Here is a 48,655-nt window from a genome sequence, read left to right on the forward strand (position 1 = left end):
AGCTCGCAACTCATTGGAGAATGCATCGAGGTCGATGTATTCTCTCACCGCGCTTTTACTTTTCTCTGACATGCAAATACGTATTTCTGGCTCTCTTAAGAGTTCGCACAGAGCTTGCGCGAGAGTTTGCTCGTCGCCCGGTTTCACGATAATCCCGGCACCGTCCCCTATCACCGTCGAAATATCTCCGACGTCCGTTGCTATGACAGGCAATCCAGCGGCCATTGCCTCAAGCAAGGTCATTGGAAGTCCCTCCCAGAGAGAAGGAAGAACGAATATATCCGAGGCTGCCATCAGTCGCCCCACATCGGAGCGAGAACCTGTCAGCTGGACATGCGCTCCAAGCCGCTCGTCGTGGATGACCTGGAGAAGATGATTATGTTCGTTTCCTCCACCAACGATTATAAGCTTAGCCTTCGGGTACCGATGAACGACACCCCGAAATGCTTTGATAAGGATGTCGAAGCCCTTCCCTACGATCAGCCTTCCAACCGATATCACGACGAGATCTTCAGAATCATAGCCAAAAGAAGACCGCACTTGATATCGCTCTTCCCGGGGCAATGGCGGAGGAGGCTCAATGCGGTTCTGGATCACACTCATCGGTGTGTGACCGACACGCTTGCGTTGCATTCTCGCTACACGCGGCCCACAAGCCACAATGTGGTCCGAACCATAGCATAAGACTGCTCGTTCCAACGCGTTCTTTACATAAGTCCGCCATTCCTTCGCTTTAGGACCTTGACTATGCAGCGTTACGACAAAACGCGCACCAGATAGCCTTGACAGCAATGCGCCCGTTATTGTCGCATGGTTTAGATGGGCATGAACGATTTGGGGCCGCCAGTCTTGGATAAGAGATCTCAGCCTCTTCCATGACGACAGATCAAAGAGTTTTCTTTGCTGCACATCGACCACGTCAATTCCGAGCGCTCTTATCCTTTCAGATGCAGCAGTGGGTCCGGATAGATTGATGACGCGGATCGAGTATGGACCATTCAGCATTGTTCGGAGTTGTACTTCGAAGACTCTTTGAGCTCCGCCAATCGCAAGATCATCGATGATGAGGACAACATTCATGGAGCGAGAAGGCACCATTTCAGCCTCGTCGTCCTTGTAGAATATTCCTGCAAGGTCGAGACCGTTCATGGCCTTCTCCGTCGTTTCTCATCGATCGAAGAAGCTATGAGCGATAGGAGCGCTTCTGCATTCTGAGCCTGATCAAACTGGCTTACGACAAGGTTTCGCCCCTGCGAGGCCCTGCATCTTGCTTCCTGCGGATGCTTGCGAACATCCTCCAGCGCACGAACGAGACCGTTTACGTCGTCGACCTCGAACAACCACCCGGTGACACCGTCAATAATGATCTCAGGTATCCCCGTCAGTCGGGTCGCGATCACGGGCCTCTCATGAGCAAGAGCTTCGACGATTACTGTCGGCAGACCTTCTGTTTGATTTCTCGGTCCGATCCTGCTGGGAACGACCATGACGGAGCATCGAGACATGGCGTCTGCGACGCTTTCATTAGACTGTGCCCCTTTGAACGTTACTCGCTCCTTGAGGCCAAGTGTCCCGGCAAGATTCTCCAGGCGCTTACGTTCCGGACCATCTCCCAGAATGTCTAAATGCCAATCACCCAACGCGGCCAAGGCGAGTGCGCGCAGCAGAAGGTCGACTCCTTTGCGCGATTCCAAAGATCCGACGTAAAGCACCCGCCATTGAGCGGAGGTTGCCGTTGGGTGCGGCGTCAATCCATCAAGGAAGGCGCCGACATGGATGACGACAGGAGGCTTGTTCGCAAGAGATGGAACATGCTGAAGGATATATTTTCGATTGTACTCGCTGATCGTGCGCACGAACTCAGCTTCCGGAAGCTTGGTTCGCAGAAGAGCGCGCGTCTCAAAAATATCATGGGCATGGCAACTGACGCTGAAAGGCACGCCTGCCACCCGACGAACGATCCAGGCACATGTCGCAGGATGCCCAGCATATGCTGCGTGGACATGATCGGCACCCCATTCAAGGATATCTTCTGATATTCGAAGCGATTTTGGCAAAATGAAAATGGACTTCAGCATCATCACAGGGTTCGAAAAGCTGCCAAAAACGATGTCCCGAATGATTTCTGCTAAAGCTCTCGGCTTCCTGAAAAGCACGCGGAAGAACGCACTCAGCACATCCGCGGAGGCAAGGTATGCAAAATCTCTCGACCAGCCGAGAGTCTGCTTTGCGAAGTCGTGCACGACTTCGTGCCGGTTATAATGTGTGAGGTGATATATTCTGATATCGTAGCCTTTTTGATGAAAGGAAACGACATCCCGCATGATGAATGTCTCGGTCGTCTTCGGGAACTCAGTAACGATGACCGCCAGGCGACGCCTTTCAGGAGTTTCATTTATCTGTTCCGTCAGACAGTCGAAACTCTCCTCTTTCATGGCGGCTTGAAAGTTCAACACACGTCTTCCTGTTTCATATTCGGATGCTGAAATGCTTGTTTACTCAAGCTCAAACGCCGCTGAATAATGAGAGCAGTCCTGCTGACCAAGACTTGCCGATCATAGCTTATGGCAGAGGAAGCGTGGAACTCATCTGAAGAGGTACGCCTTTAACGCAGCCATCGAGAGCCACGATCGGAGGCCATCATCGTTTCGAGGCTCTTGCGACGTGTAATGCTCTGCTTGAGCTGTACTTCTTGTCACTGAGAAGCTGTTATGAACGGCAATCTAATTTAAGGCCTGTCGCAGCATTGGACAGAGCGAAGCAATGGCGCTCAGGTCTGCGAGAGTGTCGGGTGACAGCTCGTGGGCGCGCATCAGGAGTCGAGAGCACATCGCCCACGCGAATGTTCCCGCGGCCACCTGTCGGTATGACAACGGAGGAAGCTGCACCTGGGTTCGTCGAGTGCGACTGCATCCAGCCCAATGTCGCGCTCACAGCTTCCAGCCCCGTTTTTCCCAACCGTATAAGCCTGGCCGGCATAGGCCTGAGCGGGCCAGTCGCCCTGGACGCCGGGCCGGCCACGCTGAAATCTCGATCAGGCTTTGCTGAAGCGAAGCTAGGAAGCGGCTTCCGTGTCCTGGGCCTCATCGATCGCCGTCCAGGAATGCGTGATCTCAGCCACGGCGCCCAGCATGATCGAGGCCGAGCAGTACTTTTCCTTGGACAGCTGGATGGCCCGCTCCACCTTGGTGGGCGCCAGATCCCTGCCCTTGACCCGGTATTCGATGTGGATCTTCGTGAAGACCTTGGGATCGGTCTCGGCGCGCTCACCCGTGACCTCCACATCGCAATCCGTGATCTTCTCGCGTCCCTTGCGGAGGATCTGGACCACGTCGAAGGCCGTGCAGCCCCCGAGACCGATGAGCAGCATCTCCATGGGACGGATGCCGAGATTGCGCCCGCCATATTCTGGCGCTCCATCCATGACGACGGCGTGGCCGCTGCCGGATTCGCCTACGAACATCATGCTGTCGACCAGTCTGACCCGTGCCTTCATAAGCCTTGCCTCAACTTTGATGGATAATCCTTCGCGACCATCGCTAACCCAAGGAGATGGCGCAAATCCAGCTAGCCCCGCCTTTTGTCCTCAGGCTATGAGACAGACATAGAGCGACTTGGGATTTCATCATGAAGCCTTCCTCAGACATCACCCGGCTCCTCGAAATCATGGCGGCCTTGCGCACGCCCGGAACCGGCTGCCCCTGGGATCTGGAGCAGAACTTCGCATCGATCGGACCTTATACGATCGAGGAAGCCTATGAGGTCGTGGATGCCATCGAGCGCGGCGATCTGGCCGATCTCCGCGACGAGCTCGGCGATCTGCTGCTCCAGGTGGTTTTCCATGCCCGGATGGCCGAGGAGCAGGGCGCCTTCGCCTTCGGCGATGTCGTGGAGGCGATCACGAAAAAGCTCATCCGCCGTCATCCCCATGTCTTCGGGAACCTCAAGGACCTGTCTCCCGAAGAGGTGAAGAGTCTCTGGGATTCGATCAAGCGGGAGGAAAAGGAGGAACGTCGAACCGCGCGCGCGGAAATGGGCCTGCCGCCGGAGGCACACGAGGCCGGATTCCTCGGCGGGATTCCGACCGCCATGCCCGCCCTGCCCCGCGCCCACAAGCTGACGGCCAAGGCCGCCAAGGTCGGCTTCGACTGGCCCGATTCCGCCCAGGTCATCGATAAAATCCATGAGGAATTGGAGGAAGTTAAAGAGGCATCCGCAACCGGCAGCAGAGATCGGATCGAGGATGAGATCGGCGACCTTCTCTTTTCCGTCACCAATCTCGCCCGCCATTTCAACATCGATCCGGAGCAGGCCCTGCGCCGCACGAACGCAAAATTCGAACGGCGCTTCAAATCCGTCGAGGAGACGCTCGCCAGGCAAGGCAGGAGCCTGGACGACGCTACCCTGGACGAGATGGAGCAGCTCTGGGTGGCTGCGAAAATGGCCGAGCGTGAGCCCGGCCCGTCCTCATAGGACCCGTGCTTCGGGGAAACGGTTCAGGAAGCGCGGTTCCTTGCCGGGCACCAGGCGCACCCGAAGGATCGTATGCCCGTTCTCCTGCGTCCGGCGTCCCAGGATTTCGGTGTTTTCATGGAGCCAGGCCAGCCCCTGCCCGTCTTCCGGCGCGACGTCCACCTCATAGGTCGAACGCCCCATGGCCAAGTGCTGCTCGATGGTGGAGAGCAGCTCCGGAATTCCATCGCCGGTGAGCGCCGAGATCAGGATTGGCCGCCGCTCCGGGACGGTCCGGTACGAGGCGGTGGAAAGCCTCTCCCGGTCGTCAGGGGAAAGAAGATCGGCCTTGTTCCAGACCTCGACGATCCGCCGCGTATCCTCGGGGTCGATGCCAAGTTCGCGCAGGACAACGGCGACATCTTCGGCCTGTGCCTCGGTCTCACCATGGGAGACGTCGCGCACATGGAGCAGGATGTCGGCCTCGACCACATCCTCCAGGGTGGCCCGGAAGGCCGCTACGAGCATCGTCGGGAGATCCGAGATGAAGCCGACCGTATCCGAGAGGATGGCCTTCTCGCCATGGGGCAGCTCGATGGCGCGCGAAGTGGGGTCGAGGGTGGCGAACAGCATGTTCTCGGCCAGGACGTCAGCCCGAGTCATGCGGTTGAACAGGGTGGACTTGCCGGCATTGGTATAGCCGACGAGAGCGATGATCGGGTACGGAACCCGCCTGCGGCTCGTTCTGTGCAGGGAACGGGTCTTGACGACGCCTTCCAGGTCCCGCTCGATCCGGTTCATCCGTTCCTGGATCATGCGCCTGTCGGCCTCGATCTGCGTTTCGCCCGGACCGCCGAGAAAGCCGAAGCCGCCACGCTGGCGCTCGAGGTGCGTCCAGGACCGAACCAGGCGTCCCTTCTGGTAGGACAAATGCGCGAGCTCGACCTGAAGCGTACCTTCCTTGGTGCGGGCCCGGCGACCGAAAATTTCGAGAATGAGGCCCGTGCGGTCGATGACCTTCGCGCCCCAGGCCTTCTCCAGATTGCGCTGCTGCACGGGGCTGAGGGCGCAATCCATCACGACAAGGCCGATCTCCTCGGCGCGGATCAGTCCCGCCAGCTCCTCGACCTTGCCGCTGCCGATATAGGTCGCCGGACGGGGCGAGCTCAGAGGGGCGATCAGAGACTGGACGATGGACAGGTCGATCGCCAGGGCAAGGCCCGTGATCTCATCGAGACGAGCCTCGGGCGGGCGAGGATTGCTTCCCTCGCCCCCATCGGCCGATGAGCGCCGCCTGCGCGTCAGATAAGGCCCGACGACGAGGGTCCTGGTCCCTGCCGCAACCTCTTTTTCAGGTTCGGCAAGCTGAACGAGACGTTCTTCCCCGGGGCTCCGCGGTTCCGTCACCTCAAGCCTTCTCGCCAGCCTCGTCGATCTGGTCGAACAACTGGACGGGCTGTCCTGGCATGATGGTGGAAATGGCGTGTTTGTAAACCAGCTGGGAATGACCATCCCTGCGCAGAAGGACGCAGAAATTGTCGAACCACGTGACCACACCCTGAAGCTTGACCCCGTTCACGAGAAAGATCGTCAGGGGGATTTTCTGCTTCCGGACATAATTCAGAAAAGTGTCCTGAAGATTCTGCGCGCGATCGCCCGCCATTGAAGTTGCCTCGCCAGCCCATGGCCGCCGGTCTTGGCTATTGGGCCGCCTGAATATGGTTGTCCGCTTTCGTGCGGTCGGTGACCGGCCGTCTTATTACAGGGCGAACGGCAGCGTTCGGCAAGGGGGACGAAACGGTTCTACCCCCTCGGAGCATATTTTCCCGTGGATGACAGGTTGCATTTCCAACCCATGACAGGAGAAATACAACCTGCTGTTACTCTAGAACGCTTAGCTGCCGATCCCCAAGGACTTCAGCTTCCGGTGGAGAGCGGAGCGCTCCATCCCGATAAACTCCGCCGTCCGCGAGATGTTTCCGCTGAAGCGGGCGATCTGGGCCAGCAGATACTCGCGTTCGAAGATCTCACGTGCCTCACGCAGGGGCAGGCTCATGAGCTTCTCGCCGCCCGCCCCGCCCGGCGTGCTCGGCACGAGCGCGCCGATCTCCGAGGGCAGCATATCGGCCGTGATCTCGGAATCGGGATCGCCGGAGCTGAGAATCATGAGCCGCTCGACATTGTTCCGCAGCTGGCGAACGTTGCCGGGCCAGTCATGGGATTGCAGCACCGCCATGGCGTCCTCGGCGATCCGCCGCTTGGGCAGGCCCGTCGTGGACGAGATCTGCTCCATGAAGAACTCGATCAGTTCGGGCACATCCTCGCGCCGCTCGGCGAGCGAGGGCACCCGGATCGGAATGACGCCGAGCCGGTGGAACAGATCCTCCCGGAAGCGGCCCGCGGCAATCTCCGCGGGCAGGTCGCGGCTGGAGGAGGACACGATGCGGACATCGACATGGACCCGGGTCGTTCCGCCGACGCGCTGGAAGTTCTGGTCGACGAGAACGCGCAGGATACGGTTCTGCGTCTCGCGCGGCATGTCCGCGATCTCGTCGATGTAGAGAGTGCCGCCATGGGCCTCCTCGAGAGCGCCGACGCGGCGCCCACCGCCCTCGCCTCCTTCGGCCCCGAAAAGCTCGACTTCCATGGTCTCGGGCGTGATCGTCGCCGCCGAAAGAACCACGAAGGGGCCGTTGGCGCGGGTGGAATGGCTGTGAATGGTCCGGGCCGTCAGCTCCTTGCCGGAACCGGGCGCGCCCGTGATCAGAATGCGGGCGTTGGTGGGCGCGGCGCGTTCGACGGCCTGCCGCAGCTGGTTGATGACGATGGACTTGCCTGCGATGCGGCTCGCCTGAACGGAGCGGGAGCGCAGGTCGCGCACCTCCCGCTTCAGGCGGGACGCTTCGAGCGCTCGCTCGGCTACAAGCACGAGGCGATCCGCCTTGAACGGCTTCTCGATGAAGTCGTAGGCACCGGCCTTGATGGCAGAAACGGCGGTTTCGATATTGCCATGGCCGGAGATCATCACCACCGGCAGATCCGGGTGCTGGGACTTGATGATCTCCAGGACCTGGAGGCCGTCCAACCGGCTTCCCTGCAGCCAGATATCGAGAAAGACGAGGTGCGGACGCCGCGTCTCGATGGCCGCCAAGGCCTCGTCCGACGTTCCGGCCGTCCGGGTTCGGTGCCCCTCATCTTCAAGGATGCCGGCTACCAGCTCACGAATATCGACTTCGTCGTCGACGACGAGAATATCAGCACTCATAGGCTTGTCCTGCGGGTCTCGTTTCGGCCGGAAGCGGCCGATGGTTCTTCCGATTCAGCGTGTTTCGTCTTGGGGATCCACATGCGGACCTGACCGCCCCGGCCGGCGGGATTGTCGGCGAGTTCCATCCCGCCCCCATGGTCTTCCAGAATCTTCGCGACGATCGGAAGCCCCAGGCCGGTCCCACCGTCGCGGGTCGTCATGTAGGGCTCCAGAAGGCGCTGGCGGCCCTCGACCGGGAAGCCCTTGCCGTTGTCTGTGACGGCGATGATCAGGTAGTCCGGATGCGTGTTGTCGAGCAGGACGGCGATCCGCCCTTGGCCTCGCTCGGTTTCGGGAACGGCGGTAATGGCCTCCGTCGCGTTCTTGACGATGTTGGTGAGAGCCTGGGAAACGAGCCGCCGGTCGAAAGACGCGACCAGCGGCCCTGGCGGAACCTGATCCACGAACTCGATCTCGGGATGCGCGATCTTCATCATGAAGATCACCTGCCGGATCGTTTCGGCGAGATCCTCGTTGCCGATGGTCGGCTTCGGCATGCGGGCGAAGGACGAGAATTCATCGACCATGCGCTTGATGTCGTCGACCTGGCGGACGATCGTGTCCGTGCACTGATCGAACACCTCGCGGTCCGTCGTGATCACCTTGCCGTACTTGCGGCGGATGCGCTCGGCCGAAAGCTGGATCGGAGTCAGGGGATTCTTGATCTCGTGGGCGATGCGGCGCGCCACGTCCGCCCAGGCGGAGGTGCGCTGCGCCAGCACGAGGTCCGTGATGTCGTCGAGGGTGATGACGAGATCACGCTTCTCGCTGCGGGTCTGCTCGCTCGTCACGCGCACATTGATCGTCCGCTCCTTGCCCTTGCGGGCGATGTGGATCTGCTCCTGCATCAGGCGCTGACGGCCCTGGCTCATCTCTTCGACGAGCGGCGCCACCTCCGGCAGGACCATTGCGATGGGCTTGCCCAGGAGATCCTCGCGGGAGGTGCCGAGCAGGGCCTCGGTCGAGGGATTCACGATGGTGATGAGCCCCCGCGCATTGACGCCGATCACCCCGGCGGAGACGCCAGCCAGGACCGCCTCCGTGAAGCGCCGGCGGCGGTCGATCAGGTCGCTGGCGGCGGTCAGGCCGTCATGCTGCCGCCGCAGCTCCGAGGTCATCTTGTTGAAGGTCTCGCCCAGGTGGCCGAGATCCCCCTCGCCCCGCTTCACGGGCACCTGGACGTAGAAATTGCCAGTGGCGACCTGGTCGGTCGCGTGGATCAGGCGGCGGATGGGCGCGACGAGGCGGTTTGCGAAGTTCAGGCCGAACCAGACCGCCGACAGGAGGACGATCAGCGCGATCAGCGTGAACATGGAGGCGAAGGCGATCTGGATGCCGGCCTTCTTCTGGTCGAGAGCCTCATAGAAGGCCACGCCCGCCTCAGCGACCTGGGGAAACTCGATGGCGCGCGGATCCACCTCGCGGGCCACGTAGAGCACACGCCCTCCATGGGCATCGAGCTTCAGGGCGGAGCGGAAGATGTTGCCCGACCTCTGGAACAGGCAAAGAGCCTCCTTGTTGCTCGCGTCCTCCAGATCCGCCTGCGACGGCATGGGGACGCCTTCGAGCTTCTTGGCCTCGAAACGCTCGACCACCGTGCCGTCGGGCTCCAGGATCATGGTGAGGGGGAAGCCGAGGAAGGTCGCGCGGGAGTTCAGGAATTCCCGGAAGAGATTGCGGTCGGCATCGTAGAGAACCTTGGCGCGGTTGAGGTCCGCCGCCATCAGCTGGGTTTCACGGGCAAGCGTGCGGCATTGCAGCTCCCGATAGGAGCGGGCAATGGAGACCGTATTGGTCATGAGGTCCTTGAGCGCACCCGTGAACCAGGGGTCGAGACCGCGTTCGAGGGTCACCGTCGCCACGGCTGCGACCAGGATGGCCGGCAGAACCGCGACCAGGCTGAACAACCCGACGATCCGCACGTGAAGGCCCGCCGCCGCAGCCCCTGCCCTGCGCTCGCGCACCAGCTTTCGGGCCTGCCATGCGACGATTCCGATCAGCAGGGCGATCAGCACGCCGTTCAGCATGAACACCCACACGACCACGTTGTGGGTGGGCAGCAGCGGCGTGGCGCCCGAGAGAATCAGGAAAGTGGCGAGGGCCGACGCCAGGGCCGAGAGCACGGCCCCGTAGCCCAGCCAGCCGAGGCCGCTCTGGGACGGCTCCGCCGCCTGACGTTGTGCAATAGTGTCCTGGTCGTTCAAGACTGAGGCCCCGCAAGATAGGAGCCTTTGAACGGCCCCCCTGTCATGGGGTGATGCACCAACACAACACTGTGGTCAAATTATTACAGCCCCTCACGCCCCGGCCGAGGACGAGAGCACTGCCCGGAGCGGTCGTATGATCGGCTAGCTCCGGTTCGAGCGGACCACCATGAGCTCCAGGTCCCGCACCTTCTTGCGCAAGGTATTGCGGTTCACCCCGAGCAGCTCCGCCGCCCGGATCTGGTTGCCCCGGGTGGCGGCCAGGGCCGCCCCGATCAGAGGGCCCTCGATTTCCCGCAGGACGCGGTGATAGAGCCCGGGAGGCGGGAGCGTGTCCCGGAAACCGGAAAAATACTCGTTCAGGTGGCGTTCGACCGCATCCGACAGCCCTTCGGAGGCTTGCGTCTGGCCCGTCTGCGAGGCCTTGCCAACCGGCTGCGGCGGCAGGAGGGGCTGGGAATCGAGTTCGGCGTCGATGATGGCGCCCGTGATCGTATCCTGGGGATAGAGGGCCGCCAGACGCCGCACGAGGTTTTCCAGCTCGCGCACATTGCCCGGCCAGCGGTAGCGCTTCAGGCGGTCCATGGCCTCCACGTCGAGCTGCTTGCGGGCGAGCCCCTCCTTCTCCACCAGGAGGAAGAAGTGGCGTACGAGATCGGGGATATCCTCCACCCGCTCGCGCAGGGGCGGCAGGCGCAGAGGAACCACGTTGAGCCGGAAATAAAGGTCCTCGCGGAAAAGCCCCTGCTGGATCAGGACGCGCAGATCCTTGTTGGTCGCGGCCACGATGCGGACATTGGTCTTGATCGGCACCCGGCCGCCGACCGTCGTGTACTCGCCCTGCTGGAGGACACGCAGCAGGCGGGTCTGCGCCTCCATGGGCATATCGCCGATCTCATCGAGAAACAGGGTTCCGCCTTCGGCCTGCTCGAAGCGGCCGGTATTGCGCGCGGTCGCCCCCGTGAAGGCGCCCTTCTCGTGTCCGAAGAGTTCGGACTCGATAAGCTCCCGCGGAATGGCCGCCATGTTCACGGCCACGAACGGCCCCTGACGGCGCTTGCCGTAATCATGAAGCGCCTTCGCGACCAGTTCCTTGCCGGTTCCGGACTCGCCCGTGATCATGACCGTCAGGTCGGTGGGCATCAGGCGGGCGAGCGCCCGGTAGATTTCCTGCATCGCGTGCGAACGCCCGACGAGGGGGATATCCTCGTTCTCCTGCGCGGGACTGGCGCCGGAGGGAACGTTTCGCGGACGGGAGAGCGCGCGGCCGACGACGGCCACGAGTTCCTTCAGGTCGAAGGGCTTCGGCAGATACTCGTAGGCGCCACGCTCGGAGGCCTTGATCGCCGTCATGAACGTGTTCTGAGCGCTCATGACGATGATCGGAAGCTCGGGCCGCATCTTCTTGATGCGAGGGAGGAGATCGAAGGCGTTCTCGTCAGGCATCATCACATCGGTGATGACGAGGTCGCCTTCCCCTTGCGAGACCCAGCGCCAAAGGGTTGCGGCGTTGCTCGTCGACCGGACCTCGTATCCTGCCCGCGACAGGGCCTGGTTCAGGACGGTCCGGATGGCGGCATCGTCATCGGCAAGAAGAATCTGTCCGCTCGGCATTTTTTAGCCTCATAGATCGGCCCCGCGACCGTCATCGGCGCGGTGCATCGGCAGGAGAATTCGAAAGGCGGTGCGACGAGGCGCCGGCTCGCATTCCACGATGCCGCCGTGGTCGCCCACGATCTTCGCAACGAGCGCCAGGCCGAGGCCGCTGCCCTGGACCTTCGTTGTGACGAAGGGATCGAAGAGATCGCTCATCAGCTCGGACGGAATGCCGGGACCGTTGTCGATGACGCTCAATTCGATCGGCAGGCTGACCCGCTCCTGGGAGCCCGGAACCTGGAGCCGCACGCCCGTGCGGAACGCCGTCGACAGGATGATCTCGCCATCCGGCGCATCGATCCCGATGGCCTCTGCAGCATTCTTGACCAAGTTCAGGATCACCTGGATCAGCTGATCCCTGCTGCCGAGAACCGGAGGAAGCGACGGGTCGTAATTCTCGACGAAGCGGATATGGCGGGCGAAGCCCGACTGGGCGAGCCGCTTCACGTGGTCGAGAACGCCGTGAATATTGACCGGGCCCCGCTCCACCGGACGCTCCTCGCCGAAAAGCTCCATCCGCTCGACGAGCTTCACGATACGGTCGGTCTCGTCGCAGATGAGGCGGGTCAGCAGGCGGTCGTCCTCGCTGGCCGATTGCTCGAGGAGCTGGGCGGCGCCCCGGATCCCCGAGAGCGGATTCTTGATCTCGTGCGCCAGCAGCGCGCCGAGCGCGGTGATGGACCGGGCGGCCCCGCGATGGGTGAGCTGCCGGTTCATCTTGTCGGCAATCGTCCGCTCCTGAAGCATGATGACGACATCGTCGCTGTCATCGCCCAGGGGGCATGCCGAGACATCCACGATACGCTCCGCGCCGAGACGCGGGCTGCCGATATCCACCCGGTGCTCGCTGACGCTGGAGCCCCGCTGGCGAACGTCGTCGACGAGCGCCAGAACGGGCGAGCCGAAGGGCAGGAAGTCGCTGAGCTTCTGGCGCTGCATCATGCGCAGGCTCATCTCGAAGAAGGCCTCGGCGGCCGCATTGGCATGAACGATCCGATGCTCCGGCCCCACGGTGAGAACCGGAATCGGCAAGGCATTCATGATCTGGTCGTTCACGGTCATGGCCGTCATGCCGCTTCCCGCTCCTGGCGGTCGTAGAGGGAGCGCAACAGCGTGATCACGGTTCGGGGCTCCTCGGATGTGACGAGTTCCATGCGCGCGCCCGGCGCGACCTGAAAGCCGGACGCGGCGGCTGCATCCGCATAGGCGGCGAGATGCTTGCGGGCATGGCGGATGCCGGTCTTCTCGCCATAGAGGGCAAGAAGGCCCTCGTAGTGCTCGATGGCGACGGCCGCCTTCTCGTCCGGGGATGGATCGGGAAGGACCCGCCCCTCCAGGGCCGCGCCGATCTGGCCGACGAGCCAGGGGCGCCCCATGGCGGAGCGTCCGATCATGACCGCCGTCGCGCCCGACCGGGAAAGGCAGGCCCTGGCCTCCTCCAGCGATCCGATATCGCCATTGGCGATCACGGGAATGCGGACGGCCTCCACGACCGGAGCGATGGCGCCCCAATCGGCCCTGCCCTTGTAGAATTGCTGCCGGGTGCGGCCATGCACCGTCACCGCCTTCACGCCGAGAGCCTCCGCCCTGCGGGCGAGTTCCGGCGCATTGATCGTGCCATGATCCCAGCCCAGGCGCATCTTGACCGTCACGGGAACCGTGGCCGCCTGGACAGTCGCCTCGATCAGCCGGGCGGCATGGTCCAGGTCGCGCATGAGGGCGGATCCCGCATAGCCGCCGATCACCCGCTTGGCCGGACAGCCCATGTTGATGTCGATGATGCGCGCCCCGGCCCCCTCGGCGACCCGGGCGGCCTCCGCCATCCAGCGAGGCTCGCAACCCGCCAGCTGAACCACATGCGGCTCGATTCCGGTCCCTTCCGCGCGCAATTGCGCTTCTTCCGAGCCCTGAACGAGCTCGTCGGAGGCGACCATTTCCGAAACGACGAGTCCGGCCCCCAGGCGCTTGGCGATGCGCCGGAAGGCGACGTCCGTGACGCCGGAGAGAGGCGCTAGAACGGCTGCGGACCCGACCGCAACCGAGCCGACGCTGAAGCCGCCACAGCCTATTTTTTGATCACTATCCATTGTGCCTAATCAATAGCCATTTTGCAGTGCGGTGCAAGTCCTTCCTGCAGTGGATTTGCCTTATTCCGGTGTCGCGCTTAGGACAGCGACAGCGCTAGCAACGGAGAGTTTCCCTGAATGTCAGTCGCCGCCCTTATCGTTGCAGCAGGACGTGGTTCGCGAGCCGGCGAAGGGCTTCCGAAGCAGTACCGGATGCTCCAGGGGCAACCCGTTCTGGCGCGCACCCTCTCCGCCTTCCTGGACCATCCGAGGATCGACCAGACGATCGTGGTGATTCACCCGGATGACCGCGAACTCTACAAGGCGGCAACCGGAGGCTTGCATCTCTCTTCGGCGGCCCTTCTGCCTTGCGTGGATGGCGGGGAAACGCGGCAGGATTCCGTTCGGAACGGGCTCGAGGCCCTAACGGCTTCGGCTCCGCAGATCGTGCTTATCCATGACGCCGCCCGCCCCTTCATCCGACCGCAGCTCATCGACCGGGCCGTGGATGCAGCCCAGCGCTGGGACGCCGCCGTTCCTGGAACGCCCGTCACCGACACGATCAAGATTGTCGGTGAGCGGTCGGAGGTGGTCTCGACGCCGGACCGGGCTCGCTTGAGGGCGGTTCAGACCCCGCAGGCCTTCCGTTTTCCTCCGCTCCTGAAGGCCCATCGTGAGGCTGCGGCCGCCGGGCTTCACGCCTTTACCGACGATGGAGCCCTGGCGGAATGGGCAGGTCTGCCGGTCCATGTGTTCGACGGCGACCCCGGCAATGTGAAACTCACCCATCCGGCCGATTTCCAGGAAGCCGAGCGGCGCTTGAGAGGCGATACAATGTCTTACGTGACCCGGTTGGGCACCGGCTTCGATGTCCATGCCTTCGGCGAAGGGGACCATGTCTGGCTCGGCGGGATCAAGGTCCCCCACGACCGAGGCGCCATCGCCCATTCCGATGGGGACGTCATCCTTCATGCCCTCACCGATGCGGTCCTGGGCGCTCTCGCCGACGGCGATATCGGCACCCACTTCCCGCCGAGCGACCCGCAATGGCGCGGCGCGTCATCCGACCGGTTCCTGGCTCACGCCGTCAATCTGGTGCGGGAGCGCGGCGGCATCGTCGATCATCTCGACGCCACCCTGCTCTGCGAGAAGCCGCGCCTCGGACCGCACCGGGACGCCATGCGCCGGCGCATCGCCGAGATCGCAGGCCTGCGCCTGGATCAGGTCTCGCTCAAGGCGACCACGACCGAGAAGCTGGGTTTCACGGGGCGGAGCGAAGGCCTTGCCGCGCAGGCGGCCGCGACTGTCAGGCTGCCGGAGACCCATCCATGATCGCCGATCTGCAAGGCCGCGCCGCGGCGCTTCTCGATGCCTACAGGCGGAAAGGCCTGAAAATCGCCACGGCGGAATCCTGCACGGGGGGGCTGGTGGCAGCCCTGCTGACCGAAATCTCCGGCTCCTCCGCCGTCGTCGAACGGGGCTTCGTGACCTATTCCAACGAGGCCAAGACGGAGCTGATCGGCGTCCCCGCCGACCTGATCGCGGCCCATGGGGCGGTAAGCGAGCCTGTCGCGCGCGCCATGGCCGAGGGGGCGCTGGCCCATTCGCAGGCGGATGTGGCGGTGGGCATTACGGGAGTCGCGGGCCCGACCGGCGGAAACGCGACGAAGCCCGTCGGCCTCGTCCATTTCGGCCTGGCGAGGAAGGGCGCGCCGACGGTCCATCTCGAACGCCGCTTTGGCGACCTGGGGCGGGCGACCGTGCGCCGCAAGGCGGTGGAGGAGGCCCTGGCGCTTCTGGAGCAGGCGATCCGTTGATCAGAGGCGGGCCTGGGAGGCCGCACCGTAGATCCGGTCGGCCCGCTCCTCGAAGGCCTCGGTGAACTTGCGGAAGGCCTTGTCGAAGACGCTGCCCATCAGGACACCGAGGGCGAAGCTCTTGAATTCGTAATTGATGTAGAACTCCACCTCGCTGCCGGCGGGCGCCTCGCGGAAGGTCCAGCGGTTTTCGAGATACTTGAACGGCCCGTCCACGTATTCGACGTTGATCCTCAGCCGGGGATCGTCCAGCGTCACCCGCGTCGTAAAGCTTTCCCTGATCGCCTTGTAGCCCACGGACATGGTGGCCACGAGGGTTTCGACGCCCTCCCCGCTCTGAACCCGGCGGACGATCCGCAGATCCTCGCAGAGGGGCAGGAACTCCGGATAGCTCTCGACATCGGCCACAAGAGCGAACATCTGGGCCGGCGTATGCTTGACGATCCGGGAGGTGCGAAAGGTCGGCATGCTCAAGCGGCCTTTCTAAGGGTCGTGAGCTCGGCCTCCAGGGCCGGGATCTCGGAACGGGACTTCAGGACATAGACCCGCTGGTCGGAACGCAGACGTTCCAGCATGCGGGCCGTCTTCGGCCGCATCCTGCGGGGATAGTCCCAGATCCAGCGCATGAACGACCAGTCGAAGCGCTCGACGCAATCGGGGCCGAGGTCCGCCCGGGCGCGGCCATAATTCTCCGCCACCCGCCAGAGCACCCCGGCAGCGCAGCGCCAGCGGGGCAGATCGAGCCAGACGATGGCCGTCGCTCTCGGCACGCGAATGTCGAAGGTGCTGGCGTAATTCCCGTCCATGACCCAGGACGGCCGAGCGGCGAGCGTCGCCACCCGTTCCCGCCATTCCGGCTTGGTCGGCATGGTCCAGCCGGGGCCGAAATATTCCCGGTCGAGATGGATCAGCGGCAGGTCGAGCCGCCCGGCGATGCGGCTCGCCAGAGTGCTCTTGCCCGCGCCTGGGCTGCCGATGACCAGAATGCGCTGCATGCCCTGAACCGGAGCCTCAGGCGAGCTTCGCCAGACGGGCCGCCTTCAGCTTGGCAAAGTCTTCGCCCGCATGATGCGAGGAGCGCGTCAGCGGGGTCGAGGAGACGAGAAGGAATCCCTTGGCATAGGCGGTCGTCTCAAAGGCCTTGAACTCGTCCGGCGTCACGAAGCGGATCACGGGATGATGCTTCTTCGTCGGCTGGAGGTATTGGCCGATGGTCATGAAATCCACGTCCGCCGAGCGCAGGTCGTCCATGAGCTGGAGAACCTCATTCCGCTCCTCGCCAAGGCCCACCATGATGCCGGACTTGGTGAAGATGGTCGGATCGAGCTCCTTCACCTGCTGGAGCAGGCGGATAGAGTGGAAATAGCGCGCGCCGGGGCGGACTTTCAGGTATTTCGACGGCACAGTCTCAAGATTGTGGTTGAACACGTCGGGCTTGGCCGCCACCACGACCTCGAGCGCGCCGGGCTTCCTCAGGAAGTCCGGGGTGAGAATTTCGATGGTCGTCTTCGGAGAACGCGCACGGATGGCCTGGATCACGTCGGCGAAGTGCTGCGCGCCGCCATCGGCCAGGTCGTCACGATCCACCGAAGTGATGACCACGTGCTCGAGACCGAGCTTCTCAACGGCTTTGGCCACATTCTCCGGCTCGTGCGGATCGAGAGCCTCGGGCAGGCCGGTCTTCACGTTGCAGAAGGCGCAGGCGCGGGTGCAGGTGTCGCCCATGATCATGAAGGTGGCGTGCTTCTTTTCCCAGCACTCGCCGATATTGGGGCAGCCCGCCTCCTCGCAGACGGTCACGAGCTTGTTCTCGCGCACGATCCGGTTGGTCTCGGCCCATTTGGGCGAGCCCGGGGCCTTCACGCGGATCCATTCGGGCTTACGCTGCTGAACAGGCTGATCCGGCCGGTGCGCCTTTTCCGGATGACGGGGACGCTGATCCTTGTTCAGAAGGTCGAGAACGACGGCCATGAAGCTTGAACCTTTTGGGCAAAGGGGCCCTGCCCCTTCCTGTTGAGCGCCTGATTTAAGACGTTCGGAGCCCAATCGCAAATGCTCTGATGGCGGGGCTGCCTTTCGCGGTTCGGTTCCCGCACAGCCTGCTCGACCGCGCCCGCTTCCGGGTCATTTGACAAAACAGGCAAGGTGTAGGAGCCTCGTTTCATCATGTTGAGCTTCGCACAAAACCGTCGCGGCCTGCATCGGGCAGGCAACCTCATCGCGGGCAAGTAGCCCCGGGCTCAACGTGCGTCCGCACCCCGAGCTCGGGGCGCTCCAAGATACCAGAACCCATAGTCGGACATCTTGTGAGGCCGGATGACAGCTCATCCGGTGCGGCGACATGCTTCGGAATTTGCTCCACCTTGTGTTCCGCCCGTCGGAACAGCGCCATGCCCGTTCGGCCCATCGGCCGGGCGTCTTGCCTGCAGAGCAGGCAAGCCCCGATCCGCAGGCCCCTTCCTCCGAGTTCCTGGCGCAGGTTCTCGGAACGGCGCTTGCCATCGACCGTGCCCTGAAAAGGCAGGACGAGGGCATGAGCAAGCGCTTCGACAGACCCATGGAGCCCCGCCTTTCGAGCGTGGGTCGACACGACGGAAAGATCGTCCCGCTGCGGCCGCGTAGCCGGCTTACGGCTCAACCTGCCGGCCTGCGGCCTTCCACCGACGACGATCCCGGACCGACTGCGGCCTGAGATGCCGCAACACTCAACGAACAGGAGACATGACATGGCCAAGAAGACAGCCGACTCATCCAAGCCGCGGATAACGCTGACGTCCATCGATTACGAGAAGCTTTCGGTTCTCGCCGAGGCTGCGCAGCACACGATGCCCGAGGTGGCAGCAGAGCTTGCCAACGAACTGGACCGGGCCCAGGTCCTCCCGAAGGGGCAGCAGCGGACCAACATCGTTTCGATGGGTTCCCAGGTCGAGTTCCGGGACGACATGACCGGGCGCGTTCAGACGGTCACCCTCGTCTATCCGCATGAGGCGGACATATCGCAGGGCAAGATTTCGGTGCTTACGCCGATCGGAACCGCCCTCATCGGCCTTCCGCTAGGGCAATCCATCGACTGGACCACACGGACGGGGGAATTGAAGCGCCTGACCGTGCTTCAGGTCGGGGAGCCGGCTTCGACGGCTGCAGAGACCGTCTGACAAGATCGCCCTTCGACCGAACCACCGGCCCCCGAAACAAATATTCCGGGGCCGGTGACGTCTCGGTTCTCGATCTCCGGGCCCCTCCCGACGAAAATGCAGGGGTGCGCGCTCAGGCCCGGTGCCTCGCGAAATCCTCTACCAGTTCGGGATACCTCTCCATCGGGGGAAACTTCTCGAAGCTGTGGATGGCCGGAGTCTTGGCCCAGGGCAGCGCCTCGCTGGTGAAGGTTTCGATAAACGGCACGAAGCGCCCGGCATCGTCGAGCATCGTGGTGCGGACATTGACGAAGTCGTCCAGACCCTCGGGCCGGGTAAAGAGCCAGCTCATGCAATGAGGGCAGAAAAAGTGCCGGGTCGGACCATGCAGGCCGCCGATGACCGGCTCGCCCTGGAGAACCCGGAAAGCCGCGCTCGGATAAAAAGCGCTCAAGGAAAAGGCGCTGGCGGTCATGCGCTGACAGCCCGTGCAGTGGCACGCCATCGTCATGACGGGCGGCCCCTCGACTAGGAACCGGACCTGCCCGCACCGGCACTCGCCCTTGTGCACCTCGTTCCGATCCGCCATCGCACCCTCCCCGCTCATGAAAAAGGCAAACTGCCGTCCTTGATTCCTTGATGTCAAATCGCCTCAGACCGGTCGTTACGTCACCCTGTACACTTGAGCCCTTGTTTCATATTGACTTAGCGTAAGGAATGCGGGGACGAATCAGCGGTGCAGTACAGGCGCGAGATCGATGGCTTGCGGGCGATTGCCGTTCTGTCGGTCGTCTTCTTTCACGCGGGCTTTAAAGGCTTCGGCGGCGGGTTCGTCGGGGTCGACGTCTTTTTCGTCATCAGCGGATACCTGATCACATCGATCATCCTCGGCGAGAAACTCGCTGGCGGATTCAGTTTCCTGCGTTTCTATGAGCGCCGCGCCCGGCGCATCCTGCCGGCCCTTTTTCTCGTCATTATCGCGACCATTCCCTTTGCCTGGCTGTGGATGCTCCCGGGCGATATGAAGGATTTTGCGCAGAGCGTCGCCTTCGTGTCCTTCTTTTCCTCGAATATCCTGTTCTGGAAGGAGAGCGGCTACTTCGACACGGTCACCGAGCTGAAGCCGCTCCTGCATACATGGAGCTTGGCCGTCGAAGAGCAGTATTACCTGATTTTCCCCCTGCTTCTGCTGTTGCTTCTGCGCAAGGGCAGACGCTGGGCCATGATCGGGCTCTCCCTTCTCTGCGTCGCCAGTTTCGTTGCCGCACAGACCGGTTCGCTCAAGAATCCCGTCAAGACCTTTTATCTGCTCCAGACGCGCGGCTGGGAACTGCTGATCGGCGCCCTGATCAGCCTTTACGTCTACGGCCGCCAGATCGCCTGGGGTCGGTCGGAAGCTGCAACGAGAGCCATCAACGAGGCCGGAGGTCTTTTAGGCCTCGCCCTGATCGTCGCTGCGATCGTCTTCTTCGACGAGACCACGCCTTTTCCCGGCGTCTACGCGCTTCTTCCGACATTAGGCGCTGGGCTCATCATCCTCTGCGCGTCGCAAGAAACGTGGGTCGGGCGCGTCCTGGGGTGGAAAGTACCGGTCGGGATCGGCTTGATCAGCTACAGCTTCTACCTGTGGCACCAGCCGCTCTTTGCTCTGGGGCGCTATATCGACCCAGACATCACTTGGTATGAGCTGCTGATGCTGGCAGGCCTTGCAGGAGTGCTCGCCACTTTGAGCTGGCGCTACTTGGAGCGGCCCTTCCGGGACCGGAACATGGTGAGCCGCAGGCAGATCTTCGCCTTTTCGCTCGCGGGGAGCGCTCTTCTCGGCCTGTTCGGCTGGGTCGGGCATGCGACCGAAGGTTTTGCAGGAAGGTACTCCCCAAAAGACGCATCCCTTACCCTTCCGATGGATCAGCGCGAAGATTACGTCTGGGCCCGTTTCAACGAGCGGCTACTCAAGCCGTTCGATCCAAAAGGTGGGCGCAAGGTTCTCGTCATCGGAGACAGCTATTCCGCCGACTTCCTCAACGCCGTGCATGAGGCCGGCTTGAACAGAAGCCTTCAATTCTCGACCTATGGCATCAGTGCTAGCTGTGGGAACCTTTACCTTACCATCGATCTGCTGCCCAAGATCGATCCGAAGGAGCGCGCCTTCTGCAGGACGCAGGACGGATATGCCAATGACCAGCTTCGCGAACGGATGAAAGAGGCCGATGCGATCTGGGTGATCGGGAGCTGGAGAGAATGGCAGGCGCTGCTGCTGCCTGAAAGCAAGCGGAACCTGGAGAGGGATTTCGGCAAGAAAGTGATCGTCGTGGGACGAAAGGACCTGGGCAGGGTCAATCTGCGACAGCTCGTCTCCATGCCGGAAAAGGAGCGCATCAAGCTCGAGTCGAACATGCGCCGCGCGCATGTCAGAACGAACGACCTGATGAAGAAGACGCTCGGGCAGGACTTCCTCGATATTTCCGAGCTTCTCTGTGGAAGCAGCACCAAGTGTCGTCCGTTCACACGGGACGGCAAGCTGATCTCGTTCGATGGAGGCCATCTCACCGAGGATGGCGCCCGCTATTTGGGCCAACGCCTCACTGAGAGCACCGAAGCGCGCAAGCTCCTGGGAGTTGTCGATTAGCCTGCCTCCGGCCGGTCGCTGAGATCGCCGCGCGGAGTCTTAGCATGAGAAAGCCAGCCCTTCTCGCGAAGGACTGGCTGGACGATCAAATGGATGCGCTCAGATGTGGATCACGCGTCCATAGGCATCCATGACGCTCTCATGCATGGTCTCCGAGAGGGTCGGATGCGGGAAGACTGCGTGGATCAGCTCTTCTTCGGTGGTCTCCAGGTTCATGGCGATCACGAAGCCCTGGATGAGTTCGGTCACTTCCGCGCCGATCATATGCGCGCCGAGGAGCTGCCCGGTCTTCTTGTCGAAGATCGTCTTCACGAGGCCTTCCGGCTCGCCGAGCGCGATGGCCTTGCCGTTGCCGACGAACGGGAAGCGGCCGACGCGGATGTCGTAGCCCTGCTCCTTCGCCTTGGCTTCGGTGAGGCCGACGGACGCGATCTGCGGGTTGCAATAGGTGCAGCCGGGGATCTTGGTCTTTTCCATCGCGTGGGTGTTGAGGCCCTTGATGGTCTCGACGCAAATTACGCCCTCATGCTCGGCCTTGTGCGCCAGCATGGGCGCGCCCACCACGTCGCCGATGGCGTAAATGCCGGGCACATTGGTGCGGCCGAGGCCGTCCGTGACGATGACACCGCGCTCGATCTTCACGCCGAGCTTTTCGAGGCCCAGGTTCTCGATGTTGCCGACGACACCGACCGCCGAGATCATCCGCTCAGCCGTAATCGTCTGTGTGCCACCCTTGCCGTCGTCGATGGTGGCAGTGATGGAATTCGCGCCTTTCTCCACTTTGGTGACTTTCGCACCGGTGAGGATCTTCATCCCCTGCTTCTCGAAGCGCTTGCGGGCGAGCGTCGCAATCTCCGCATCTTCGACGGGGAGGATCTGCGGCATTACCTCGACCACGGTCACTTCCGCGCCGAGGGTGCGGTAGAAGGACGCGAATTCCATGCCGATGGCGCCCGAGCCCATGACGAGCAGCGATTTCGGCATGGTCTGCGGGACCATGGCTTCAAAGTAAGTCCAGATCAGTTTTCCGTCCGGCTCGATGCCGGGCAGGACGCGCGGACGCGCGCCCGTGGCCACGATGATGTGCTTGGCCTGGTGCGTGCCGGGCTCGAGGATGCCCCTCGGCGGCGGAACCTGGGGCTGCATGGCGGGCTTCTTCGTCGCCGTCACCACCACCTCGCCGGGCTTGGAGATCGTCGCCTCGCCCCAGATCACATCGACCTTGTTCTTCTTGAGCAGGCCGCCGACGCCGCCGTTGAGACGGCCCGACACGCCACGCGAGCGATTGACGATGGCCGCCGGATCGAACCCGATCTTCTCGGCGGACAGGCCGTAATCCTTGGCGTGCTCCATGTAGTGGTAGATCTCCGCCGAGCGCAGCAACGCTTTCGTGGGAATGCAGCCCCAGTTGAGGCAGATGCCGCCCAGATGCTCACGCTCCACGACCGCGGTCTTGAACCCGAGCTGCGCCGCGCGGATCGCGGCCACATACCCCCCCGGCCCGCCGCCGATGACGATGATGTCGTATTGGTTTGCCATGGTGTCTCGCTCTCTCAAGGCGATCTAGTGTGAAATAAGCCGAAGAACCGGCTGTAGAGTCTACTCACAAAGGGAAGTTCGGGCAGGACTAGAAGAATGGCTGTGCCTGTGAGCACCCATGGCACAAACCCGCTAAAGCTCGGATAATTGATGTTTGAAGAGGTGCGTACCGTCAGGAATAAAACGCAAGCGACCAGAAGAAGCGGGATGGCTAGAAGTCTTGCTTTGTGGGTAGGGAGCAGGACAGAGCAGATGAGAACCGGAGCTGCCATCATGCTGAGCATGAACATGATGCCGATCATCATGAACGTGAAGTCCCGTCCATGGTCAGTTTCCTTGAACATTCCATAGATCATTAAGCCTGGAACCCACGCAAAACCAACGAGCATCACGACAGCTCGAATTTTTCTCACCCAACTGCCTGCTGGCCGATCACTATGATCTGTCTTGCCCTCACTCATGCAAATCCTCATCGGTCCGATAGGAAGCATGCGTCATGCCCACAAACCTACCCCTCCCCGCAAGGGGGAGGGAAAGGTTGAGGCTGGCCTCAAACAAGCATCCCCATCGGGTTCTCAATGAGCTGCTTGAAGGCCGAGAGCAGTTCCGCGCCGAGCGCGCCGTCGACCACGCGGTGATCGCAGGAGAGCGTCACGGTCATGGCCTGCACGATGGCGGGAGCGTTGTTCTTCACCACGACACGCTGCTCGCCCGCGCCGACGGCGAGGATGGTGCCGTGGGGCGGGTTGATGACGGCCTGGAAGTCCTTGATGCCGTACATGCCGAGGTTCGAGACCGCCGTGGAGCCGCCGGTATATTCTTCGGGCTTCAGGCGGCGGTTGCGGGCACGGCCTGCCATGTCCTTCACTTCCGCCGAGATCGCGGTGAGCGTCTTGGTTTCGGCCTTGCGCACAACCGGCGTGAACAGGCCACCTTCGATGGCGACAGCCACGCCCACGTCCGAATGCTTCATCTTCAGGATGCGGTCCTCGGCCCACACGGCATTGGCGTTCGGCACGCGCTGGAGCGCGATGGCCATGGCCTTGATGATGAAGTCGTTGACCGAGAGCTTGTAGGACGGCTTGCCGTCCTTGTCCTTGGGTGCTGCGGCATTGATCTGCTCGCGCATGGCCAGAAGCGCGTCGAGCTCGCAATCGAGCGACAGGTAGAAGTGCGGCACCGTCTGTTTCGACTCGACGAGGCGCTTGGCGATGGTCTTGCGCATGCCGTCGAGCGGCACCTCTTCGTAGGTGCCCGCCTCGAACATGGCCTTGACCTGATCGGCGCCCATGCTCGGGGCAAGCTGCGGTGCGGCGGCGGCAACAGGCTTGGCCGCTGGAGCGGCGGCGGGCTTCGCACCGCCTCCGGCCAGAGCCGCGCGCACGTCCTTTTCGACGATGCGGCCATGGGGGCCTGAGCCCTGGACCGCGGCAATGTCGATGCCGGCGTCCTTCGCGATGCGCTTGGCAAGCGGCGAGGCGAAGACGCGCTGACCGGCCTGCACCGGCTTTGCCTCGACGGGCATTGCCGAGGGTGCGGCAGGAGCGGCCTGAGGAGCGGGAGCCGGCGCAGGAGCCTCGGCCTTTGGAGCTGGTGCGGGTTCCGCCTTCGGCGCGGGCGTGCCGCCAGCGACGGGAGCGGATATGCTCTTCGGGTCCTCGCCCTCGCCCGCGATGAGGGCGATCACCTGGTTTACGGGCACATCGGCGGTGCCTTCCGGCACCACGATCTTGGCGAGGATGCCTTCATCCACCGCCTCCACTTCCATGGTGGCCTTGTCGGTCTCGATCTCGGCGATCACGTCTCCGGACTTCACCGTATCGCCCTCTTTTTTCAGCCACTTGGCAAGGTTGCCCTTTTCCATGGTGGGCGAGAGGGCGGGCATCAGGATGTTAATGGGCATGGCGTTTGGAATCCTGAAGGAAAGGTTAGTTGATGGCCTGCGTGGATCCGGGATCGGTGGGATCGTCCAGCTCGGCATGGATGCCGGCCGTGATCTCCGCCAGGGCTTCCTCCTCGGAGAGGTCCGTTTCCATGGCGTAGACCCGCGCGGCGTGACGGGCGAGATCCACCAGGAGCACGCCCCAGGTGAACGGATCGTCGAAGGCGCGGCGCAGCGCGATGCTCACCGCGCCATCGACCACCGAAGCCCTCAAGATCTCGATGCCGCCCTTTTCGAGCGCATCGGGCGGAACGTTGAGGGCTTCGAATTTCCGCTCTGTCATGACGTCACCGATAGCAAACGGCCTTCGCCGCCTGCACGACTTCGGCCACCGACGGGAGCGCCAGCTTTTCGAGGTTGGCCGCGTAGGGCATCGGCACGTCCTTGCCGGTGATGCGGATCACGGGAGCGTCGAGATAATCGAACGCGTTCTCCATGATGCGGGCCACGATCTCCGCGCCGACGCCGGATTGCGGGAAGCCCTCCTCCACCGTCACGCAGCGGCCCGTCTTCATGACGGACGCCACGATGGTGTCGGTGTCCATGGGGCGAATGGTGCGAAGGTCAACCACCTCGGCCTCGATGCCTTCCTTCGCCAGCTCGTCGGCAGCCTTCAGGGCATAGGTCATGCCGATGCCGAAGGAGACGATGGTGACGTCCTTGCCCTCGCGGTGGATGCGGGCCTTGCCGATCGGAACCGTGAAGTCGTCGAGCTTCGGCACCGGGAAGGACTGGCCGTAGAGAATCTCGTTCTCCAGGAAGATCACCGGGTTCGGATCGCGGATGGCGCTCTTGAGCAGGCCTTTCGCGTCGGCCGCGGTGTAGGGCGCAACCACCTTGAGGCCGGGAATGGCGGAATACCACGCCGCGAAATCCTGGCTGTGCTGCGCGGCCACGCGGGCCGCCGCACCGTTGGGTCCGCGGAACACGATGGGGCATCCGAGCTGGCCGCCGGACATGTAGAGGGTCTTGGCCGCCGAGTTGATGATCTGGTCGATCGCCTGCATGGCGAAGTTGAAGGTCATGAACTCGACGATAGGGCGCAGGCCCGTGAAGGCCGCGCCCACGCCGACGCCGGCGAAGCCATGCTCTGTGATCGGCGTATCGATCACGCGCTTCGCCCCGAACTCCTGGAGCAGGCCCTGGGTAACCTTGTAGGCGCCCTGGTACTCGGCCACCTCTTCGCCCATGACGAAGACGCTTTCGTCCTTGCGCATTTCCTCGGCCATCGCATCGCGAAGAGCCTCGCGGACGGTCATGGTGACCAGTTCGGTGCCCTCGGGAATCTCGGCGGAGGCGCTGTAAGCGGCAGCGCCCGTGATCACGGCAGGAGCCGCAGGCGCCGAGACGTCCTGACCTTGGCGAGCCACGGGCGCTGAACGGTCCGTCATGCCTTCCGCCTGCATGTCGGGCACGGGCGCAGGCTGCCCGGACGGTGCGGGAGCGGCGGCCGGCTTCGAAGCGACGGCGGACACGTCCTCGCCTTCGCTCGCGAGGACCGCGATGGGGGTATTGACTGCCACGTTGTCCGTGCCGTCGGAAACCAGGATCTTGGCGAGGACGCCTTCATCCACCGCCTCGACCTCCATGGTCGCCTTGTCGGTCTCGATTTCGGCCAGCACGTCGCCGGGCTTGACCTTGTCGCCTTCTTTTTTCAGCCACTTGGCCAGTTTGCCCTGTTCCATGGTGGGTGAAAGGGCAGGCATGAGAATATCGATCGCCATTGAAGACCTGTTGTGATTGTCGCTGCGGCGAGATTTTCGGGAGCGGCGCGAAGAACGCGCCGATTAAAGGAGAATATCCGTGTAGAGCTCGGACGGATCGGGCTCCGGATCGTGCGTGGCGAACTCGGCCGCCTCGTTGACGATCTCGCGCACCTTGCTGTCGATGGCCTTCAGCTCGTCCTCCGACAGCTTCCAGCTCTCGAGCAGACGGCGGCGCACCTGCTCGATGGGATCGTGCTCCTCGCGCATGCGGGTCACTTCGTCCTTCGTGCGGTACTTCGCCGGGTCGGACATGGAATGGCCGCGATAACGATAGGTCTGCATCTCGAGAATGTACGGCCCCTTGCCGGAGCGGGCATGCTCGATGGCGCGCTGGCCGGCGGCATAGACCGCACGGACATCCATGCCGTCCACCTGCTCGCCCGGAATCCCGAAGGACACGCCGCGCTTCGAGAAGTCGGTCTGCGCGGAAGCGCGGGTCACCGCCGTGCCCATGGCGTAACGGTTGTTCTCGATCACGTAGACAACGGGCAGCTTCCAGAGCTGCGCCATGTTAAAGCTCTCGTAGACCTGGCCCTGGTTGGCCGCGCCGTCGCCAAAATAGGTCAGGCACACATTGCCGTTCTCGCGATAGCGGTTCGCGAAGGCGATGCCGGTGCCGAGCGACACCTGCGCGCCGACGATGCCGTGGCCGCCATAGAAATGCTTCTCCTTGGAGAACATGTGCATGGAGCCGCCCTTGCCCTTGGACAGGCCGCCGCGGCGTCCCGTCAACTCGGCCATGACGCCTTTCGCATCCATGCCGCAGGCCAGCATGTGACCGTGATCGCGATAGCCGGTGATCACCTGGTCGCCCTCTTTCGTCGCCATCTGCATGCCGACGACGACGGCCTCCTGGCCGATATAGAGGTGGCAGAAGCCGCCGATGAGGCCCATGCCGTACATCTGGCCGGACTTCTCCTCGAAGCGCCGGATCAGGAGCATGTCCTCGTAGGAGGAGAGATCCTGGCTCTTATCGAATTGGGGGATGTTGGGAACAGCTCCACGTGCGGAGCCTTTAGTGGAAGTGGTCTTGTTAGCCGAGCCGGCACCGGCACGGCCCGCCTTGCGGGCAGCAACAGCCATCGGGTCCTCCGAAGGGTTTCCTCGACGAAAGTTGTAGCGCAGTCGAAAAGGGAAATCGAGAGGGCAAAATGCGCTTTTGCGCTGCACAATGAATCGCGCAAGCTTTTGATTTTTATTATATAATTTTAATTAACTCGATTACAGTTAAGCAGAACTTTCGGACTATCCTCAATTCGGTCCCGTGATGATCACGAGGTCGTTCGGGTGCACGCGCCCCAGCATGATGCGCGCTCTCTCCTCGAGCAGGTCGCGGTCGATCTGGTCGCTCCGAAGCAGCGCGATGCGGCGCTCCCATTCGGTCCGTTGGGTCTTCAGCCCGTCGAGTTCCTGGGACAGCTCGGCCACCTGAGCCTCGTATTTCTGCTGGGCCTCGATTCCGCGCGCGCCGTTATGGGCATGGTGCAGGAAGTATGCAGCAACCGCCGCCGAGACGCCGTAAAGCATCAGCGGGATCAAGAATCGTCTCAATCGTCTGCGGATCACCATAGGTAGGCTTGTACACGAGCATGGTTAAAGAGGCGTTAGAAGGACCAACCTGAAAGCTTCCCGTTACCCGCCGTATCTTTATGCCGGCCAGATAGGAGAATATGCGGATCGGTTCCAGAGGGCCCAAAAACAGAAAAGGGCCGCATGAAGCGGCCCTCTTCCATCAACCGAGATTGAGTTATTTTGTTACGCTAACGCCTTCAGCGCAGCGCGGCCGGCATAGCGGGCCTGGGAGCCTAGCTCCTCCTCGATGCGGATGAGCTGGTTGTACTTGGCCAGCCGGTCCGAGCGGGCGAGCGAGCCGGTCTTGATCTGCCCGCAATTGGTGGCGACGGCGAGATCGGCGATGGTCGAGTCCTCCGTCTCGCCCGAACGGTGCGACATGACGGCGGTGTAGCCGGCCCGATGAGCCATATCGACGGCGGCGAGCGTCTCGGTAAGGGAGCCGATCTGGTTCACCTTCACGAGGAGCGAGTTGGCGACGCCCTTCTTGATGCCCTGCGAGAGACGGGTCACGTTGGTGACGAAGAGATCGTCGCCCACGAGCTGGCACTTCTTGCCGATGAGGTCGGTGACGGCCTTCCAGCCCTCCCAGTCGTCTTCCGACATGCCGTCCTCGATGGTGGCGATGGGATAGGCGGAAACGAGCTTAGCAAGGTACTCGGCCTGCTGCTGGGGCGAGAGCTTCTGGCCCGTCCCCTCATAATGATAGGCCCCATCCTTGAAGAACTCGGTGGCGGCGCAGTCGAGGCCGATCACCATGTCCTGCCCCGGCTTGTAGCCTGCCTGCTCGATGGACTTCATGATGAAGTCGAGGGCCGCCTCGGCGGAAGGAAGGTTCGGGGCGAAGCCGCCCTCGTCGCCCACGTTCGTGTTGTGGCCGGCGTCCTTGAGGGCCTTCTTCAAGGTGTGGAACACCTCGGCGCCCATGCGCACGGCCTCCGCCAGGGTCGGCGCGCCGACCGGCATGATCATGAATTCCTGGAAGTCGATGGGATTGTCCGCATGCGCGCCGCCGTTGATGATGTTCATCATCGGAACCGGCAGGACGCGGGCCTGCGTGCCGCCCACGTAGCGGTAGAGCGGCAGGGTCGAGGCCTCGGCGGCGGCCTTGGCGACCGCGAGCGAGACGCCGAGGATGGCATTGGCGCCGAGACGCGACTTGTTCGGGGTGCCGTCGAGCTCGATCATGGTCTCGTCGATGAGCACCTGCTCCTCGGCGTCCAGGCCGCCGATGGCGTCGAGGATCTCGTTGTTCACGGCGTCCACCGCCTTCAGCACGCCCTTGCCGAGATACTTGGACTTATCGCCGTCACGGAGTTCCACTGCCTCGTGAGCGCCGGTGGACGCGCCGGAAGGGACGGCGGCACGGCCCATCGAGCCGTCTTCGAGAGTGACATCCACCTCGACGGTGGGGTTGCCTCGGCTATCGAGGATCTGGCGGGCGTAGACGTCGATGATCGCGGTCATAAAGCAGGCTCCTGCGGGCTGAAGTGCGGCCGGCGCGCCCTTGAAACGGGTGCGGCCTCAAGTCATGGATTGGCTTATTGACCGAAATGGCCATGTGAGCAAGGACGGCGAAAGCCTCCACCTCAACGATCCAAGGCGAAATCGCATGACGGAAACCACCCTTCAGCTCGGCCAGGCCAGCGCCCTTCCCGCCTCGCCGGAGGCCGCAAAGCTCGACCGGGTCCCGAACCCGCACCCGGACACCGACTATTTGGCGCGCTTCACGGTCCCGGAATTCACCTCGCTTTGCCCGGTGACCGGCCAGCCGGACTTCGCGATCCTCGTGATCGACTACGTGCCGGGCCAGTGGCTCGTCGAGTCGAAGTCGCTCAAGCTCTACATGCACAGCTTCCGCAACCACGGCGCCTTCCACGAGGATTGCACGGTCGCCATCGGCAAGCGCCTCGCCGATCTCCTGGAGCCCCGCTACCTGCGCATCGGCGGCTATTGGTATCCGCGCGGCGGCATCCCCATCGACGTGTTCTGGCAAACCGGGGAATTGCCGAAGAACCTCTGGCTGCCCGACCAGGGCGTCGCGCCTTATCGGGCACGCTGAGGGGCAGGCCGCCTCAGGATCATCGAGGCCATCAGGCCTACGCCGAGAATGACGACGGCGGCTGCGCCCATTGAGGCCGCAAGCCCGACATGGCGCAGGCCGAAGCCCATCAACACGACGCCCAGCGCTTGGCCGCAGAAGAACGAGAAGGCATGGAGCGCGACGGCGGACGCGCGCGCTCCCGGTGCCAGCTCCGTTACCTGGGCCTGGAAGGTATTGTGCATCATGTAGAAGCCGAGGCCCAGAAACAGCAGGGCCAGGAAATCCAGCTTCCAGTCTCCGGCGAATCCCAGGGCGACCAGAGCCGCCGCCGCAAAGAGCCCGCCGCCGAGCAGGATGCGGCCGATGCCGAGATATCTCAGCATCCAGGTCACGAGGGCGGAATAGACGAGGCCGCCGATGGCAAAGCCGCCGATGGCGAACCCGGCCTCCGCCGCCCCGCCCCCGCCGCGCTCCTCGAGGAGCGGCGCGATATAGGGGAAGACGGCAAAGATCGCCATGGCCTCCACGAACACCGAGCCGAAGAGGAACAAGGCTCGGGGATTGGAGAGAATGTCCTTGTAGCGCAGGATCGCCGTGCGCGGCTCGAACTTGCCGCCGGGCAAGGCCCCGCGAAAGCCGACGACCGTGGCGGCCAGGGCGCAGGCCATCATGGCCGTGGAGAGACCGAACACGCCGCGCCAGCCGATCCACTCGGCCAATAACCCGGCGAGCGACGATCCCGCGAGTTGGCCGACGATGACGGCCACGAGGTAGCGGCTCAGCGCCACCTGGCGCTGGGCCATTTCCACCCGGTCGCCGATGAGAGCGATGGAAAGCGGCACGGCTCCGCCTGCAGCGGTGCCGGCGAGGATGCGCAGAGCGAAAAGCGTTTCGGCATTGGGCGCGAAGAACGATCCCGCCAGCGCCAGGAACAGCAAGGCGAGCGCCACCTTCATGACGCGTTCCTTGCCCAGCGCATCGCCGATGGGGCCGAGGATCGGCTGGATGAAGGCGTAAGGCAGAGCAAAGGCCGCCGAGAGCAGCGCGATTGTCTGAGGCGTGGAGCTCAGGTCCCGGGCGATCACCCCGACCATGGGCTCGACCGCGCGGGCGGAGAAAGTGCTGGCGAACCCGCTGACGGCGAGGATCAGGATGAGATTACGGGAGGACATGACGCTCTAAGAAAGAAGGCCGCGAGATGGAGCCTCATCGTTCCATATCACGGCCTCGTCGCAAGGGGAGATGCAGCAATGCACATCTGCTTCTCTGTCATGTCATAAGGCAGTCGAGCCCCAGCTACGCCGCCCTGCCCTTGGCCAGCGCGTCGAAAGCCTTCAGTTGGGCGAGAAGGCCTTCCAGCTCTCTCAGCGGCACCATGTTGGGGCCGTCCGAGGGAGCCTTGTCCGGGTCCTGATGGGTCTCGATGAAGACGCCCGCAACGCCGACCGCCACCGCTGCTCGGGCAAGCACCGGCACGAACTCGCGCTGGCCGCCGGAGGTCGCGCCCTTGCCGCCCGGCTGCTGGACGGAATGGGTGGCGTCGAAAATCACCGGAGCGCCGGTCTCGGCCATGATGGGCAGGCCGCGCATGTCGGAGACGAGGGTGTTGTAGCCGAAGGACGCGCCGCGCTCGGTGAGCATCACGTTCGGGTTGCCCGCGGCCCTGACCTTCTCGGCGACATTCGCCATGTCCCACGGAGCCAGGAACTGGCCCTTCTTCACGTTCACCGCCCGGCCCGTCCTGGCGGCGGCGATCAGAAGATCGGTCTGGCGGCAAAGGAAGGCCGGGATCTGGAGAACGTCGACCACCTCGCCCACGGGAGCGCATTGGTCGTTCTCATGCACGTCGGTGATCACGGGCAGGCCGAACCTTTCCTTCACCTCCGCGAAAATGCTGAGAGCCTTGTCGAGGCCGATGCCCCGCGCGCTGTTGATCGAGGTGCGGTTCGCCTTGTCGAAGGACGACTTGTAGACGAGCCCTAAACCGAGCTTGCTCGTGATTTCCTGAAGGGCGGCCGCCATTTCGAACGCGTGGTCGCGGCTTTCCATGGCACAGGGGCCCGCAATGATGCTGAGCGGCAGGTGATTGCCGAAGCGGACAGAGCCGACCTCGACGACGGTTTGGGGCTTTTGGGTATCGGTCATGCGCCGTCACTAGCCGTTTTCGGCCGAAAGGCAAAGCGGCGATGTGTCTTGTCCAGCTCGGGTCACGGCGCTCCTGGTCCTCAAGGAGGAGCTCTTAACCACGCCATGAGGCCCTTCTGTCCCTTCGCCGAAAGGCGTGATTACCTTTGGTAATTGCTGCAGTAAACTGCTGCAAGCTCAAGCATTAAGAACGTTTTCCTGAAGCTCGGACTAAGCCGGGTTAGGGCACATTGAGGACCGCAGGAGGGCAGGCCGATGTCCATACACGAGAAAGCGCAGGAATTGCTGGCCATTCGCACGGCCCTCGGCTTCAGCCAAAGCCGCATGGCCCACGAGATCGATATCAGCTTGCGCGACTACCAGGCCTTTGAATGGGGCGAGACCGAGCTTCCGGACATCTACCTGCGGGCGATCGAGCGGATCGCCTTTCTCTACGCCATGCGCCACAATAATCCGATGCTTGTGCCGCCTAACCTGCGTACGGAAGCCGTGCAATTTGCCAGGATGGTCGGAACGTCTTCCTGACAAGAAGAGCCCCGCGCAAAAACCGCGAGGCTCCCTGTGGGCTCTCAGAACGTCATTGCCGCGGCATTGATGATGCCGGCGGAAAGCGACGCCGCGCCGAGAAACAAGGCAGCGGCCATCTCGCCGCTCGCGATGCGTTGCGAGAGATTCGGCATCACGATCCGCACAAGCCAATAGACGAGAATCTGCACTGCCAGGGCGACCAGCCCCCAGACCAGGCAGTCGACGATGGTCTGTGCGTGAACGATGGCGCTGGCGAGAGGAAGAGCGAAGCCCACGAGGCTGAACCCCAGGGACGTGGACGCCGAGATCACGTTCTCACGGATCAGGGCGAATTCGTTGTGCATGGTCGCCAGCGTGTAAATGGCCAGATAGAGGCCCACCAGCACGATGGCGAGCGCAAAGAAGATCAGGAAGTCGGGCAAGCCCGCCAAGGAATTAGCCACGTTCAGCCCCCCCTAAACGATTCACAGTCTCAATCGCTTAAGGGATCGTGGTTAATATTGCGTTGGCTCGAATGCGATGGCGACGCCGAAGCCCGCGCTGGCCGGCACGATGAGCCTGCTGCCGATGTGCTGGTACGCGATCCCCGCCGAATCGAGCCGCTTGGCTTGCCCCGGGATATCCTCGACGCGAACCGCGAAGGCAACGAAGGATGGCTGATCCAGCTCGGCCTCGATGGAACCGTAGCTCTCCGCCGCATCGTCCGGCGTGAGCACATCGAGATGGCTCTCGTTCAGGCGGAAGGACAGGTCGTCGCCATCCGGGCTGACGGGCTGAAGGCCCGTGAAGGCCGTCAGGAAGGCGCGGAGATTTTCCGGCTCCGGGGCGGACAAGGTCACGGATGAGATCCGGGTGGCCTGATTGTCGTGGACCTGAAACGCCGGGTTCCAGAAATTCTCCGGATAATGCTGCTGGCAGACGAAGAAGCCTGCCTTGGACGCCTGCACGAGCGATGCGAAGGCCAGGGTGAAGGCGACCTTCGTCTCGCTTCCGTCGGGACGGCGTCCGGTTCGCTCGAAGTGAAACGGCTCGAAGGCACCTATGCCCTTTTCGGCGAAGAGGGCCGCATCGGCCTTGGCGTCCTGGCTGTCGAGAACGAGCATCGCCAGCCCTTCCCGATCCCGCAGATAATCCCGTACGAATGCGCCGAAGCTGAAGGCGCTCGCCTGGTGAGGCGCGATGGCTGCCCCCTCGCCTAAGGCGATCAGCTCGATGAAGGAACCAGGAAACTGAACGATCCGGTTCTCGGTGCCCCAGGGATGGCGATTGCGCCCTCCGACCTGGAAACCGAGGCGCTGATAGAAGCTTCCGGCCTGGTCGAGGTCTTGAACGGCAACAACGAGATGGTCGATCCGGCGGGACATGGTGCTCTTTCCTGTGTCTCGCGCCCGAAGGGACTCCGGGCGCGACGGCTCAGGTTAACATCAAACGAGCCGGCTTTGCTCCACGGCGGCGTGAATGAAGCTCTTGAAGAGCGGATGCGGCTCGAACGGACGCGACTTCAGCTCGGGGTGATACTGCACGCCGATGAACCAGGGATGGTCCTCGTATTCGACGATCTCGGGCAAAATCCCGTCAGGCGAGACACCCGAGAAACGCAGGCCCTTCGCCTCGAGCCGATCCCGGTAGGACATGTTCACTTCGTACCGGTGCCTATGCCGCTCGGAGATCTCCGTAGTGCCGTAGATGTCCGCCACCTTGCTGCCAGGCTTGAGCGAGGCCTGATAGGCGCCCAGCCGCATCGTTCCGCCGAGGTCGCCGCCGGAGGCGCGCTTTTCGAGTTCGTTGCCGCGCAGCCACTCGGTCATGAGGCCCACGACCGGCTCGGAGGTCGGGCCGAACTCGGTGGAGCTGGCCCCCTCGATCCCGGCGAGCGAGCGAGCCGCCTCGATAACGGCCATCTGCATGCCGAAGCAGATCCCGAAATACGGCACCTTGCGCTCGCGGGCGAAGCGGGCCGCCCGGATCTTGCCCTCGGCGCCGCGCTGGCCGAAGCCGCCGGGCACCATGATGCCGTGAATGCCCTCGAGGAACGGGGCGGGATCCTCATGTTCGAAGATCTCGCTTTCGATCCACTCCAGGTTCACCTTCACCTGATTGGCGATGCCGCCGTGGTGAAGCGCCTCGATGAGCGATTTGTAGGCATCCTTCAGGCCCGTGTACTTGCCGACCACGGCGATGGTGACTTCGCCCTCCGGGTTGTGAACGCGCTCGGAAATCCTGGTCCAACGGGACAGGTCCGGAGTCTTGGCCGCGTCCAGGCCGAAGGCCGCCAGAACCTCGCTGTCGAGCCCGGCCTCGTGGTAGGCCAGCGGCACGTCGTAGATGGAGCGGGCGTCCCGGGCCTCGATGACGGCGGTCTCGCGCACATTGCAGAACAGGGCGAGCTTGCGCCGCTCCTCCTTCGGGATCTCGCGATCGGTGCGGCAGAGAAGGATATCGGGCTGGATGCCGATGGAGCGCAGCTCCGCGACGGAGTGCTGGGTCGGCTTCGTCTTGAGCTCGCCGGCGGAAGGGATGAACGGCAGGAGGGTCAGATGGACATAGATCGCCTGCCCCCGCTCCAGCTCGTTGCCGAGCTGGCGGATGGCCTCGAAGAACGGCAGGCCCTCGATGTCGCCCACCGTTCCGCCGATCTCGACCAACACGAAATCGAAGCCCTCGTTGCCCGTGAGCACGAAGTCCTTGATGGCATTGGTCACGTGGGGAATCACCTGGATCGTGGCGCCCAGATAGTCGCCCCGCCGCTCCTTGGTGATGATGTCGAGATAGATGCGCCCGGTGGTGATGTTGTCGGCCTTGGTGGCCGGAACCCCGGTGAAGCGCTCGTAATGGCCGAGATCCAGATCGGTCTCAGCACCATCGTCGGTCACGAAGACCTCGCCGTGCTGGTAGGGACTCATCGTCCCCGGATCGACGTTGAGATAAGGATCGAGCTTGCGAAGCCGGACCTTGTAACCGCGTGCTTGGAGAAGCGCTCCCAGGGCCGCTGAAGCCAGCCCTTTGCCGAGCGAAGACACCACGCCGCCGGTGATGAATACGTACCGCGTCATGGACCCCTATCCATAAACATCGGGCGCCGATTCGCAATGGCGAACCGCGCAACCCGAGACCCATCCTACAAAAAGAGAGGGCCGGAAGGTCCGGCCCTGGTTCGCTTACTGCTGAGGCGCTGCGGGCGCCGGAGCCGCCGGCTGGTCGCCCTGGAGGCGCTGGAGCTGTTCGAGCACGTTGCCACCGCCCTGCCCGCCGGCCGGAGCCTGCTGACCCGCCGGGGCCGCGGGAGCGGCGCCGTCCAGGATCGAGCGCGGAGCCCTGCTCGAGGTCGCCATGACGGTCAGCGCGATGCTGGTTACGAAGAAGAGAGCCGCCAGGATCGCCGTCGCACGGGTGAGCGCATTGGCCTGCCCGCGCCCGGTCATGAAGCCGGACACGCCGCCGCCTCCGCCGCCGAGCCCCATGCCGCCGCCCTCGGAGCGCTGCAGGAGAACCACGCCGATCAGGGCGAGCACGATGATCAGGTGGATGATGATGAGAACTGTTTGCATCGTTTTCAAAAACCTCAAGCGGCTGCGCACAAGGCGTCAGCCGCTCGCAATCCGTTCGTTGCGGCGGCCTGTAGCATAGGTGGGCGCAGGATCAAAGACCCGCAAGCCGCCTTTTCGCACTTACCCCAGATAGGCGCCCGCGATCGCCAGGAAATCGGCCGACACCAGGCTCGCGCCCCCCACGAGGGCGCCGTCGACATTGGCCACGGCCATCAGTTCGGCGGCGTTCGAAGGCTTGACGGAGCCGCCATAGAGAATGCGCACCCGGGCTGCTTCGGCCTTGCCGACGAGACGGCGCAGCTCGTCCCGGATGAGCGCATGGACCTCCGCCACATCGGCGACGGTCGGGGTCAGGCCGGTGCCGATGGCCCAGACCGGCTCATAGGCGACGACGAGGTTGTGGCTGTTCGAATCGACCGGAATGGAGCCTCGCAGCTGCTTCTTGACCACGGCGAGCGTCTTTCCGGATTCGCGTTCCTCGCGGGTCTCGCCCACACAGACGATGGCCGTGAGGCCTGCCCGGTGAGCCGCAGCGGCCTTGGCGCAGACATCCCCATCCTTTTCCTTGTGGTACTGGCGGCGCTCGGAATGGCCGACGATCACATAGGTTGCGCCGGCATCGGCCAGCATCTCGGCCGACAGGTCGCCCGTATAGGCCCCCGATTCATTGGCGTGGCAGTCCTGGCCTCCGATGGCGACACGGGAGCCGACGGAAAGCCGGGCAAACGAGGCGATCAGCGTCGCCGGCGGGCAGACGGCGAGCTCCACCTTGGCCTTCAGGCCCGGCGTGTAGCCGGCGTGGATCTCCTCCAGAACCCTGGCCGAGGTCTTCAACCCGTTCATCTTCCAGTTGCCCGCAACCAGCGGGCGCGGCCTATCGACGCTCATCTACGGCACTCCTGTCACGCTTGATAAGTTGGCACTAGCAGAGGCTTGCGCCCTCTTTCAACCAGACTTGCCCTTTTCGGAGAGGCGCTGATCGTTTATCGGCAAGTTTAACGAGTTTTTGGAAACGGGTTCACGATGCTTCGGAATATGCGCAAGGCTGGGCAGACCGTAGTCGGCAAAGCCATCGCCACCCTCTTTTTCGGCGCCTTGATCGTCAGCTTCGCCATCTGGGGCATCGGCGACATCTTCCGTGCAACCCCTGCTTCGGCGGTGGCGGAGGTCGGCGGCACCACGATCACCGTCGATCAGGTGCGCGCCGCCTATACCAACGAGCTTCAGCGGCTGGGCCGCCAGTTCCGGACCGTGATCAGCCCCGAGCAGGCCCGCGCCTTCGGCCTCGACCGGCAGGTGGTCGACAATCTCGTGACCGAGGCCGTCATGGCCGAGCAGGCGAAGCGGATGGGGCTCTCGGTTTCGAACCAGCTCGTCGCGGCGTCGATCATGAGCAACCCGGCCTTCAAGGGAAGCGACGGCCAGTTCAACCGCGCCCTCTTCGACCAGGCCCTGCGCAATGCGGGCCTGTCCGAGGCCGGTTTCGTGCAGGAACAGCGCGCCGCCATGACGCGCCTTCACCTGGCCGAGGCCCTGGCCGGAGACATCAATGTGCCTCTGGTCGCCCGGGAAGCCCTGCACCGTTATTCCAGCGAGCGCCGTGCGGCCTCCTATCTCATGCTGACCCCCGCCATGGCCGGCGAGGTTCCCGCCCCCACCGACGAGCAGCTTCAGAGCTTCTTCAACGACCGCCGCAGCGTTTTCCGCGCTCCCGAATACCGGGCGGTATCGGCCCTGGCGCTCGACGCGGCGGCCCTCGCCAAGCCGGAAGCCGTCTCCGACGCGGACGCCCGCCAGCGCTACGAGCAGCAGAAAGCGAAATACGGCTCGCCCGAGCGCCGCACGATCCAGCAGATCTCCTTCCCCTCCCAGGCGGAAGCCGAGGCCGCAGCCGCCAAGATCAAGGACGGCGCGACCTTCGACGCCATCGCGACGGAGCGCAACGTCTCCCCGCAGGATATGGAGCTCGGCACCTTCACCAAGGCCGAAATGCTCGATCAGGCCGTGGCCGAGGCGGCCTTCGGCCTGGCCCAGGATTCCGTTAGCGCTCCCATTGCCGGCCGCTTCGGCCCGGTGCTCGTGCGCGTCACGCAGATCCAACCGGAGGCCGTGAAGCCTTTCGAGGAGGTGGCCGCCGAACTTCGCCAGGAGATCGCGGTCGAGCGCGCCCAGGGACAGATCGAGAAGATTCACGACGAGATCGAGGACCTGCGCGCAGGCGCCAAACCCCTGGCCGACATCGCCAAGGAAAAGGGCCTCCCCCTGGCCCAGGTCCCGGCGGTGGATGCCAACGGCCTCGACAAGGCCGGCACTGCGGTCGCCCTGCCTGCCAGGGATGCCGTGGTGAAGGCTGCCTTCGCGTCCGATATTGGCGTCGACAACGAACCCCTCCGCACCGCCACGGGCTATGTCTGGTACGACGTGACCGGCATCGAGGCCTCCCGCGAAAAGAACCTCGACGAGGTCCGCGAGCAGGTGGTCGCCCAGTGGCGCGACGATCAGGTCGCCCAGCGCCTGTCCGAGAAGGCCCGCCAGCTGGCGGAGCGCCTTGAGAAGGGCGAAGCCATCGAGACCGTGGCCCAGGAGGCCGGCGCTCCGGTGAAGACCGCCACCGACCTCGCCCGCAACGCAGCGAAGGACGATCTGGCCGCCGAGACCGTGAACCGCATTTTCGCCGTGCCGGTCGGCAAGGCCGGCCATGCAGCGAGCGGAGCTGAGAACCGGGCCGTCTTCAAGGTGACTTCCGCCACGGTGCCGCCCCTGGTCACCACCACGCCGCAGGCACAGAACGCCGAGAACCAGCTCCGGAGCGGTTTGGGCGACGACCTTATCGGCGAATACATCGCCCAGGTTCGCCAGGATCTCGGCGTGACCATCAACCAGCAGGCGCTTCGCCGGGCAACAGGCAGCGAACTGTAAGCCATGACGATCACGCCCGATTTCGACACGTTCGCCCAGACTTATGAGGCTGGCGAGGCCGGTGTCCTGCGCGCGACGCTCGTTGGAGACCTCCTGACGCCTGTCGCGGCGTTCCTGAAGCTGCGCAACGACCGGAAGGGTTCCGCCTTTCTCTTGGAATCCGTCGAAGGCGGCTCGACCCGTGGCCGCTTCTCCATGATCGGGCTCGATCCGGACCTTGTCTGGCGATGCCAGGACGGCGTGGCTTCCATCGACCGCCACGCCCTGAGCCGGATGCAGGAGTTCCAGGTTGACGAGCGCCCTCCCCTGGAGAGCCTGCGCGCGCTTATCAAGGAAAGCGCCCTGCCGCTCTTCGACGACCTGCCGCCCATGGCGGCCGGGCTTTTCGGCTATCTGGGCTACGACATGGTCCGGCTCATGGAGCGCCTGCCCGAGCCCAATCCCGATGTCCTGAAAGTTCCCGACGCGGTTCTCATCCGGCCCACCGTCATGGTGGTGTTCGATGCGGTCAAGGACGAGATTTCCCTTATCACGCCCATGCGGCCCCAGCCTGGCCTGTCGGCCAAGGCCGCCTATGAAACGGCCCTTTCACGCCTCGACGGGGTGACGGCCGCCCTCGAACGCCCGCTGCCGATGGACGACCGGAGCGATCCGAGCCAGATCCATTTCTCTCCCCCGGTGTCGAACACATCGCCGGAAGAGTTCGAGGCCATGGTGACCAAGGCGAAGGACTACATCCGCGCCGGCGATATCTTCCAGGTCGTCCTGTCCCAACGCTTCGAGGCCGCCTTCCCGCTGCCGGCCTTTGCCCTCTACCGCTCCCTGAGACGGGTCAATCCGGCGCCGTTTCTCTGCTATCTCGATTTCGAGGACTTCCAGATCGTCTGCTCGTCTCCCGAAATCCTGGTGCGGGTGCGTGACGGCAAGGTCACGATCCGTCCCATCGCAGGCACCCGCCCGCGCGGCGCAACGGCGGCCGAGGACCGGGCCCATGCGGAGAGCCTGCTGGCCGACCCCAAGGAGCGGGCGGAACATCTCATGCTCCTCGATCTCGGCCGCAACGATGTCGGCCGGGTGGCGGAGATGGGCTCCGTGGAGGTCACGGATTCCTTCTTCCTCGAGTATTACAGCCAGGTGATGCACATCGTCTCGAACGTGGAAGGGCGGCTCGATCCGAGCTTCGACGCGCTCGATGCGCTCATCGCGGGCTTTCCGGCCGGGACGGTTTCAGGCGCGCCCAAGGTGCGCGCCATGCAGATCATCGACGAGCTGGAGAAGGACAAGCGCGGGCCCTATGCCGGATGCATCGGCTATTTCGGCGCCAATGGGGAAATGGACACCTGCATCGTGCTCCGCACCGCCGTGGTGAAGGACGGGCGCATGGCCGTCCAGGCGGGCGCAGGCATCGTTTACGATTCCGATCCGGCCTCGGAGCAGCAGGAATGCATCAACAAGTCGAAGGCGCTGTTCCGCGCCGCCGAGGAGGCCGTGCGTTTCGCGAGCCTAGCGAGGGTCGGCCAATGAACGACAATGCCTTCGTGTCCGTGCTTCCCTTGACCGGGGCCGTTCGTTACGCGAACGTCGGCGCGCCATGACCCGCGTTCTCGTCATCGACAATTACGACAGCTTCACCTGGAATCTGGTGCATCTGCTCGGCCCCCTCGCCACCTCGGTGGATGTGGTGCGCAACGATGCCGTCACCATCGACGAGGTGCTTGCCTCCCGGCCCGACGCCATCGTGCTCTCTCCGGGGCCCTGCACGCCGAACGAGGCCGGGATCTGCCTCGATCTCGTGAAGCGCGTCTCGCCCACGATCCCGACCTTCGGGGTCTGCCTCGGCCTGCAGACCATCGGCCAGGTCTTCGGTGGAACCGTTTGCCGCGCTCCCTTGCCGATGCACGGCAAGGTATCCGAGGTCGAGCATAGCGGGCAGGCGGTGTTTCGGGGCATCAACGGCCCCTTCAAGGCCACACGCTACCACTCCCTGATCGTGGATCGCGAGACCTGCCCCCAGGACCTCCTTGTCACGGCGGAGACCGCCGACGGACTCGTGATGGGCCTGTCCCACCGGTCCCTGCCGATCCACGGCGTGCAGTTCCACCCCGAGAGCATCCTGTCGGAGCACGGGGTGACGATCATGCGCAACTTCTTCGAACTCGCAGCGGACTGGAATGCCAGGCACCGCGCGACCGGCGGCCCGGCCGCACAAGCAGGACACTGAACCGATGGAATCCTTCAAATCCTACCTCGCCAAGGTTGCCACGGGCGCATCCCTGACGCGCGACGAGGCGCGGGATGCCTTCGACGACCTGCTCTCCGGAGAAGTGACCCACGCCCAGGCGGGCGCCTTCCTCATGGCGCTGCGCGTGCGCGGCGAGGCCCTCGACGAGATCGTCGGCGCGGTGACGGCGATGCGCGGCCGCATGCTGCGGGTCAGCGCCCCCGAGAACGCGATCGACATCGTCGGCACCGGCGGCGACCACAAGGGCAGCTACAATATCTCGACGCTTGCCTCGATCATCGTCGCTTCCTGCGGCGTTCCGGTCGCCAAGCACGGCAACCGGGCGGCTTCTTCCAAGTCCGGCACGGCCGACGTGCTGTCGGCCCTGGGGCTGAAGCTGGGGCTCGATGCGGAAGGCCTGGCCCGTTGCCTCGCGGAGACGAATCTCTGCTTCATGTTCGCGCAGTTCCACCATGCCGCCATGCGCCATGTGGCGCCGGTCCGGGTGGAGCTTGGAACACGCACGATTTTCAACCTGCTCGGCCCCCTCGCCAATCCGGCCGGAGCCAAGCGGCAGCTTTTAGGCGTTTTTTCAGAGGCTTGGCTCGATCCTCTGACTCAGGTTCTGAAGGAGCTTGGTTCGACGAAGGTCTGGACCGTCCACGGCTCTGACGGTCTCGACGAGATGACGACCACCGGCCCGACCTTCGTAGCCGCCCTGGAGAACGGGGCCATCCGGCGCTTCACCGTGACCCCTGAGGATGTAGGCCTTCCGACCGCAAGTCTGGACGACCTGAGAGGCGGCGATCCGGAGCACAACGCAGCCCAGCTGCGCGCCGTCCTCGACGGAGCCCGTACGCCCTATCGCGATGTGGCCCTGCTCAACGCGGCCGCCGCTCTGGTGATCGCCGACGAGGCCGCGAACCTGCGCGACGGCCTCGAGCGCGCGTCCCGGGCTCTCGACAGCGGCGCATCCAAGGCGACCCTCGAACGCCTCGTCACAACCTCGAACCGGTGAGCGATAAGGGTCATGAGCGACGTCCTCAGCCGGATCGAAGCCTATAAGCGCCAGGAGATCGCCGCCGCGAAGGCCGCCGTTCCCCAGGCCGAGATCGAGCGCCGGGCCCGCGCGGCCTCGCCGCCCCGAGGCTTCGCAAGTGCCATTGAGCGCCATCTCGCCGGGAACCGGCCTGCGCTTATCGCCGAGGTGAAGAAGGCGAGCCCGTCCAAGGGCCTGATCCGCGCCGATTTCGATCCGCCGAGCCTGGCCAGCGCCTATGCCGAAGGCGGCGCGACATGCCTCTCCGTCCTGACGGACGAGCCCTCCTTCCAAGGCAGGCCTGAATATCTCGCGCAGGCCCGTGAGGCATCCGGCCTCCCCGCCCTGCGCAAGGACTTCCTGTTCGAGCCCTATCAGGTCTATGAGGCCCGCGCCTGGGGTGCCGACTGCATCCTGGTGATCATGGCGAGCGTCACGGACGATCAGGCGCGCGCCCTCATCGAGACCGCCCACGATCTCGGCATGGATGTCCTGGTCGAAGTGCACGACCGGGCGGAGCTGGAGCGCGCCCTGCCCCTCGGCACCAAGCTGGTGGGCATCAACAACCGGAATCTCCGCACCTTCGAGGTGTCGCTCGGGGTGAGCGAGGCGCTGGCCCCCCTGATCCCTCCCGACCGCATCGTCGTCGGCGAGAGCGGCATCTTCACGCTCGCGGACATCGAGCGTCTGTCGAAGGTGAATATCCGTACCTTCCTCGTGGGCGAAAGCCTGATGCGGCAAGCGGATGTGGCAGCCGCCACCCGCAAGCTTCTCTTCGGTGACGCCGCATGACGGGGCTCACACATCTCGACGCGGCGGGCAAGGCCAACATGGTCGACGTCTCGGACAAGGATGTCACGAGCCGCACCGCGATAGCCGAGGGCTGCGTCGTAATGCTGCCGGAAACGGTCGAGCTGATCCGCCAGGGGGACGCCAAGAAAGGCGATGTCCTCGGAACGGCTAGGCTCGCCGGCATCATGGCCTCGAAACGGACGCACGAGCTCATCCCGCTCTGCCACCCCCTTCTTATCTCCAAGGTGAAGGTAGATTGCATCCTCGACGACACCTTGCCGGGCGTGCGCGTGAGCGCCGAGGTGAAGGTATCGGGCCAGACCGGTGTCGAGATGGAGGCGCTGACCGCCGTTTCCATCGCATGCCTGACGATCTACGATATGGTGAAGGCCGCAGATAAGGGCATGCGGATCGAGAACATCCGCCTGCGGCGCAAAAGCGGCGGCCGCTCGGGAGATTACGAGGCGCCATGAGCCTGATTTCGGTCGAGGATGCCCTGTCCCGCATTCTGGCGAACGTCGAGAAGCCGGTTGAAGCCGAACGCGTGCCCCTCGCCGCCTGTGCGGGCCGAACCCTCGCCGAAGATATCGGCGCCCTGCGCGATCAGCCGCCCTTTCCGGCCTCCGCTATGGACGGCTATGCCGTTCGCAGCACCGATTGCGCCCGCATTCCCGCATCCCTCCACGTGATCGGCACCAGCGCCGCTGGAACACGCTTCACGGGCACGGTCGGAACCATGGAGGCCGTGCGGATCTTTACCGGCGCTCCCGTTCCCGACGGGGCCGACGCGGTGGTGCTTCAGGAGGATACGGCGCGTGACGGCGACCGCGTTACGGTGAAGGAAGCCCCTCATCCCAACCGCCACATCCGCGCAGCAGGTCTCGACTTCAAGACGGGCGAGATTCTTCTGCAGGCGGGCCTGCGTCTCGATTCCCGCCACATCGCTCTTGCCGCAGCCATGGGGCACGGAACGCTCCCCGTCCACCGCAAGCCTCGTGTCGCCATCCTTGCCACGGGCAACGAGCTGGTGCGTGCGGGCGAATCCGCCGGCCCCGATCAGATCACGGCCTCCAGCCTCCCGGCCACGATGCTGATGGCAGAAAAGGCCGGTGCGGAAGCCATCGATCTCGGCATCGCCCGGGACAGCCTTGAATCGCTCGAAGAGCGCATCCAGGCGGCCCGGAGCGCACGCGCCGATATCCTCGTGACCCTGGGCGGGGCATCGGTCGGCGAGCACGACCTGGTTCAGAAGGCCCTGAGCCACCAGGGCATGGATCTCGGCTTCTGGCGGGTCGCGCTGCGGCCGGGCAAGCCTCTGATGCATGGGCGTCTCGGATCGACCCTTCTCCTGGGCCTCCCGGGCAATCCCGTATCCTCCCTCGTCTGCGCCGTGCTGTTCCTCATACCTGCGATCCGCGCCCTTCTGGGCGATCAGCAAGCCGCGGAAGATCCGGCGGAAGACGCGATCCTGGGCGCCGACCTGCCTCCCAATGGGGAGCGCCAGGATTACATGCGCGCCTCCCTCACCTTCCAGGACGTGCCGTTCCGTATCGGCCGGAACTCCGAGCGCCTGATGGTCCCGGTCGCTACGCCGCATCTCCTGCAGGATTCATCCATGCTGAGCATCCTCGAACGCTCGGATGCCCTTCTCGTCCGCCCTCCCCACGCCCCAGAGGCCGTGGCCGGCGAGCCCTGCCGGATCATTCGGCTGGAACGGTTTTGCTGAAGGAGGCTTCGAAAGGGCCTCATTAAAATTTCATTTGGGATGATGCTTGGAACCAAGGCTGGCACTAATCCGGTACTAGGAACAGCCACGGACGCTTATCCTGCGTCTAAAGCCTCTTAAAAACCTGATGAACCCATCAACTGATTGACGTGTGACCATTGATTCTCGGTTCCCATTCAGCCAAGATTAGAAACGATATATTATTTAAGTACGCCTTTGAGAGGCGAACGTGGGGGTACAATGGCAATCACAGTTGGTACCGATGACAATGAAGAATTCATTATTCCTGCCACTGTTCCTGATGTAGAGAACATCGTCTATGGAATGGGGGGCAATGACACATTTATCGTGTATGGAGGTGTATTCAACGCTGACATCTCAGGAACTAATAATGTCGGTGCCGGCGGTGAGAACCAATTGGATGTTCTCCAGCTTTTCAGCTCTGCACATTTCAATTCCCTCAATGCAATTGACGTTCTGACATTTGCGCCCTCAAATTTGGCGACAACACTCAGCTATAATGCCAACAGTTTCTTCGGCGTATCGCAGGTAGTCGGATCTACCGCTGGTATTGATACAATTCAGTTCAGTAGCGCCTCGGAACCTGTCGACCTCGACCTTTCAAAGACGGTTTTTGTAAACTGGGGCCGAGACAACCAGACGATCCTTGTAGAGTTGAACACCGATAAAACGCTGGCTCTCGATGACCGGCTCTTCGGTAGCTCAGCGGGAGAGCGTGTGACCTCTGGCAATGGCCGCGATCTGCTCTACGGAAATGCAGGTGACGATTACCTAGACGGAGGCAACGGAATCGATGTGCTCGACGGCGGCGACGGCAACGATACTCTGATAGGCGGCGGCGGCGAAGGTCCGAACATCCTAAAAGGTGGCAAGGGTAACGACGTTTACAAATTCCGCGACAAGGTCGACATCATCATCGATTCAGGCGGCCTCGACAGCCGGGTCGTTTCGAAGAACACGACCTTGTCCGCAAAGGACAAGTTCGAAGGCCTCGCCGCCGACGAAGAGCTTAGCGCCAGCAAGACGATCAAGCTCACCGGAACGAACAAAGCCAATGTGCTCTTAGGCCATTCCGGCAAGAACACCCTGAACGGGCTTGGCGGGAACGATATCATCGATGGGCATGCGGGCAACGATAAACTCAACGGCGATGCCGGCAATGACCTTCTGACCGGGGGAGCGGGCAACGACAACTTGTTCGGCGGCGCCGGAAACGACCGGCTGTCGGGTGGCCTGGGCAAGGACGTTCTGAATGGCGGCGCAGGGAAGGACACCTTCGTCTTCGACAAGGCCCTGTCCTCGTCCAACATCGACAAGATCTTTGGCTTCTCGACGAAGGACGACAGCATTGCGCTTCGGAAGGACATCTTCTCCGCTCTGAGTGGCAGCAAGCTCAGCTCAGTGGACTTCTGCGTCGGCACGAATGCCAAGGATTCCAGCGACCGGATCATTTACGACAAGAAGGCGGGCATCCTCTATTACGACGCCGACGGTTCAGGTGCGGAGGCCGCGAAGATCAAGTTTGCGACCATCGACAAGAACCTCAAGCTTGCAGCCTCAGACTTCATCCTGATCTGAGGCAGCCTGCCCCTCACCTTTTCAGGCCCGTTTCGGCTCAAGCCGAAACGGGCTTTTTTGCGCATGAATTTTCATGGTACGCTCCTCCTTCTGCCGCATTGCGTCGAACCAACAGGCGACTTGGAAAAATGATGCCCGGTTCTTCTTTTCATAGAACAAGTTTTCTGCCCGCCCGCACCATGCGCAGGCACGAAAAGGCGCATTGATCCTCAAAGTGCAAACTGCTTTTTGGGTCAATACCTCAGAGACTTAAGGTCAGTCGATCACCTCTCGGCGGGGCGGATCGTTACGGTCTCAAGCGCATGCAGATTGTGAGAAGCGAGAAGCACTTCCAAACGGCAGTGGGCTTACGTTTGCGCCTCTTTCAAGGAAGCCGGCCATGGCATCACGGCACATGGAAAAGAATGCTTCGCTTATTGATAAGCGGAGCATCCCCACACGCCGTTACGGCGTGACCTCAAAAGCCTGCGCCGGCCTTTGAGGGCCGGCGCAGGGTTTCTCGCGAGATCAAGTCTCGAGTTTAGATGAAGAAGAGTTCCGAGTACTGAAAGTTCTTCAGGTACTTGTTCTTGGTGAACGTGGCCAGCTCGATCGCCTCCTTGGAGCCGGAGCCGTCGGCATCGTAGTAAAGAACGCGCTTCTTCGAGTCGTACACGAAGTAGTCGTCCTTTTCCTTCGCCTTGTCGCCGATTGTGAAGAACTTCTTGTCCAGCTTCACCGGCTTATTCTCGGTGCCCTTCTTGATCTTGGCATACAGCGTCTTGTTGCCCTTGAACAATGAGTTCTCGAGCCAGATCGAGTCGTCTTTGACGCTATAATCCTTGATCGTATCGAAGTTCACCGAGCGGTCGGTCTTGGCCGTTCCAAGCTTAGCGTCGAAAACGAACGTATCCTTTCCGGAGCCGCCCCACAGGGTGTCGTTGCCATAACCGCCCCAGAGCTTGTCATCGCCGGCCCCTCCGTAAAACGTATCCTTGAACTTGCCGGTCTTGCTACCCTTGATGATGTCATTGAACGGGCTGGCGTCGGAAGCCACCATTGTCTCAGGGCTTTTGTCGGAGATGTTGAAGGTAAACGTCTGCCGCGCAACTCCACCTCTACCGTCGCTCACCTCAATCGTAACCTGCCGCAACAGGGCCTGCTCGGCGTCGAACATCACGCCGTTGGCGACAAGAAGCTGATTGCCACTGACCGTAAAGTAACCATCCGTATCGGCTGCAACGCCATTGGCCAGGATGATCTTGTAGGTGAGTTTATCGCCATCGGCATCCGACGCCGAGAGCGTTGCTATGGGCGTTCCGTTCTTAGTCAGCTCCTGCAGAGTGACGTTCGACGGCGCCAAACCAGTGGGAGCCCGGTTCGCGGGAGGAGCATCCGGTGCCGTTGCGCTGACACTGATATTACTATTGGATGCGACTGCACCTTCGCTGTCGGTTACAGTGATCGTGAAATTCGTCACCTCAGCGGCTGATCCTGTGGCCTTGTCCCTTGCGTCGAATCTCAATGCCTGAAGGGCAGCAGTCACGAATTGTGCACTGCCTTCGATAGTAAAGGTACCAGCGTCCTTATCATAAATACCGCCGTCGCCGGAAAACTTACCTTTCGACGCGTTATCCATGCTCACAACGACTCTAAGAGTTCCGGAGTCCTGAATCGTCAGATTTTTGAATGCCTGAATATCCGCTCTATCAGATGTCGTTTTAACTAGAGGGTCGGATGCTCCTACGATTTTAGGGTCAACATTTCCATTTACGACATTGATGGTGAACTGCTTATCGTAGGTCAGGCCGCCCTGATCCGTTACACGCAGGGTCACGGCGTAGGTCCCCGCCGCCAGGGTCGCACCGTCGCGCACCTGCAACTGCGGATTCCCATTGATCACAACTACCTGGAAATAGCCACTGGGATCGTTGAGGATCGTAAACGTGCCGGTGGCGCCGGCATCCGGATCCGTGAAGGTCAGATTGCCGATGGCGGTGCCGCCGCCAGCCGTCGAGGACACGCTGGTGC

At 63.0% G+C, this 48,655-nt stretch carries 46 protein-coding genes (1 of these 46 running past the window's edge); 16 read left to right on the top strand and 30 right to left on the bottom strand.

All coding sequences use genetic code 11. The features are described 5' to 3' along the window. The 3 genes from L879_RS23315 to L879_RS0115355 all read right to left on the bottom strand — a co-directional run. Positions 1-1,149: the 5' portion of a glycosyltransferase gene (locus L879_RS23315; protein WP_084021064.1), read on the bottom strand. The gene continues 48 nt to the left of window position 1, outside the view; 1,149 of the gene's 1,197 nt are visible here — the first part of the coding sequence; it begins with the start codon at positions 1,147-1,149; its stop codon lies off the left edge, out of view. Then, a complete protein-coding gene (locus L879_RS0115350) occupies positions 1,146-2,453 on the bottom strand; it encodes a glycosyltransferase family 4 protein (RefSeq protein ID WP_154664229.1) in 1,308 nt (435 codons plus the stop codon). The genes L879_RS23315 and L879_RS0115350 overlap by 4 nt, the downstream gene beginning before the upstream one ends. A gap of 602 nt (positions 2,454-3,055) precedes the next feature. Continuing rightward, positions 3,056-3,496 (bottom strand): OsmC family protein, encoded by a 441-nt coding sequence (locus L879_RS0115355; protein WP_027316888.1) that lies wholly within the window; start codon positions 3,494-3,496, stop codon positions 3,056-3,058. Between the two features lie 131 nt (positions 3,497-3,627). Here L879_RS0115355 and mazG point away from each other — a divergent pair, with 131 nt between their 5' ends. Continuing rightward, positions 3,628-4,473, top strand: a complete 846-nt coding sequence (gene mazG, locus L879_RS0115360; RefSeq protein ID WP_027316889.1) for a nucleoside triphosphate pyrophosphohydrolase — start codon at positions 3,628-3,630, stop codon at positions 4,471-4,473. Here mazG and hflX read toward each other — a convergent pair. The 7 genes from hflX to dusB form a co-directional block, all read right to left on the bottom strand. After that, positions 4,468-5,859 (bottom strand): GTPase HflX, encoded by a 1,392-nt coding sequence (gene hflX, locus L879_RS0115365; RefSeq protein ID WP_027316890.1) that lies wholly within the window; start codon positions 5,857-5,859, stop codon positions 4,468-4,470. The genes mazG and hflX overlap by 6 nt on opposite strands. 1 nt (position 5,860) lies before the next feature. Continuing rightward, positions 5,861-6,115 carry an RNA chaperone Hfq gene (gene hfq, locus L879_RS0115370; RefSeq protein ID WP_009491222.1) on the bottom strand — a complete coding sequence of 85 codons (255 nt, stop codon included), beginning with the start codon at positions 6,113-6,115 and terminating at the stop codon, positions 5,861-5,863. Between the two features lie 231 nt (positions 6,116-6,346). After that, on the bottom strand, positions 6,347-7,717 hold the full coding sequence (gene ntrX, locus L879_RS0115375) for a nitrogen assimilation response regulator NtrX (protein WP_027316891.1): 1,371 nt from the start codon (positions 7,715-7,717) through the stop codon (positions 6,347-6,349). Next, positions 7,714-9,963, bottom strand: a complete 2,250-nt coding sequence (locus L879_RS0115380; RefSeq protein ID WP_027316892.1) for a sensor histidine kinase NtrY-like — start codon at positions 9,961-9,963, stop codon at positions 7,714-7,716. The genes ntrX and L879_RS0115380 overlap by 4 nt, the downstream gene beginning before the upstream one ends. Positions 9,964-10,107: 144 nt before the next feature. Then, positions 10,108-11,577 carry a nitrogen regulation protein NR(I) gene (gene ntrC / locus L879_RS0115385; protein WP_027316893.1) on the bottom strand — a complete coding sequence of 490 codons (1,470 nt, stop codon included), beginning with the start codon at positions 11,575-11,577 and terminating at the stop codon, positions 10,108-10,110. A gap of 9 nt (positions 11,578-11,586) precedes the next feature. Further along, the gene (locus L879_RS0115390) at positions 11,587-12,690 is read right to left on the bottom strand and encodes a two-component system sensor histidine kinase NtrB (RefSeq protein WP_027316894.1); all 1,104 of its coding nucleotides are present in this window, start codon (positions 12,688-12,690) and stop codon (positions 11,587-11,589) included. Then, positions 12,687-13,706: a tRNA dihydrouridine synthase DusB gene (gene dusB / locus L879_RS0115395; protein ID WP_027316895.1), complete on the bottom strand. Its 1,020-nt coding sequence runs from the start codon at positions 13,704-13,706 to the stop codon at positions 12,687-12,689. The genes L879_RS0115390 and dusB overlap by 4 nt, the downstream gene beginning before the upstream one ends. 117 nt (positions 13,707-13,823) lie before the next feature. On the opposite strand from dusB, the gene L879_RS0115400 reads away from it, so the two are divergent. Both L879_RS0115400 and L879_RS0115405 read left to right on the top strand, forming a co-directional pair. Then, the gene (locus L879_RS0115400; RefSeq protein WP_027316896.1) at positions 13,824-15,017 is read left to right on the top strand and encodes a bifunctional 2-C-methyl-D-erythritol 4-phosphate cytidylyltransferase/2-C-methyl-D-erythritol 2,4-cyclodiphosphate synthase; all 1,194 of its coding nucleotides are present in this window, start codon (positions 13,824-13,826) and stop codon (positions 15,015-15,017) included. Further along, positions 15,014-15,502 carry a CinA family protein gene (locus tag L879_RS0115405; protein ID WP_027316897.1) on the top strand — a complete coding sequence of 163 codons (489 nt, stop codon included), beginning with the start codon at positions 15,014-15,016 and terminating at the stop codon, positions 15,500-15,502. The genes L879_RS0115400 and L879_RS0115405 overlap by 4 nt, the downstream gene beginning before the upstream one ends. Here the strand turns inward: L879_RS0115405 and L879_RS0115410 are convergent, their stop codons facing one another. Genes L879_RS0115410 through lipA form a run of 3 tightly spaced genes read right to left on the bottom strand, consistent with a single transcriptional unit; the run spans position 15,503 to position 17,473 of the window. Next, positions 15,503-15,970 carry a type II toxin-antitoxin system RatA family toxin gene (locus L879_RS0115410; RefSeq protein WP_027316898.1) on the bottom strand — a complete coding sequence of 156 codons (468 nt, stop codon included), beginning with the start codon at positions 15,968-15,970 and terminating at the stop codon, positions 15,503-15,505. Between the two features lie 2 nt (positions 15,971-15,972). Further along, positions 15,973-16,497 (bottom strand): P-loop NTPase family protein, encoded by a 525-nt coding sequence (locus tag L879_RS0115415; RefSeq protein WP_027316899.1) that lies wholly within the window; start codon positions 16,495-16,497, stop codon positions 15,973-15,975. A gap of 16 nt (positions 16,498-16,513) precedes the next feature. Beyond that, a complete protein-coding gene (lipA, locus tag L879_RS0115420; RefSeq protein WP_027316900.1) occupies positions 16,514-17,473 on the bottom strand; it encodes a lipoyl synthase in 960 nt (319 codons plus the stop codon). Positions 17,474-17,843: 370 nt separating this feature from the next. Here lipA and L879_RS0115425 point away from each other — a divergent pair, with 370 nt between their 5' ends. Both L879_RS0115425 and rnk read left to right on the top strand, forming a co-directional pair. Further along, a complete protein-coding gene (locus L879_RS0115425; RefSeq protein ID WP_027316901.1) occupies positions 17,844-18,194 on the top strand; it encodes a hypothetical protein in 351 nt (116 codons plus the stop codon). A 34-nt stretch (positions 18,195-18,228) separates the two neighbouring features. Then, positions 18,229-18,657, top strand: a complete 429-nt coding sequence (rnk, locus tag L879_RS0115430; RefSeq protein WP_027316902.1) for a nucleoside diphosphate kinase regulator — start codon at positions 18,229-18,231, stop codon at positions 18,655-18,657. 112 nt (positions 18,658-18,769) lie between these two features. On the opposite strand, the gene L879_RS0115435 is transcribed toward rnk, so the two are convergent. Next, positions 18,770-19,225 carry a GFA family protein gene (locus tag L879_RS0115435; protein ID WP_027316903.1) on the bottom strand — a complete coding sequence of 152 codons (456 nt, stop codon included), beginning with the start codon at positions 19,223-19,225 and terminating at the stop codon, positions 18,770-18,772. A 147-nt stretch (positions 19,226-19,372) separates the two neighbouring features. Between L879_RS0115435 and L879_RS23320 the strand changes: the two genes are divergently transcribed. After that, complete coding sequence (locus L879_RS23320; protein WP_084021066.1) at positions 19,373-21,265, top strand: acyltransferase family protein; 1,893 nt, start codon at positions 19,373-19,375, stop codon at positions 21,263-21,265. Positions 21,266-21,364: 99 nt separating this feature from the next. Here the strand turns inward: L879_RS23320 and lpdA are convergent, their stop codons facing one another. The 8 genes from lpdA to eno form a co-directional block, all read right to left on the bottom strand. Beyond that, positions 21,365-22,804 (bottom strand): dihydrolipoyl dehydrogenase, encoded by a 1,440-nt coding sequence (lpdA, locus tag L879_RS0115445; protein ID WP_027316904.1) that lies wholly within the window; start codon positions 22,802-22,804, stop codon positions 21,365-21,367. Between the two features lie 14 nt (positions 22,805-22,818). Further along, on the bottom strand, positions 22,819-23,265 hold the full coding sequence (locus tag L879_RS0115450) for a hypothetical protein (RefSeq protein WP_154664230.1): 447 nt from the start codon (positions 23,263-23,265) through the stop codon (positions 22,819-22,821). A gap of 89 nt (positions 23,266-23,354) precedes the next feature. Further along, a complete protein-coding gene (locus tag L879_RS0115455) occupies positions 23,355-24,707 on the bottom strand; it encodes a pyruvate dehydrogenase complex dihydrolipoamide acetyltransferase (RefSeq protein WP_027316906.1) in 1,353 nt (450 codons plus the stop codon). Between the two features lie 25 nt (positions 24,708-24,732). Further along, positions 24,733-25,029 (bottom strand): DUF5076 domain-containing protein, encoded by a 297-nt coding sequence (locus tag L879_RS0115460; RefSeq protein WP_027316907.1) that lies wholly within the window; start codon positions 25,027-25,029, stop codon positions 24,733-24,735. Positions 25,030-25,033: 4 nt separating this feature from the next. After that, positions 25,034-26,470 carry a pyruvate dehydrogenase complex E1 component subunit beta gene (locus tag L879_RS0115465; RefSeq protein WP_027316908.1) on the bottom strand — a complete coding sequence of 479 codons (1,437 nt, stop codon included), beginning with the start codon at positions 26,468-26,470 and terminating at the stop codon, positions 25,034-25,036. A gap of 63 nt (positions 26,471-26,533) precedes the next feature. Then, complete coding sequence (gene pdhA / locus L879_RS0115470) at positions 26,534-27,595, bottom strand: pyruvate dehydrogenase (acetyl-transferring) E1 component subunit alpha (protein ID WP_027316909.1); 1,062 nt, start codon at positions 27,593-27,595, stop codon at positions 26,534-26,536. 168 nt (positions 27,596-27,763) lie between these two features. Continuing rightward, positions 27,764-28,081 (bottom strand): FtsB family cell division protein, encoded by a 318-nt coding sequence (locus L879_RS0115475; protein ID WP_027316910.1) that lies wholly within the window; start codon positions 28,079-28,081, stop codon positions 27,764-27,766. Between the two features lie 186 nt (positions 28,082-28,267). Continuing rightward, on the bottom strand, positions 28,268-29,551 hold the full coding sequence (gene eno / locus L879_RS0115480) for a phosphopyruvate hydratase (protein WP_027316911.1): 1,284 nt from the start codon (positions 29,549-29,551) through the stop codon (positions 28,268-28,270). A 145-nt stretch (positions 29,552-29,696) separates the two neighbouring features. Here eno and queF point away from each other — a divergent pair, with 145 nt between their 5' ends. Beyond that, a complete protein-coding gene (queF, locus tag L879_RS0115485; protein ID WP_027316912.1) occupies positions 29,697-30,146 on the top strand; it encodes a preQ(1) synthase in 450 nt (149 codons plus the stop codon). On the opposite strand, the gene L879_RS0115490 is transcribed toward queF, so the two are convergent. Further along, positions 30,131-31,300: an MFS transporter gene (locus L879_RS0115490; protein ID WP_027316913.1), complete on the bottom strand. Its 1,170-nt coding sequence runs from the start codon at positions 31,298-31,300 to the stop codon at positions 30,131-30,133. The genes queF and L879_RS0115490 overlap by 16 nt on opposite strands. A gap of 124 nt (positions 31,301-31,424) precedes the next feature. Then, entirely contained in the window at positions 31,425-32,273 is an 849-nt protein-coding gene (gene kdsA, locus L879_RS0115495) for a 3-deoxy-8-phosphooctulonate synthase (protein WP_027316914.1), read from the bottom strand. A 255-nt stretch (positions 32,274-32,528) separates the two neighbouring features. On the opposite strand from kdsA, the gene L879_RS0115500 reads away from it, so the two are divergent. Continuing rightward, positions 32,529-32,798: a helix-turn-helix domain-containing protein gene (locus L879_RS0115500; RefSeq protein ID WP_027316915.1), complete on the top strand. Its 270-nt coding sequence runs from the start codon at positions 32,529-32,531 to the stop codon at positions 32,796-32,798. A gap of 44 nt (positions 32,799-32,842) precedes the next feature. On the opposite strand, the gene L879_RS0115505 is transcribed toward L879_RS0115500, so the two are convergent. From L879_RS0115505 to tpiA, 5 genes are all read right to left on the bottom strand, one after another. Continuing rightward, positions 32,843-33,244 carry a DUF350 domain-containing protein gene (locus L879_RS0115505; RefSeq protein ID WP_027316916.1) on the bottom strand — a complete coding sequence of 134 codons (402 nt, stop codon included), beginning with the start codon at positions 33,242-33,244 and terminating at the stop codon, positions 32,843-32,845. A gap of 51 nt (positions 33,245-33,295) precedes the next feature. Next, a complete protein-coding gene (locus L879_RS0115510) occupies positions 33,296-34,165 on the bottom strand; it encodes a VOC family protein (RefSeq protein WP_027316917.1) in 870 nt (289 codons plus the stop codon). A 60-nt stretch (positions 34,166-34,225) separates the two neighbouring features. Continuing rightward, a complete protein-coding gene (pyrG, locus tag L879_RS0115515; protein ID WP_027316918.1) occupies positions 34,226-35,854 on the bottom strand; it encodes a CTP synthase in 1,629 nt (542 codons plus the stop codon). Between the two features lie 105 nt (positions 35,855-35,959). Further along, on the bottom strand, positions 35,960-36,349 hold the full coding sequence (gene secG / locus L879_RS0115520) for a preprotein translocase subunit SecG (RefSeq protein WP_027316919.1): 390 nt from the start codon (positions 36,347-36,349) through the stop codon (positions 35,960-35,962). A gap of 120 nt (positions 36,350-36,469) precedes the next feature. After that, complete coding sequence (tpiA, locus tag L879_RS0115525) at positions 36,470-37,237, bottom strand: triose-phosphate isomerase (protein WP_027316920.1); 768 nt, start codon at positions 37,235-37,237, stop codon at positions 36,470-36,472. A 135-nt stretch (positions 37,238-37,372) separates the two neighbouring features. Here tpiA and L879_RS0115530 point away from each other — a divergent pair, with 135 nt between their 5' ends. From L879_RS0115530 to L879_RS23325, 8 genes are all read left to right on the top strand, one after another. Continuing rightward, on the top strand, positions 37,373-39,268 hold the full coding sequence (locus tag L879_RS0115530) for a peptidylprolyl isomerase (protein ID WP_027316921.1): 1,896 nt from the start codon (positions 37,373-37,375) through the stop codon (positions 39,266-39,268). A gap of 3 nt (positions 39,269-39,271) precedes the next feature. After that, entirely contained in the window at positions 39,272-40,792 is a 1,521-nt protein-coding gene (gene trpE, locus L879_RS0115535) for an anthranilate synthase component I (protein ID WP_027316922.1), read from the top strand. A 67-nt stretch (positions 40,793-40,859) separates the two neighbouring features. Continuing rightward, positions 40,860-41,489: an anthranilate synthase component II gene (locus L879_RS21860; protein ID WP_035459807.1), complete on the top strand. Its 630-nt coding sequence runs from the start codon at positions 40,860-40,862 to the stop codon at positions 41,487-41,489. 4 nt (positions 41,490-41,493) lie between these two features. Further along, positions 41,494-42,507, top strand: coding sequence for an anthranilate phosphoribosyltransferase (gene trpD, locus L879_RS0115545; protein ID WP_027316923.1), 1,014 nt, complete (start codon positions 41,494-41,496; stop codon positions 42,505-42,507). A 12-nt stretch (positions 42,508-42,519) separates the two neighbouring features. Beyond that, positions 42,520-43,320 (top strand): indole-3-glycerol phosphate synthase TrpC, encoded by an 801-nt coding sequence (gene trpC, locus L879_RS0115550; RefSeq protein ID WP_027316924.1) that lies wholly within the window; start codon positions 42,520-42,522, stop codon positions 43,318-43,320. Beyond that, the gene (gene moaC, locus L879_RS0115555; protein WP_027316925.1) at positions 43,317-43,793 is read left to right on the top strand and encodes a cyclic pyranopterin monophosphate synthase MoaC; all 477 of its coding nucleotides are present in this window, start codon (positions 43,317-43,319) and stop codon (positions 43,791-43,793) included. Before trpC ends, moaC begins: the two co-directional genes overlap by 4 nt. Then, the gene (locus L879_RS0115560) at positions 43,790-45,046 is read left to right on the top strand and encodes a molybdopterin molybdotransferase MoeA (RefSeq protein WP_027316926.1); all 1,257 of its coding nucleotides are present in this window, start codon (positions 43,790-43,792) and stop codon (positions 45,044-45,046) included. Before moaC ends, L879_RS0115560 begins: the two co-directional genes overlap by 4 nt. 240 nt (positions 45,047-45,286) lie before the next feature. Next, on the top strand, positions 45,287-46,645 hold the full coding sequence (locus L879_RS23325; RefSeq protein ID WP_084021068.1) for a calcium-binding protein: 1,359 nt from the start codon (positions 45,287-45,289) through the stop codon (positions 46,643-46,645). 520 nt (positions 46,646-47,165) lie between these two features. Here L879_RS23325 and L879_RS24505 read toward each other — a convergent pair. Next, positions 47,166-48,655, bottom strand: a 1,490-nt coding sequence (locus tag L879_RS24505) for a cadherin repeat domain-containing protein (protein WP_027316928.1), incomplete at its 5' end; no start/stop codon positions are given.

Source organism: Microvirga flocculans ATCC BAA-817 (genome assembly GCF_000518665.1).
GTDB classification, from domain to species: Bacteria; Pseudomonadota; Alphaproteobacteria; order Rhizobiales; family Beijerinckiaceae; genus Microvirga; species Microvirga flocculans.

Coding starts and splice junctions, on each gene's coding strand:
- L879_RS0115355 (WP_027316888.1), bottom strand. CDS start 3,496: ATGAAGGCACGGGTCAGACTGGTCGACAGCATGATGTTCGTAGGCGAA.
- mazG (WP_027316889.1), top strand. CDS start 3,628: ATGAAGCCTTCCTCAGACATCACCCGGCTCCTCGAAATCATGGCGGCC.
- hfq (WP_009491222.1), bottom strand. CDS start 6,115: ATGGCGGGCGATCGCGCGCAGAATCTTCAGGACACTTTTCTGAATTAT.
- ntrX (WP_027316891.1), bottom strand. CDS start 7,717: ATGAGTGCTGATATTCTCGTCGTCGACGACGAAGTCGATATTCGTGAG.
- ntrC (WP_027316893.1), bottom strand. CDS start 11,577: ATGCCGAGCGGACAGATTCTTCTTGCCGATGACGATGCCGCCATCCGG.
- L879_RS0115390 (WP_027316894.1), bottom strand. CDS start 12,690: ATGACGGCCATGACCGTGAACGACCAGATCATGAATGCCTTGCCGATT.
- dusB (WP_027316895.1), bottom strand. CDS start 13,706: ATGGATAGTGATCAAAAAATAGGCTGTGGCGGCTTCAGCGTCGGCTCG.
- L879_RS0115400 (WP_027316896.1), top strand. CDS start 13,824: ATGTCAGTCGCCGCCCTTATCGTTGCAGCAGGACGTGGTTCGCGAGCC.
- L879_RS0115405 (WP_027316897.1), top strand. CDS start 15,014: ATGATCGCCGATCTGCAAGGCCGCGCCGCGGCGCTTCTCGATGCCTAC.
- L879_RS0115410 (WP_027316898.1), bottom strand. CDS start 15,970: ATGCCGACCTTTCGCACCTCCCGGATCGTCAAGCATACGCCGGCCCAG.
- L879_RS0115415 (WP_027316899.1), bottom strand. CDS start 16,497: ATGCAGCGCATTCTGGTCATCGGCAGCCCAGGCGCGGGCAAGAGCACT.
- lipA (WP_027316900.1), bottom strand. CDS start 17,473: ATGGCCGTCGTTCTCGACCTTCTGAACAAGGATCAGCGTCCCCGTCAT.
- L879_RS0115425 (WP_027316901.1), top strand. CDS start 17,844: ATGCTTCGGAATTTGCTCCACCTTGTGTTCCGCCCGTCGGAACAGCGC.
- rnk (WP_027316902.1), top strand. CDS start 18,229: ATGGCCAAGAAGACAGCCGACTCATCCAAGCCGCGGATAACGCTGACG.
- L879_RS0115435 (WP_027316903.1), bottom strand. CDS start 19,225: ATGGCGGATCGGAACGAGGTGCACAAGGGCGAGTGCCGGTGCGGGCAG.
- lpdA (WP_027316904.1), bottom strand. CDS start 22,804: ATGGCAAACCAATACGACATCATCGTCATCGGCGGCGGGCCGGGGGGG.
- L879_RS0115450 (WP_154664230.1), bottom strand. CDS start 23,265: ATGAGTGAGGGCAAGACAGATCATAGTGATCGGCCAGCAGGCAGTTGG.
- L879_RS0115455 (WP_027316906.1), bottom strand. CDS start 24,707: ATGCCCATTAACATCCTGATGCCCGCCCTCTCGCCCACCATGGAAAAG.
- L879_RS0115460 (WP_027316907.1), bottom strand. CDS start 25,029: ATGACAGAGCGGAAATTCGAAGCCCTCAACGTTCCGCCCGATGCGCTC.
- L879_RS0115465 (WP_027316908.1), bottom strand. CDS start 26,470: ATGGCGATCGATATTCTCATGCCTGCCCTTTCACCCACCATGGAACAG.
- pdhA (WP_027316909.1), bottom strand. CDS start 27,595: ATGGCTGTTGCTGCCCGCAAGGCGGGCCGTGCCGGTGCCGGCTCGGCT.
- L879_RS0115475 (WP_027316910.1), bottom strand. CDS start 28,081: ATGGTGATCCGCAGACGATTGAGACGATTCTTGATCCCGCTGATGCTT.
- eno (WP_027316911.1), bottom strand. CDS start 29,551: ATGACCGCGATCATCGACGTCTACGCCCGCCAGATCCTCGATAGCCGA.
- queF (WP_027316912.1), top strand. CDS start 29,697: ATGACGGAAACCACCCTTCAGCTCGGCCAGGCCAGCGCCCTTCCCGCC.
- L879_RS0115490 (WP_027316913.1), bottom strand. CDS start 31,300: ATGTCCTCCCGTAATCTCATCCTGATCCTCGCCGTCAGCGGGTTCGCC.
- kdsA (WP_027316914.1), bottom strand. CDS start 32,273: ATGACCGATACCCAAAAGCCCCAAACCGTCGTCGAGGTCGGCTCTGTC.
- L879_RS0115500 (WP_027316915.1), top strand. CDS start 32,529: ATGTCCATACACGAGAAAGCGCAGGAATTGCTGGCCATTCGCACGGCC.
- L879_RS0115510 (WP_027316917.1), bottom strand. CDS start 34,165: ATGTCCCGCCGGATCGACCATCTCGTTGTTGCCGTTCAAGACCTCGAC.
- pyrG (WP_027316918.1), bottom strand. CDS start 35,854: ATGACGCGGTACGTATTCATCACCGGCGGCGTGGTGTCTTCGCTCGGC.
- secG (WP_027316919.1), bottom strand. CDS start 36,349: ATGCAAACAGTTCTCATCATCATCCACCTGATCATCGTGCTCGCCCTG.
- tpiA (WP_027316920.1), bottom strand. CDS start 37,237: ATGAGCGTCGATAGGCCGCGCCCGCTGGTTGCGGGCAACTGGAAGATG.
- L879_RS0115530 (WP_027316921.1), top strand. CDS start 37,373: ATGCTTCGGAATATGCGCAAGGCTGGGCAGACCGTAGTCGGCAAAGCC.
- trpE (WP_027316922.1), top strand. CDS start 39,272: ATGACGATCACGCCCGATTTCGACACGTTCGCCCAGACTTATGAGGCT.
- L879_RS21860 (WP_035459807.1), top strand. CDS start 40,860: ATGACCCGCGTTCTCGTCATCGACAATTACGACAGCTTCACCTGGAAT.
- trpD (WP_027316923.1), top strand. CDS start 41,494: ATGGAATCCTTCAAATCCTACCTCGCCAAGGTTGCCACGGGCGCATCC.
- trpC (WP_027316924.1), top strand. CDS start 42,520: ATGAGCGACGTCCTCAGCCGGATCGAAGCCTATAAGCGCCAGGAGATC.
- moaC (WP_027316925.1), top strand. CDS start 43,317: ATGACGGGGCTCACACATCTCGACGCGGCGGGCAAGGCCAACATGGTC.
- L879_RS0115560 (WP_027316926.1), top strand. CDS start 43,790: ATGAGCCTGATTTCGGTCGAGGATGCCCTGTCCCGCATTCTGGCGAAC.
- L879_RS23325 (WP_084021068.1), top strand. CDS start 45,287: ATGGCAATCACAGTTGGTACCGATGACAATGAAGAATTCATTATTCCT.